At 60.7% G+C, this 57,671-nt stretch carries 47 protein-coding genes and 2 pseudogenes (2 of these 49 running past the window's edge); 11 read left to right on the top strand and 38 right to left on the bottom strand.

The window, feature by feature from the left end; genetic code table 11:
• Positions 1 to 585 carry the 3' portion of a dimethylsulfone monooxygenase SfnG gene (gene sfnG / locus QMK55_RS27750; protein ID WP_102355185.1) on the top strand. The gene continues 510 nt to the left of window position 1, outside the view, so only the last 585 of its 1,095 coding nucleotides appear in the window; its start codon lies off the left edge, out of view; its stop codon occupies positions 583 to 585.
• Positions 586 to 706: 121 nt separating this feature from the next.
• Here the strand turns inward: sfnG and QMK55_RS27745 are convergent.
• The 3 genes and pseudogenes from QMK55_RS27745 to QMK55_RS27735 all read right to left on the bottom strand — a co-directional run.
• Positions 707 to 832, bottom strand: a pseudogene (locus QMK55_RS27745) (aminotransferase); the annotation flags it as partial.
• A gap of 156 nt (positions 833 to 988) precedes the next feature.
• Positions 989 to 1,468, bottom strand: coding sequence for a DUF1348 family protein (locus QMK55_RS27740; RefSeq protein WP_102355952.1), 480 nt, complete (start codon positions 1,466 to 1,468; stop codon positions 989 to 991).
• Between the two features lie 55 nt (positions 1,469 to 1,523).
• Positions 1,524 to 2,087, bottom strand: coding sequence for a TetR/AcrR family transcriptional regulator (locus QMK55_RS27735; RefSeq protein ID WP_102355953.1), 564 nt, complete (start codon positions 2,085 to 2,087; stop codon positions 1,524 to 1,526).
• Positions 2,088 to 2,303: 216 nt separating this feature from the next.
• On the opposite strand from QMK55_RS27735, the gene pssA reads away from it, so the two are divergent.
• Complete coding sequence (pssA, locus tag QMK55_RS27730; protein WP_102355954.1) at positions 2,304 to 3,647, top strand: CDP-diacylglycerol--serine O-phosphatidyltransferase; 1,344 nt, start codon at positions 2,304 to 2,306, stop codon at positions 3,645 to 3,647.
• Between the two features lie 122 nt (positions 3,648 to 3,769).
• Here the strand turns inward: pssA and efeO (QMK55_RS27725) are convergent, their stop codons facing one another.
• From efeO (QMK55_RS27725) to efeU, 4 genes are read right to left on the bottom strand one after another with little or no spacing between them, the layout of a single operon-like run.
• Positions 3,770 to 4,594 carry an iron uptake system protein EfeO gene (gene efeO / locus QMK55_RS27725; RefSeq protein WP_320328249.1) on the bottom strand — a complete coding sequence of 275 codons (825 nt, stop codon included), beginning with the start codon at positions 4,592 to 4,594 and terminating at the stop codon, positions 3,770 to 3,772.
• Between the two features lie 25 nt (positions 4,595 to 4,619).
• A complete protein-coding gene (gene efeB, locus QMK55_RS27720) occupies positions 4,620 to 5,918 on the bottom strand; it encodes an iron uptake transporter deferrochelatase/peroxidase subunit (RefSeq protein WP_320328248.1) in 1,299 nt (432 codons plus the stop codon).
• A gap of 17 nt (positions 5,919 to 5,935) precedes the next feature.
• Entirely contained in the window at positions 5,936 to 7,135 is a 1,200-nt protein-coding gene (efeO, locus tag QMK55_RS27715) for an iron uptake system protein EfeO (protein WP_320328247.1), read from the bottom strand.
• 8 nt (positions 7,136 to 7,143) lie between these two features.
• Positions 7,144 to 7,992 (bottom strand): iron uptake transporter permease EfeU, encoded by an 849-nt coding sequence (gene efeU / locus QMK55_RS27710; protein ID WP_102355958.1) that lies wholly within the window; start codon positions 7,990 to 7,992, stop codon positions 7,144 to 7,146.
• A gap of 208 nt (positions 7,993 to 8,200) precedes the next feature.
• Here efeU and QMK55_RS27705 point away from each other — a divergent pair, with 208 nt between their 5' ends.
• The 6 genes and pseudogenes from QMK55_RS27705 to QMK55_RS27680 all read left to right on the top strand — a co-directional run bounded on the left by QMK55_RS27705 (position 8,201) and on the right by QMK55_RS27680 (position 15,691).
• Entirely contained in the window at positions 8,201 to 9,217 is a 1,017-nt protein-coding gene (locus tag QMK55_RS27705; RefSeq protein ID WP_320328246.1) for an AraC family transcriptional regulator, read from the top strand.
• A gap of 769 nt (positions 9,218 to 9,986) precedes the next feature.
• Positions 9,987 to 11,651 (top strand): AMP-binding protein, encoded by a 1,665-nt coding sequence (locus QMK55_RS27700; RefSeq protein WP_102355960.1) that lies wholly within the window; start codon positions 9,987 to 9,989, stop codon positions 11,649 to 11,651.
• 15 nt (positions 11,652 to 11,666) lie between these two features.
• On the top strand, positions 11,667 to 12,428 hold the full coding sequence (locus QMK55_RS27695) for an SDR family NAD(P)-dependent oxidoreductase (protein ID WP_102355961.1): 762 nt from the start codon (positions 11,667 to 11,669) through the stop codon (positions 12,426 to 12,428).
• Positions 12,429 to 12,440: 12 nt separating this feature from the next.
• Positions 12,441 to 13,634, top strand: a complete 1,194-nt coding sequence (locus QMK55_RS27690) for an acetyl-CoA C-acyltransferase (RefSeq protein ID WP_102355962.1) — start codon at positions 12,441 to 12,443, stop codon at positions 13,632 to 13,634.
• 140 nt (positions 13,635 to 13,774) lie between these two features.
• Positions 13,775 to 14,902: pseudogene (locus QMK55_RS27685) on the top strand (acyl-CoA dehydrogenase).
• A gap of 15 nt (positions 14,903 to 14,917) precedes the next feature.
• Positions 14,918 to 15,691, top strand: coding sequence for an enoyl-CoA hydratase (locus QMK55_RS27680; RefSeq protein ID WP_025109814.1), 774 nt, complete (start codon positions 14,918 to 14,920; stop codon positions 15,689 to 15,691).
• Between the two features lie 100 nt (positions 15,692 to 15,791).
• Here QMK55_RS27680 and QMK55_RS27675 read toward each other — a convergent pair whose 3' ends face one another.
• The 14 genes from QMK55_RS27675 to arnB form a co-directional block, all read right to left on the bottom strand.
• The gene (locus QMK55_RS27675; protein ID WP_102355964.1) at positions 15,792 to 16,943 is read right to left on the bottom strand and encodes an acyl-CoA dehydrogenase family protein; all 1,152 of its coding nucleotides are present in this window, start codon (positions 16,941 to 16,943) and stop codon (positions 15,792 to 15,794) included.
• Between the two features lie 3 nt (positions 16,944 to 16,946).
• Positions 16,947 to 18,053: an enoyl-CoA hydratase/isomerase family protein gene (locus tag QMK55_RS27670; protein WP_320328245.1), complete on the bottom strand. Its 1,107-nt coding sequence runs from the start codon at positions 18,051 to 18,053 to the stop codon at positions 16,947 to 16,949.
• 285 nt (positions 18,054 to 18,338) lie between these two features.
• Complete coding sequence (locus QMK55_RS27665; RefSeq protein ID WP_102355966.1) at positions 18,339 to 19,034, bottom strand: HPP family protein; 696 nt, start codon at positions 19,032 to 19,034, stop codon at positions 18,339 to 18,341.
• A 154-nt stretch (positions 19,035 to 19,188) separates the two neighbouring features.
• Positions 19,189 to 20,367, bottom strand: coding sequence for an MFS transporter (locus QMK55_RS27660; protein ID WP_320328244.1), 1,179 nt, complete (start codon positions 20,365 to 20,367; stop codon positions 19,189 to 19,191).
• Between the two features lie 204 nt (positions 20,368 to 20,571).
• Positions 20,572 to 21,090 (bottom strand): GNAT family N-acetyltransferase, encoded by a 519-nt coding sequence (locus tag QMK55_RS27655; RefSeq protein ID WP_320328243.1) that lies wholly within the window; start codon positions 21,088 to 21,090, stop codon positions 20,572 to 20,574.
• Positions 21,091 to 21,160: 70 nt separating this feature from the next.
• Positions 21,161 to 22,759 (bottom strand): ArnT family glycosyltransferase, encoded by a 1,599-nt coding sequence (locus tag QMK55_RS27650; protein ID WP_320328242.1) that lies wholly within the window; start codon positions 22,757 to 22,759, stop codon positions 21,161 to 21,163.
• Complete coding sequence (locus QMK55_RS27645) at positions 22,756 to 24,135, bottom strand: UDP-glucose dehydrogenase family protein (RefSeq protein ID WP_102355970.1); 1,380 nt, start codon at positions 24,133 to 24,135, stop codon at positions 22,756 to 22,758. The genes QMK55_RS27650 and QMK55_RS27645 overlap by 4 nt, the downstream gene beginning before the upstream one ends.
• The gene (arnF, locus tag QMK55_RS27640; RefSeq protein WP_025109806.1) at positions 24,132 to 24,545 is read right to left on the bottom strand and encodes a 4-amino-4-deoxy-L-arabinose-phosphoundecaprenol flippase subunit ArnF; all 414 of its coding nucleotides are present in this window, start codon (positions 24,543 to 24,545) and stop codon (positions 24,132 to 24,134) included. Before arnF ends, QMK55_RS27645 begins: the two co-directional genes overlap by 4 nt.
• A complete protein-coding gene (gene arnE / locus QMK55_RS27635; RefSeq protein WP_320328241.1) occupies positions 24,542 to 24,886 on the bottom strand; it encodes a 4-amino-4-deoxy-L-arabinose-phosphoundecaprenol flippase subunit ArnE in 345 nt (114 codons plus the stop codon). Before arnE ends, arnF begins: the two co-directional genes overlap by 4 nt.
• Positions 24,883 to 26,532 (bottom strand): lipid IV(A) 4-amino-4-deoxy-L-arabinosyltransferase, encoded by a 1,650-nt coding sequence (gene arnT / locus QMK55_RS27630; protein ID WP_320328240.1) that lies wholly within the window; start codon positions 26,530 to 26,532, stop codon positions 24,883 to 24,885. Before arnT (QMK55_RS27630) ends, arnE begins: the two co-directional genes overlap by 4 nt.
• Complete coding sequence (gene arnD, locus QMK55_RS27625; protein ID WP_102355974.1) at positions 26,529 to 27,413, bottom strand: 4-deoxy-4-formamido-L-arabinose-phosphoundecaprenol deformylase; 885 nt, start codon at positions 27,411 to 27,413, stop codon at positions 26,529 to 26,531. The genes arnT (QMK55_RS27630) and arnD overlap by 4 nt, the downstream gene beginning before the upstream one ends.
• Positions 27,413 to 29,404, bottom strand: coding sequence for a bifunctional UDP-4-amino-4-deoxy-L-arabinose formyltransferase/UDP-glucuronic acid oxidase ArnA (gene arnA / locus QMK55_RS27620; protein WP_320328239.1), 1,992 nt, complete (start codon positions 29,402 to 29,404; stop codon positions 27,413 to 27,415). Before arnA ends, arnD begins: the two co-directional genes overlap by 1 nt.
• The gene (gene arnC, locus QMK55_RS27615) at positions 29,401 to 30,432 is read right to left on the bottom strand and encodes an undecaprenyl-phosphate 4-deoxy-4-formamido-L-arabinose transferase (protein WP_102355975.1); all 1,032 of its coding nucleotides are present in this window, start codon (positions 30,430 to 30,432) and stop codon (positions 29,401 to 29,403) included. Before arnC ends, arnA begins: the two co-directional genes overlap by 4 nt.
• Entirely contained in the window at positions 30,429 to 31,577 is a 1,149-nt protein-coding gene (gene arnB / locus QMK55_RS27610; RefSeq protein WP_102355976.1) for a UDP-4-amino-4-deoxy-L-arabinose aminotransferase, read from the bottom strand. The genes arnC and arnB overlap by 4 nt, the downstream gene beginning before the upstream one ends.
• Positions 31,578 to 32,013: 436 nt before the next feature.
• On the opposite strand from arnB, the gene xerC reads away from it, so the two are divergent.
• On the top strand, positions 32,014 to 32,904 hold the full coding sequence (gene xerC / locus QMK55_RS27605) for a tyrosine recombinase XerC (RefSeq protein ID WP_320328238.1): 891 nt from the start codon (positions 32,014 to 32,016) through the stop codon (positions 32,902 to 32,904).
• On the opposite strand, the gene QMK55_RS27600 is transcribed toward xerC, so the two are convergent.
• The 6 genes from QMK55_RS27600 to QMK55_RS27575 all read right to left on the bottom strand — a co-directional run bounded on the left by QMK55_RS27600 (position 32,905) and on the right by QMK55_RS27575 (position 41,000).
• Positions 32,905 to 33,963 carry an ABC transporter ATP-binding protein gene (locus QMK55_RS27600; protein ID WP_102355978.1) on the bottom strand — a complete coding sequence of 353 codons (1,059 nt, stop codon included), beginning with the start codon at positions 33,961 to 33,963 and terminating at the stop codon, positions 32,905 to 32,907.
• Positions 33,960 to 35,555: an iron ABC transporter permease gene (locus tag QMK55_RS27595; RefSeq protein ID WP_320328237.1), complete on the bottom strand. Its 1,596-nt coding sequence runs from the start codon at positions 35,553 to 35,555 to the stop codon at positions 33,960 to 33,962. Before QMK55_RS27595 ends, QMK55_RS27600 begins: the two co-directional genes overlap by 4 nt.
• Positions 35,556 to 35,558: 3 nt before the next feature.
• Positions 35,559 to 36,572 (bottom strand): iron ABC transporter substrate-binding protein, encoded by a 1,014-nt coding sequence (locus QMK55_RS27590; protein ID WP_320328236.1) that lies wholly within the window; start codon positions 36,570 to 36,572, stop codon positions 35,559 to 35,561.
• Between the two features lie 211 nt (positions 36,573 to 36,783).
• A complete protein-coding gene (locus QMK55_RS27585; RefSeq protein WP_102355980.1) occupies positions 36,784 to 38,301 on the bottom strand; it encodes an ArnT family glycosyltransferase in 1,518 nt (505 codons plus the stop codon).
• Positions 38,298 to 40,019, bottom strand: a complete 1,722-nt coding sequence (arnT, locus tag QMK55_RS27580; RefSeq protein WP_320328235.1) for a lipid IV(A) 4-amino-4-deoxy-L-arabinosyltransferase — start codon at positions 40,017 to 40,019, stop codon at positions 38,298 to 38,300. The genes QMK55_RS27585 and arnT (QMK55_RS27580) overlap by 4 nt, the downstream gene beginning before the upstream one ends.
• Positions 40,020 to 40,319: 300 nt before the next feature.
• Positions 40,320 to 41,000 carry a histidine phosphatase family protein gene (locus QMK55_RS27575; protein WP_413787262.1) on the bottom strand — a complete coding sequence of 227 codons (681 nt, stop codon included), beginning with the start codon at positions 40,998 to 41,000 and terminating at the stop codon, positions 40,320 to 40,322.
• Between the two features lie 316 nt (positions 41,001 to 41,316).
• Here QMK55_RS27575 and QMK55_RS27570 point away from each other — a divergent pair, with 316 nt between their 5' ends.
• Positions 41,317 to 42,630: a HAMP domain-containing sensor histidine kinase gene (locus QMK55_RS27570; protein WP_320328233.1), complete on the top strand. Its 1,314-nt coding sequence runs from the start codon at positions 41,317 to 41,319 to the stop codon at positions 42,628 to 42,630.
• Here the strand turns inward: QMK55_RS27570 and QMK55_RS27565 are convergent.
• The 5 genes from QMK55_RS27565 to QMK55_RS27545 form a co-directional block, all read right to left on the bottom strand.
• Positions 42,588 to 43,139, bottom strand: coding sequence for a membrane integrity-associated transporter subunit PqiC (locus QMK55_RS27565; protein ID WP_102355983.1), 552 nt, complete (start codon positions 43,137 to 43,139; stop codon positions 42,588 to 42,590). The genes QMK55_RS27570 and QMK55_RS27565 overlap by 43 nt on opposite strands.
• A 16-nt stretch (positions 43,140 to 43,155) precedes the next feature.
• A complete protein-coding gene (locus QMK55_RS27560; protein WP_102355984.1) occupies positions 43,156 to 44,811 on the bottom strand; it encodes an intermembrane transport protein PqiB in 1,656 nt (551 codons plus the stop codon).
• A 113-nt stretch (positions 44,812 to 44,924) separates the two neighbouring features.
• Positions 44,925 to 46,226, bottom strand: a complete 1,302-nt coding sequence (locus QMK55_RS27555) for an FAD-binding oxidoreductase (protein ID WP_320328232.1) — start codon at positions 46,224 to 46,226, stop codon at positions 44,925 to 44,927.
• Positions 46,223 to 47,311 carry a polyamine ABC transporter substrate-binding protein gene (locus tag QMK55_RS27550; protein ID WP_102355986.1) on the bottom strand — a complete coding sequence of 363 codons (1,089 nt, stop codon included), beginning with the start codon at positions 47,309 to 47,311 and terminating at the stop codon, positions 46,223 to 46,225. The genes QMK55_RS27555 and QMK55_RS27550 overlap by 4 nt, the downstream gene beginning before the upstream one ends.
• A 200-nt stretch (positions 47,312 to 47,511) precedes the next feature.
• Complete coding sequence (locus tag QMK55_RS27545; protein ID WP_102355987.1) at positions 47,512 to 48,870, bottom strand: glutamine synthetase family protein; 1,359 nt, start codon at positions 48,868 to 48,870, stop codon at positions 47,512 to 47,514.
• 161 nt (positions 48,871 to 49,031) lie between these two features.
• Between QMK55_RS27545 and QMK55_RS27540 the strand changes: the two genes are divergently transcribed.
• The gene (locus QMK55_RS27540; RefSeq protein WP_102355988.1) at positions 49,032 to 49,943 is read left to right on the top strand and encodes a helix-turn-helix domain-containing protein; all 912 of its coding nucleotides are present in this window, start codon (positions 49,032 to 49,034) and stop codon (positions 49,941 to 49,943) included.
• A gap of 72 nt (positions 49,944 to 50,015) precedes the next feature.
• Here the strand turns inward: QMK55_RS27540 and QMK55_RS27535 are convergent, their stop codons facing one another.
• The 6 genes from QMK55_RS27535 to QMK55_RS27510 form a co-directional block, all read right to left on the bottom strand.
• Complete coding sequence (locus tag QMK55_RS27535; protein WP_320328231.1) at positions 50,016 to 51,065, bottom strand: hypothetical protein; 1,050 nt, start codon at positions 51,063 to 51,065, stop codon at positions 50,016 to 50,018.
• Between the two features lie 29 nt (positions 51,066 to 51,094).
• Positions 51,095 to 52,912 carry a hypothetical protein gene (locus tag QMK55_RS27530; protein WP_320328230.1) on the bottom strand — a complete coding sequence of 606 codons (1,818 nt, stop codon included), beginning with the start codon at positions 52,910 to 52,912 and terminating at the stop codon, positions 51,095 to 51,097.
• A gap of 3 nt (positions 52,913 to 52,915) precedes the next feature.
• Positions 52,916 to 54,208: a hypothetical protein gene (locus QMK55_RS27525; protein WP_320328229.1), complete on the bottom strand. Its 1,293-nt coding sequence runs from the start codon at positions 54,206 to 54,208 to the stop codon at positions 52,916 to 52,918.
• A 19-nt stretch (positions 54,209 to 54,227) separates the two neighbouring features.
• The gene (locus QMK55_RS27520; RefSeq protein ID WP_102355992.1) at positions 54,228 to 55,148 is read right to left on the bottom strand and encodes a hypothetical protein; all 921 of its coding nucleotides are present in this window, start codon (positions 55,146 to 55,148) and stop codon (positions 54,228 to 54,230) included.
• Positions 55,149 to 55,214: 66 nt separating this feature from the next.
• Positions 55,215 to 57,584 (bottom strand): hypothetical protein, encoded by a 2,370-nt coding sequence (locus tag QMK55_RS27515; protein WP_320328228.1) that lies wholly within the window; start codon positions 57,582 to 57,584, stop codon positions 55,215 to 55,217.
• 10 nt (positions 57,585 to 57,594) lie between these two features.
• Positions 57,595 to 57,671, bottom strand: partial view of a hypothetical protein gene (locus tag QMK55_RS27510; RefSeq protein WP_102355994.1) — the 3' portion only. The gene runs 1,066 nt beyond the window's last position; only the last 77 of its 1,143 coding nucleotides appear in the window; its start codon lies off the right edge, out of view — the gene reads right to left on this strand; it ends in the stop codon at positions 57,595 to 57,597.

Raw genomic sequence — 57,671 nt, 5'->3', positions numbered from 1 at the left:
TACAGCCTCAAGCCCAAACCGCTGGGGCGCCCGGAGATCTTCCAGGGCGGCAGTTCACGTGCCGCGCGGGACATGGCGGCACGGGTGTCAGACTGGTATTTCACCAACGGCAACAGCGTCGAGGGGATCAAGGCGCAGGTTGATGACATTCGTGCCAAGGCGGCGGCGAACAATCACTCGGTGAAAATCGGCGTCAACGCCTTCGTCATCGCCCGTGACACCGAAGAAGAGGCGCGCGCCGTACTGGCGCAGATCATCGAGCAGGCTGATCCGGAAGCGGTGAATGCTTTTGGCGACGCGGCGAAGCAGGCGGGCAGGGCATCGCCGGAAGGTGAGGGTAACTGGGCGAAATCGACGTTCGAGGATCTGGTGCAATACAACGATGGCTTCAAGACCAACCTGATCGGTACGCCATTGCAGATTGCCGAACGGATTGTGGCGCTGAAGGCGGTGGGAGTGGATCTGGTGTTGGCGGGGTTCCTGCACTTTCAGGAGGAGGTGGAGTATTTCGGCAAGCGAGTGTTGCCGTTGGTGCGCGAACTGGAGGCTGAAACGCATTCTCAAAAGACTCCGGCAGTCGCCTGACCACTACAAAGCAAATGTGGGAGCAGGCTTGCTCGCGAAAGCGTCGTGTCAGTCAGCATTCATGTCGCGGATACACCGCCTTCGCGAGCAAGCCCGCTCCCACAGGGGAACTGCTGTGGGTTCAGGAGTTGCGGTTAGTCAGGGCGTGCTCCATGCGGGCGATGCCTTCTTCGAGCAGCGAGCGCGGGCAGCCGAAGTTCAGGCGTACGAATTGCTGGTGTTGATCACCGAAGTCGAGAACGGGCGAGTTTGATCGTGTGCTGGATGCATTTCTTGCGATGGCAATGCAAAACCAACGTGGGAGCGGGCTTGCTCGCGAAAGCGTTGTGTCAGTCAATATTCATGTCGCTGATACACCGCCTTCGCGAGCAAGCCCGCTCGCACATTTTCGATCTGTGTGAATTTACAGGCCGAGGTCGGACAGGCCCGGATGATCATCCGGGCGCCGCCCCAGCGGCCAGTGGAACTTGCGCTCGCTTTCCTTGATCGGCATGTCGTTGATGCAGGCATAACGCTGGAACATCAGGCCGTGCTCATCGAACTCCCAGTTTTCATTGCCATAAGAGCGGAACCAGTTGCCCGAATCGTCGTGCCATTCATAGGCGTAGCGCACGGCAATGCGCGTATCCGAGTAAGCCCAGAGCTCCTTGATCAAGCGGTAGTCCAGTTCTTTCGCCCATTTACGGGTCAGGAAGGCCTTGGCTTCTTCACGATTGTGGGCGAACTCGGCGCGGTTACGCCACTGGGTGTCCAGGGTATACGCCAGCGATACCTTTTCCGGATCGCGGGAGTTCCAGCCGTCTTCGGCCAGACGCACTTTTTCAATGGCCGATTCACGGTTGAACGGCGGTAAAGGCGGACGCACTTGGGCAGCAGTCGACATTTTCAGTCTCCCGATCTAATTGACGATTAAACAACGGTCAGGCTTATTTAAGGCGTTACAGGTCCAATAACTTACGCGCCATGCATTGCGCATTATCAGCGGCACTGTGATCACCCATAACAAGCGCTACGGTAATGGCGCCGTCAATCAGGATCAGCAACTGTCTGGCCAGCAATTGCGGATCTTCGGTGCCATGTTCGGTACACAGCTCGCACAGGTAGTCGAGCAGTTTCTGTTTGTGGTCCTTGGCGACCTGGCGCACCGGATCTTCGGGGTCACCGGTTTCGCCACTGGTATTGATGAAGGCGCAGCCGCGGAAGCCTTCCGAGGCGAACCAGCCCTTGAGCACGGTGAACAGGTTGAGCAGGCGATCGGCCGGGGTTTCGGCCTGATCGACCGCGCTGCGGTACCAATGCATCCAGCGCACGTCGCGGCGCTGCAGGGCGGCGACGGTCAGTTCCTCCTTGTTGGCGAAGTAGCGGTAGATGCTTTTTCTGGAGACGCCGGCGGTCTTTACCAGTAGATCCATGCCGGTGGCCGCGATGCCACTTTTGTAGATCAACTTTTCGGTGACATCCAGAATGATGTCGCGGGTTTCGTTGCGGGTTGATTCGTTCATGTGGCGAACAGTAGAACGATCGTTCTCCTTGGTCAAGTTGGTATTTTTTGTGTTTGCCGTACCGCTTTCGCGAGCAAGCTCGCTCCCACAGGGGATCGCCTTTCAACTGTCGGAGTGAGCCTGCTCGCGAAGGCGTCATCACAGACAGTTACAAGACCCGAACCGAGCGATGGTGTAAGCTCTCGGGTTCTTCGGATTCGACCCATTGCGAGCCCTATGCCGTTGCTTTTCAAACGCTCTTTGCTGCCCAAACTGCGCAGCTTTCCGCTGACTGCCGAGGCCGTGACCATTCTGCCTGGCGCTGCCGAGTTCCGTCGTTGCCTGCTGGAGAAAATCGCCGAGGCGACCCAGCGCATCTACATTGTTGCGCTGTACCTGCAGCACGACGAGGCCGGTCAGGAAATCCTCGATGCCTTGCACGCCGCCAAGCTCAAGCGCCCGACGCTGGAAATTGTCGTGGTGGTCGACTGGCTGCGCGCCCAGCGCGGGCTGATCGGTGCCGGCAAGCAGCCGGGCAACGCGGCGTGGTACCAGGAGATGACCCGCACTCACCAGAGTGAAGTGCCGGTCTACGGCGTGCCGGTGCAGACCCGCGAGCTGTTCGGCGTCCTGCACTTGAAAGGTTTCGTGATCGACGATTGCGTGGTCTACAGCGGTGCGAGCCTGAACAACGTGTACCTGCACAAGTTCGACAAGTACCGTTTCGACCGCTATCACGTGCTGCTCAGCCGCGAACTGGCGGACTCGATGCACCACCTGATCAAGCACGGCCTGATTGAATCCAAGGCCGTGCATCGCCTTGACCTGCCGAACTTGCCGACCACCCGCAGCTTGCGCAACGACATCGGTGACCTGCGCAGCCGCCTCAAATATGCGACCTACGACACCAGTGCCGGCAGCACGGCGCATACCGGCCTGTCGGTGAGTCCGCTGCTGGGCGTGGGCAAGAACAACCCGTTGAACCGGGTGATTGTCGAGCTGATCGCCAGTGCGCAAAAGCAGCTGACCATCTGCACGCCGTACTTCAACCTGCCGCTGCCGATCATCCGTGAGGTCAACCGCGCGCTGGCCCGTGGCGTGAAGATCGACATCGTGGTCGGCGACAAGACCGCAAACGATTTCTACATTCCGCCGAGCGAGCCGTTCAAGGTGATCGCGGCGTTGCCTTACCTGTACGAAATCAGCCTGCGCCGCTTCGCCAAGCGTCATCAGCGCAACATCGACAATGGCCAGTTGAACCTGCACTTGTGGCGTGACGGCGACAACAGTTATCACCTCAAGGGCATGTGGGTCGACCAGCGTTATACGCTGCTGACCGGCAACAACCTCAATCCGCGGGCGTTCCGCCTGGATCTGGAAAACGCGCTGCTGATCGACGACCCGCAAGGCGAGTGGCTGCAGCCACGGGCGAAGGAGCAGGAAGCGATTTTCCGCAATACCACGCGGATTGCCAGCTTCCAGAGCCTGGAGACCTTGCCGGAGTACCCGGCGGGAGTGGCGAAGTTTTTGAAGCGGGTGAGTCGGGTGCGGATCGAGCGGTTGCTTTACCGAATCCTGTAAACCTCAAGTCATTCAGGACGGCTAAAAACGCTATCGCGAGCAGGCTCACTCCTACAGGGGAATGCATTCCAACTGTAGGAGTGAGCCTGCTCGCGATGAGGTCCTGAAAGTCTCTACATCAATCAGTTCAGACCCAGCTTGCCACGCAATGTGGACAGGTCTTCGGCCAAGGTATTGACCGGGCCAACCAGCGCCTTGCGATCATTCTCTTTGACTTTGTCATACGTCTCGAAACCACCGTCCCTGGTCTTGTACTTGGCGAGGATCTTGTCCACGGTGGCGAAGTTCTTGTCCACTTTGGCGACGAACGCCTTGTCCTGCTTCTCGATCTGCGGCCGGAACAGGTCGACGATTTTCTTCGCCCCGTCGATGTTGCCCTGGAAGTCGTACAGGTCGGTGTGGCTGTAGCGGTCTTCCTCACCGGAGATCTTGGTCGCGGCGACTTCTTCCAGCAACGCGGCCGCACCACCGACGACTTTCTCCGGCGGGAAGGTCAGGCCGGCAACGCGGGTCTGCAGGTCTTTGACGTCACTGTCCAGCTTGTCCGCCAGGGCGCCGAGGCCTTCGGTGCTCTTCTCCGAGAACAGCGAGTATTCGATGCGGTGGAAGCCGGTGAAGTCTTCGGCCTTCACGCCTTTTTCGTGATCGTCGACGCGCGAATCGATGGACGCATCGAGGTCACTGAACAGCTCGGCAATCGGCTCGATCGACTCGTAGTAGACGCGGGTCGGTGCGTAGAGCTTTTGCGCGGTGGCCAGATCACCTTTTTTCACGGCGTCGGTGAATTGGTTGGTGTGGCTGCCCAGCTCATCCAGTTGCTCGGTAACGTAGATCTTGTAGTCCGACACCGGCCCCACCAGATCCAGAGGCGCTGTCGCGGCGAACGCCGACAGCGGGGTGTTGAGCAAACCGAGGGTCAGCAATAACGCGAGTGGCGACTTTTTCATGGAGCGGCTCCGAGGGTTTTTATGGTTAGGCAGCTGTTTTGGGTTGTGAGGCGTTGAGCAGCGAGCGACCGATGAAATCCTTGTCGCCGGTAACACCCGGCAGGGTGAAGAAGTAACCGCCGCCGACCGGTTTGAGGTATTCCTCAAGCGGCTCGCCGTTGAGCCGGGTCTGCACGGAGATGAAGCCTTTTTCCAGGTCGGCCTGGTAGCAGATGAACAGCAGGCCCATGTCGAGCTGGCCGTTCTTGTTCACGCCGTTGGAGTAGTTGAACGGCCGGCGCAGGATCAGGTTGGCCTGGCTCGCGGCGGTGCGCGGGTTGGCGAGGCGGATGTGTGCGTCGAGCTTGGTCAGCTTGCCTTGCGGGTCCTTGCTGTAATCCGGGACTTCGGTCTCGTGTTGTGCGCCCATCGGTGCCCCCGTGGTCTTGACCCGACCGATGATGCTTTCTTGTTCCTGCAACGGCGTACGGTCCCAGCGCTCGACGAAGTTGCGGATGATCCGCACCGCTTGATAGCTGCCGTGCGCAGCCCAGGCCGGCTCATCGCTGCCCGGTTGCACCCAGACAAGCTTGTCCATCGTCTTGGCGTCGTTGGAATCGGGGTTGGCCGAGCCGTCGCGGAAACCGAGGAAGTTGCGCGCCGATTGCGCCGGCACCCCCGGTTTGGCCGGGGCTTGCGGTGGCACGCTGCCTTCCTGTTTCCAGCGCACCAGCAGCAGGTCCGGCAGGTTTTTCACGATGTCGCGCAGGGCGTGAATGTTGGTGTCGGCGGTGTTCGAGCAGAACTGCAGGCTCAGGTCGCCGTGGCAGCAATCAGCCTCCAGCGCATCGTTGGGGAAACCGACCATGCGTTGCAGGCGTTTCGGTTTGGCGGCGGCCAGGCCGAAGCGTTCATCGAACAGCGATTCGCCCACCGACACGGTGATGGTCAGGTTGTCCGGGGTCACGACCGGGCCGAGGATACCGGAGTCCGGTGGCGGCAGTTTCGGGTCGATCTGCGCTACAGGGCCGCCCTTCATCAGGAACGCGATGCGCTCGTTGAGGGTGCGGAACAGCCGTTCGAGGTCTTCGCGATCGCTGGCCAGCACGTCGAACGAAACGAACATGCCGGACGCCGGGCGCGGAGTAACGATGCCGGTCTGGTGCGCGCCGTGGAAGTCATGACGGTCTTCAGTCTTATCGCTGCTCGGCGCTTCGGTGACTTGCGCCGGTGCTGCGGCCATCGCCGGGCAGCTCAGGGCCGAACCGGCCAGTGCCACACCGGCGACACCCATGCCCATCAGGAGGCGGCGACGTTGCAGATCGAGGTTTTGCAAATCTTTCATCGGTATTCGTCTTCTGCTTACAGGCCGGAGAGGCCGAGGGCGGGATCGATGCCATCCAGAGCGTCGGCGAGTGCCTTGGCCTTGTCGGCGATCTGTTTGCGTTGTTCGCCGCTGACCGTGTCGTAAGTGGCGTAGCCGTCCTTGACCTTGAAGCTGTTCAATACGTTGTCGAAATCGCTCAGCGCAGCATCGATTTTCGGCAGCAGATCCGGCGCCGACTTAGTCAGCATCGGCCGCAGTAACTCGACGACCTTGTGTGCGGTTTGCAGGTTGCCGGCAAAACCGTTGACGTCGCCGTGGCTGTAGCGTTCTTCTTCACCACTGGCGGCGCGCACGTCAGCCAGGGTGTTGAGGTTGCGCACCACGATGTTGACCAACTGTTCCGGCGGCAGGGACTGGGCCAGCAGTTGCTGTTTGAGCGTGGTGACGTCGGCCAGCAGGCGCTCGGCGACCGGGTTCAAACCATCGAGGCTGCGTTGCTGGAACAGCGCGTATTCAATGCGGTGGAAACCGACGAAGGCCGGGTCCTGCTCGCGTCTTTCGAAATAATCGGCGCGGGCATTGATGCTGTTGTCCAGTTCCGCCAGGCGTTGCGCCGCCGGGGCCAGGCGCTGGTAGGCGGCACGCGCCGGCAGGTACAAAGCCTGCGCCAGGCTCAGGTCAGCGCTTTCAATCGCCTGATTCAGCGCGGTCACCGCTTTGATCAGCGCGCTGCCCTGGCTGGCGAGGTAGACACGGAACTCCGACAGCGGCCCGACGAAGGCGACCATCGACGGTTTGGCCTTGGCGGCGGCATCGGAAGCTGCGGTTGGCGTCACGTGGAGCACGCCACGTGGGTTGCTCAACAGCCCGCAGGTGATGGCGTAGTCGCCCGGTTGCAGGTTGGCGTTGATCACCTGGCTCAGGCCCGGGGCAATGTTCTCGCGCTCTTCGATCACCAGCACGCCGTCGAGGATTTCCCATTCCACCGCGCGGTCGGAACGGTTGACGATGCGGAAACTGGCGTGGCCCGCCGGTACGCTCAGCTCGTTCGGATCACAGCTGTGGGCGTTGATGTTGACCACCACTTCGTCATGGTTGTGCTGACGCTTGGCCGCGGCCATTTTCGAGGCGTAGTAAAACAAGCCACCGGCAGCGATCATCACGACCACCGAGCCGGCCACCGCCCAGCGCAGGGCGTGGGGAGGGGAGGCCTGAGGAGTATTAGGCTTTGACATGAGTGCCCTTATTGGCTGGAAGCGGAAGACGAATTGGCAGGCTTGGGCGTAGCAGGCGCGGCCGGGAAGAAAAACATCACCAGCGCCACCACCAGATAGAGCAGATACGCGCCGAGGGTGCTGACGGTCGGCGCATCCTGATAGCCGAACATGCCGGCCAGCACCGAGCCCAGCGGGCCATCCATCGGCAGCGTCGCGCTGAAGTCGAACAGCACGGTTTGCAGGTGATTCCAGAGGCCCGCTTCATGCAGGGCCTGCACCGAGTTGGCGAGGATCCCGGCGGCGACCACGAGGATGAACAGCCCGGTCCACTTGAAAAACGCCGACAGGTTCAGGCGCATGCTGCCGCTGTAGATCAGGAAGCCGACGACGATTGCCAGCACCAGGCCGAGCAGGGCACCGACCGGCGCGCCCGGGCCTTCGCTCTGCTGGAACACCGCGAGCAGGAAGAACACGGTTTCCAGGCCTTCGCGCGCGACGGCGAAGAACACCATGGCGATCAGCGCGATTACCTGATGCTTTGAAGACGTCAGGGCGTGATCCAGCGACGCCTGCAGCGAATGCTTGATCGAACGCGCGACCTTGCGCATCCAGAACACCATGGAACTGAGAATGCCGACGGCGACCAGACCGACCACGCCTTCGAACAATTCCTGCTGTTTTTGCGGGAATTCGGCGCTGACCAATTCCAGGCCACCGCCGACCAGCAGCGCCAGCGCGGCGGCGAGAAACACGCCGATCCACACCGCCGGCATCCATTGACCACGGCCGGTCTGTTGCAGGTAGCTGGCGATGATGCCAACGATCAGGGCGGCTTCAATGCCTTCACGCAGCATGATCAGAAAAGGAACGAGCATTGCGGCAACCACGAGTGATTTAGATAGGTGGCTAAGTTGTAACATAATGACACTCATTCCCAAATGGGGGTGGTTGACATTTACCTGAACACTCGCTGAACGGCACCTGTCTTTGCCTTGCTCAGATCCAATTGTGGGGATTCGTGCTGAGTCCGAATCCTGCGTTAAGATGCCCGTCACCCGAAAACAACAAGGTCTGCCTCGCTCCATGTCGGAAAAAGACACCATTGCCGTTCAACTGGTGCGTGAAGCGCTGCTGCAAAGTTGTGCCCCGGGCGTGGCCACGGATGAAGTCTTGAACAAGGTCGGGATTGCTCCGGCCCTGCTGCACAGCGAACAGGGGCGGGTGCCTGCCTCGCAATACGCCAGACTCTGGCGACTGCTGGCGCGGCGCGGCGATGACGAGTTCTTCGGCATGGACCCGCGTCAGCTCAAATCGGGCAGCCTCGAATTCCTCTGCCGCAGCGCCATGGCGCAACCGACCCTGGCCGCTGGTTTGAGCACCGGCCTGAATTTCCTCTCGCTGATGCTGGAAAAAATGCCGGCGCAAGTGCTGCACCAGCAAAGTCTGGCGGAAATCGTCCTGCTCGAAGACGACCCCGAACCGCGCCGCGCCTTCACCTATTTCACCTACTGGATGATTGTCCACGGCGTGGCCTGCTGGCTGGCCGGGCGGCGGATTCCGATTCTGGCGATCGAACTGCGCTGCGCCGAGCCGGACTTCTGCGACGACTACCGGGTGATGTTCTCGGAAAACCTGCGTTTCGACCGCCCACGCACGCGGATGATCTTTGCCGCAGACTGCCTCGACCTGCCGATCAAACGCACGGCCGAAGAGCTGAAGCGTTTTCTGGCCCACGCGCCGGCCAACATTCTGGTGAAGTACCGCGACCCGGAGAGCCTTGCCAGCCGGATCAAGCAGGATCTGCGGCAGTTGCCCGCCGAGCAGTGGCCGGAAACCGAGGTTCTGGCGCAACAGATGTGCATGTCCGCCTCGACCCTGCGCCGGCGTTTGTCGGAAGAAGGGCAGACCTATCAAGGCCTCAAGGACAGCGTGCGCAAGGAACTGGCGATCACCTGGCTGGCGGAACCGTCGATCAGTTTCGTCGAGATCGCGACGCGGCTGGGGTTTGCCGATGCGAGTTCGTTCTACAAGGCGTTTCGCAAGTGGTCGGGGTCGAATCCAGGGCATTACCGCACCTTGATCCTCAACGAAGCCGTCTGATCCGGATGGTTTGCAGCCTGATCGGGCCTCTTCGGGAGCAAGCCCCCTCCCACATTTGAAATGCATTCTTCCCGTGATTGCAGCTTGCCCGGCAGTCACAGGTGATCCCACCTCTGAAATGCATGCTCCCTGTGATTGCAGCTTGCCCGGCAGTCACAGGTGATCCCACCTTTGAAATGTATGCTCGCTGTGATTGCAGCTTGCCCGGCAGTCACAGGTGATCTCACCTTTGAAATGCATGCTCCCTGTAATTGCAGCTTGCCCGGCAGTCACAGGTGATCCCACCTTTGAAATGCATGCTCCCTGTGATTGCAGCTTGCCCGGCAGTCACAGGTGATCCCACCTTTGAAATGCATGCTCCCTGTAATTGCAGCTTGCCCGGCAGTCACAGGTGATCCCACCTTTGAAATGCATGCTCCCTGTGATTGCAGCTTACCCGGCAGTCACAGGTGATCCCACCTTTGAAATGCATTCTCCCTGTGATTGCAGCTTGCCCGTCAGTCACAGGTGATCCCACCTTTGAAATGCATGCTCCCTGTGATTGCAGCTTGCCCGGCAGTCACAGGTGATCCCCCATTTGAAATGCAATTCCCTGTGGGAGGGGGCTTGCTCCCGAAGGCGCCAGTCCAGGCAGCGCATCTCTGGAATCTTGGCCAAACCAGTCATCCAACTTGATGGCTTTGACCATTGCCGCCTCCGCGCCGCAGCGCGACTATCCCTGTGTTGTTTACGGTTCCCAGCCTAATAAAAACACAGAGGGATTCTGGCAATGCGCGATTACTTGTCTGCCACCGAACAGTTCAACTATCAGCACACCGTGGACGCTGCGCTGAGCGGCTCGCTGGAGGCGCTCAACGCCTGCGTCGAATGTTGCGACCGTCACGCTTTGCCGGGGCGCATCGCGCTGTTCTGGGAGGGCCGCGACGGCGCCAGTGCGACGTACACCTTCAGCGACTTGCAGGACAAAGCTGCACGCTTCGCCAATTTCCTGCTCGCCCAGGGTGTGCAGAAGGGCGACAAGGTCGCCGGCCTGCTGCCGCGCAACATCGAATTGCTTGTCACCGTGTTCGCCACCTGGCGCATTGGCGCGGTGTATCAACCACTGTTCACCGCGTTTGGTCCCAAGGCGATCGAACATCGCCTGAACAGTTCCGGCGCCAAAGTGGTGGTCACCGACGCGACCAACCGGCCGAAACTCGCCGAAGTCGCCGATTGCCCGACCGTGGTCACCGTCGGCGGCGCCAAAGGGCAGGGCATCGTTCGTGGCGATTTCAGTTTCTGGGCCGAGCTGGCCAACTATTCCAATGTCTGCGAACCGGTCCTGCTGACGGGCGAAGACCCGTTCCTGTTGATGTTCACCTCGGGCACCACCGGCCCGTCGAAAGCGCTGTCGGTGCCGCTCAAAGCCATCGTCGCGTTCCAGAGCTACACCCGGGACGCGGTGGATCTGCGCCCCGAAGACGCGTTCTGGAACGTCGCCGATCCGGGCTGGGCCTACGGCATTTATTTCGGCGTCACCGGGCCGATGGCGATGGGGCATCCGATCACCTTTTACGATGGTCCGTTCACCCTCGAAAGCACCTGCCGGGTGATCAACAAATACGGCATCACCAACCTTACCGGCTCGCCGACCGCGTATCGCCTGTTGATAGCCGGCGGCAACGAATTCGCCAAGTCGATCAAGGGCAAGCTGCGTATCGTCAGCAGCGCCGGTGAGCCGCTGAACCCGGAGGTGATCCGCTGGTTCGCCGACAACCTTGGCGTGGTCATTCACGATCACTACGGTCAGACCGAACTGGGCATGGTCCTGTGCAACCACCACGGTCTGGAACACCCGATCCACCTCGGCGCCGCCGGTTTCGCCTCGCCGGGCCATCGCATCGTGGTGCTCGACGAGCACTACAACGAACTCGGCGTTGGCCAGCCGGGGATCCTCGCCATCGACCGCCCGCAATCGCCGATGTGCTGGTTCGGCGGCTACGAAGGCGTGCCGACCAAGGCCTTCGTCGGCAACTATTACCTGAGCGGCGACACCGTGGAATGGAACCCCGACGGCAGCATCAGCTTCGTCGGTCGCAGCGATGACGTGATCACCACGTCGGGCTATCGCGTCGGCCCGTTCGACGTCGAAAGCGCGCTGATCGAGCACCCGGCCGTGGTCGAAGCAGCAGTGGTCGGCAAACCGGACCCGGAGCGCACCGAACTGGTCAAAGCCTTCGTGGTGCTCAACCCGCAATACCGCGCGGAACCCGCGCTGGCCGAAGAGTTGCGGCAACACGTGCGCAAGCGTCTGGCCGCACATTCATACCCGCGTGAAATCGAATTTGTCAGCGAATTGCCGAAAACCCCAAGCGGCAAATTGCAGCGCTTTATCTTGCGCAACCAGGAAATCGCCAAGGCTCAAGAGGCCGCGGCGCACAACGTTTCAGCTTGAATCAGGAAGTCAGTCATGCAGATCGAGAACAAGGTTTTTATCGTCACTGGCGGCGCGTCCGGCCTGGGTGCGGCCACCGCTGAACTGCTGGTCAACGCCGGCGCCAAAGTGATGCTGGTGGACATGAACGCCGAAGCCGTTGCCGCCCAGGCCCAGCGCCTTGGCGCGCACAGTGTGGTGGCCGATATCAGCAATGAAGCTGCCGCCGAGGCCGCGGTGCAGGCGACTGTCAAAGCCTTTGGCAGCCTCAACGGCCTGGTCAACTGCGCCGGCGTCGTCCGGGGCGAGAAGATCCTCGGCAAAAACGGCCCGCATGCATTGTCCAGTTTTGCTCAGGTGATCAACGTCAATCTGATCGGCAGCTTCAATATGCTGCGCCTGGCAGCGGCGGCCATCGCCGAGAGCGAAGCGAATGCCGATGGCGAGCGCGGGGTGATCATCAACACCGCGTCGGTGGCGGCGTTCGACGGCCAGATCGGCCAGGCGGCGTATTCCGCCTCCAAAGGCGCAATCGCCAGCCTGACCCTGCCGGCCGCCCGTGAACTGGCGCGCTTCGGCATCCGCGTGATGACCATCGCCCCGGGCATTTTCGAAACCCCGATGATGGCCGGCATGACCCCGGAAGTCCGTGAGTCGCTGGCTGCCGGCGTGCCGTTCCCGCCGCGCCTGGGCAAACCGGCCGAGTACGCCGCGCTGGTTCGGCATATCATCGAAAACAGCATGCTCAACGGTGAGGTGATCCGTCTCGACGGCGCCTTGCGCATGGCCGCCAAGTAAGGAGGATTTGTCATGACTATTTCCAACGATCCGATTGTTATTGTCAGCGCCGTCCGCACCCCGATGGGCGGTTTTCAGGGCGAACTGAAAAGCCTCACTGCACCACAACTCGGCGCTGCCGCGATCAAGGCTGCAGTGGAACGCGCCGGGGTTGCCAGCGACGCGGTCGACGAAGTGCTGTTCGGTTGCGTATTGCCGGCAGGCCTCGGTCAGGCCCCGGCGCGGCAAGCGGCACTCGGCGCCGGGCTGGACAAATCCACCCGTTGCACGACAGTCAACAAGATGTGCGGTTCGGGCATGGAAACCACCATTCTTGCCCACGACATGCTGATCGCAGGCAGTGCCGATGTGGTGATCGCCGGCGGCATGGAAAGCATGTCCAACTCGCCGTACCTGCTGGACCGTGCCCGCGCCGGTTACCGCATGGGCCATGGCCGAGTGCTCGACTCGATGTTCCTCGACGGCCTCGAAGACGCCTACGACAAGGGTCGCCTGATGGGCACCTTCGCCGAAGACTGTGCCGAAACCAACGACTTCAGCCGCGAAGCGCAGGACGCCTTTGCCATCGCCTCGACCACCCGCGCCCAGCAGGCGATCAAGGACGGCAGCTTCAAGGCCGAGATCGTGCCGCTGACGGTGACCGTCGGCAAGGAACAACTGCTGATCAGCAACGACGAGCAGCCGCCGAAAGCCAAGCTGGACAAGGTTGCTTCGCTGAAACCGGCGTTCCGCGAAGGCGGTACCGTGACGGCGGCCAACTCCAGCTCGATCTCCGACGGCGCGGCGGCACTGGTGCTGATGCGCCAGTCGCAGGCACACAAACTCGGCCTGAAGCCGCTGGCGGTGATTCATGGTCACTCGGCGTTTGCCGACACCCCGGGCCTGTTCCCGGTGGCGCCGATTGGCGCAATCAAGAAACTGGTGAAAAAGACCGGCTGGGCGCTGGATCAGGTCGATCTGTTTGAGATCAACGAAGCGTTCGCCGTGGTGGCGATGGCCGCGATGAGCCATCTGGAAATCCCCCACGACAAACTCAACGTGCATGGCGGCGCCTGCGCGCTTGGCCATCCGATCGGCGCCTCGGGTGCGCGAATTCTGGTGACCTTGCTCTCGGCCCTGCGCCAGAAAGGCCTGAAACGCGGGATTGCGGCAATCTGCATCGGCGGCGGTGAAGCCACGGCCATGGCCGTGGAATGCGTCTATTGATCCACGCAATCCCCCTGTAGGAGTGAGCCTGCTCGCGATAGCGTCGTGTCAGTCAACATTTATGTCTATGACACACCGCCATCGCGAGCAGGCTCACTCCTACAAAGGGTATGCGGTGCGACTTAATTTAAGGATTCACCATGATTCCCAACGAAGACCAAACCCAGATCCGCGATATGGCCCGGCAGTTCGCCGAGGAACGGCTGAAGCCGTTCGCCGCCGAGTGGGATCGCGAGCACCGTTTCCCCAAGGAAGCCATCGGCGAGATGGCCGGGCTGGGCTTTTTCGGCATGCTGGTGCCGGAGCAGTGGGGCGGCTGTGACACCGGTTACCTGGCCTATGCCATGGCCCTGGAAGAAATCGCCGCCGGCGACGGTGCCTGCTCGACCATCATGAGCGTGCACAATTCGGTGGGGTGCGTGCCGATCCTCAAGTTCGGCAACGACGACCAACGCGAACGTTTCCTCAAGCCACTGGCCAGCGGTGCCATGCTCGGGGCTTTCGCCTTGACCGAGCCACAGGCCGGATCTGACGCCAGCAGCCTGAAAACCCGCGCACGCCTGGAAGGCGATCACTACGTGCTCAATGGCTGCAAGCAATTCATCACCTCCGGGCAGAACGCCGGGATCGTGATTGTGTTTGCGGTGACCGACCCGAGCGCCGGCAAACGTGGCATTACCGCGTTCATCGTGCCCACCGATTCGCCGGGCTACAAAGTCGCTCGGGTCGAAGACAAACTCGGCCAGCACGCCTCGGACACCTGCCAGATCCTCTTTGAAGACGTGAAAGTGCCGGTCGCCAACCGCTTGGGCGAAGAGGGCGAAGGCTACAGGATCGCCCTGGCCAACCTTGAAGGCGGACGGGTTGGTATCGCCTCGTAATCGGTGGGCATGGCCCGCGCTGCGTTTGAAGCGGCCCGCGATTACGCCCGTGAGCGCGACACCTTTGGCAAACCGATCATCGAGCACCAGGCCGTGGCCTTCCGCCTTGCCGACATGGCGACGCAGATCGCCGTCGCCCGGCAAATGGTGCATTACGCCGCCGCCCTGCGTGACAGCGGTCAACCCGCGCTGGTCGAGGCCTCGATGGCCAAACTGTTCGCCTCGGAAATGGCCGAGAAGGTCTGCTCGATGGCGTTGCAGACGCTGGGCGGTTACGGTTATCTCAATGACTTCCCGCTGGAACGGATCTACCGCGACGTGCGCGTCTGCCAGATCTACGAAGGCACCAGCGACATTCAGCGCATGGTTATTTCGCGCAATCTCTGACAAGGAATCTTGCCCATGACTTACGAAACGATTCTGCTGGAAAACCACGGCCGCGTCGGCCTGATCACCCTGAACCGCCCGCAGGCGCTGAACGCCCTGAACGCGCAACTGGTCAGCGAAGTGAACCACGCCCTCGATGGCCTGGAAGCGGATGCGAACATCGGTTGCATCGTCATTACCGGCTCGAAAAAAGCCTTCGCCGCCGGTGCCGACATCAAGGAAATGGCCGAGCTGACCTACCCGCAGATCTACATGGATGATCTGTTCAGCGACAGCGACCGCGTGGCCAACCGACGCAAGCCGATCATCGCGGCGGTCAATGGCTTCGCCCTCGGTGGCGGCTGTGAACTGGCGTTGATGTGCGACTTCATTCTGGCCGGCGACAATGCCAAATTCGGTCAACCGGAAATCAACCTCGGCGTGCTGCCGGGCATGGGCGGCACCCAACGCCTGACCCGCGCTGTGGGCAAGGCCAAGGCCATGGAGATGTGCCTGAGCGGGCGCCTGATCGATGCAGTCGAAGCCGAGCGTTGCGGCATCGTTGCGCGGATCGTGCCGAGCGATGAGTTGCTGGACGAAGCGCTGAAAGTCGCCGCCGTGATCGCCAGTAAATCGCTGCCGATTGCCATGATGGTCAAGGAAAGCGTCAACCGCGCCTTTGAGGTCAACCTGACTGAAGGTGTGCGCTTTGAACGCCGGGTGTTCCATGCGGCGTTTGCCACGCAGGATCAGAAGGAAGGCATGGCGGCGTTTGTGGCCAAACGGGCGCCGGAGTTTCAGGGCAAATAAAGCAGCGCCTGGGCTGACCTCATCGCGAGCAGGCTCACTCCTACAGGAGATTTGTGTACGACACAGATCCAATGTAGGAGTGAGCCTGCTCGCGATGCTTTTAGAGCTGGTAGTTCTTCAGCTCACGCGCAATCACCATCCGCTGAATTTCGCTCGAGCCTTCGTAGATCTGGGTAATCCGCGCATCGCGGTAGTACTTCTCGACCGGATAATCCTCCAGATACCCATACCCGCCATGAATCTGAATCGCCGAGGAGCAGACCTTTTCGGCCATTTCCGACGCGAACAGTTTGGCCTGTGAAGCCTCCGACAGACACGGTTTGCCCGCCGTGCGCAGGCGCGCCGCGTGCAGGATCATCAAGCGCGCCGCGTTGATTTGCATGTGCATGTCGGCCAGCAGGTTGGCGATGCTCTGGTGTTCGTTGATCGGCTTGCCGAACTGGATGCGATCACGGGAATACACCAGCGCCGCGTCGAACGCCGCCCGGGCGATGCCCAAGGCTTGCGCGGCGATGCCGATACGTCCGCCTTCGAGGTTGGACAGGGCAATCGCCAGGCCCTTGCCGCGCTCGCCGAGCAGGTTGGCCTGGGGAATGCTGCAGTTGTTCAGCGTCACCGCACAGGTGTCGGAGGCGCGGATACCCATTTTGTGTTCGGTACGATCGACGATGAAACCCGCAGTAGCGGTGGGCACCAGGAACGCGGAAATGCCTTTCTTGCCCAGATCCGGGTCGGTCACCGCAAACACGATCGCCAGTTTCGCCCGTTTGCCATTGCTGACGAATTGCTTGGCGCCGTTGATCACCCACTGGCCGTCGCGCAGTTCGGCGCGGGTGCGCAGGTTGTGCGCTTCGGAGCCGGCCTGCGGTTCGGTCAGGCAGAAACAGCCGATTACCTGACCGCTGGCGAGATCGGCCAGCCAGGTCTGTTTCTGCTCTTCGCTGCCGTAGTTCATTACCGGGCCGCAGCCCACCGAGTTGTGGATGCTCATGAACGCGCCGGTCGCGCCGTCGCCGGCAGAAATCTCTTCCACGGCCAAGGCGTACGCCACGTAATCGACGTAAGTGCCGCCCCATTCCTCGGGCACCACCATGCCCAGCAGGCCCAGTTCGCCCATCTTCGCTACCAGCGCGTCGTCGATCCAGCCGGCCTTTTCCCAGGCTTGCGCATGGGGCGCGATTTCGCCACGGGCAAAGTCCCGGGCCATGTCGCGGATCATCACTTGTTCTTCAGTCAGTTCGAGATCGTGCATGGCTCAGTTCCCGCTCTCATCAAACCCGTGGAAGAAACTCGCGACGTGCTCGGCGTCCAGCGCAGCGAGGGTCGGCGGGTTCCAGCGTGGTGTCTTGTCTTTGTCAATCAACAGGGCGCGTACGCCTTCGATCAGGTCGCCGCGCTCGAACCACTGGCGATCCAGATGCAGTTCGAGGGCGAAGCAGTGTTCCAGGCTCAGTTGCCGGCCGCGCCGGAGCATCTCCAGGGTCACCGCCATTGCCAGCGGTGAGCGGGTCTCCAGCAGGTCGGCAGTGGCGGTGGCCCACGCGTGGCTGTCGGCGACCGTGACCACGCGCAGTTGCTCGACGATGCTCGGCACGTCCGGCAGGGCGAAGAAGTGGTCGATGACCGGGCGCAGTTTCTGCAGTGGTGCATCGGCCAGGGTCTGCACGCCGTTTTTCGCGAGCAGGCTCTGCAGGTCCTTGAGCGGTGTGTCGTGCCACTCCAGGTGATCGAGTTGCTCGTCCACGCTCGCCAGTTTGCTGCTGTCGACATACCAGTCGGCCAGCCCGCAATACAGCGCATCGGCCGCGCGAATCTGCACGCCGCTGACGCCCAGATAAATCCCCAGTTCCCCGGGAATCCGCGAGAGGAAATAGCTGCCGCCGACATCCGGGAAATACCCGATGGCCACTTCCGGCATCGCCAGACGGCTCTTCTCGGTGACCACACGCAGATCCGCGCCTTGCACCAGACCCATGCCGCCACCGAGGACGAAGCCGTCCATCAACGCCAGCACCGGTTTGCGGTAGTGGTGAATCGTCAGGTCGAGGGCGTATTCCTCGACGAAGAAGTCTTCATGCAGTGTGTCGCCGCTTTTGAAGCTGTCGTACAGGGAACGGATATCGCCGCCGGCGCAGAACGCCTTTTCTCCGGCACCGCGCAACACCACGGCACGCACGCCAGGGTCCGTGGTCCAGGCGTCGAGCTGCTGCTGCAACTGACGAACCATGTCGAGGGTGATGGCGTTGAGACCGGCGGGGCGGTTGAGGGTCAGGTGACCGATGTGATTGCGAACCTCGGCCAGCACTTCGTTTTGCGTGGCATCCATGGACGGGGTCCGCGGGGATGAAGCCTGAGCAGTCATCACTAACTCCCTGCTTTTATTGTCTTTATTCGAGAAGCTCGCGCGCGAGCGTTGATGGATCGTAACAGTGCAAATTTGCCGTGTACAACGGGGATATGTGCACAGGCTGTCTGCGTTTTTGCATTGAGCACCGACCCTGTTGTGGCGAGGGGGCTTGCCCCCGTTCGGCGGCGCAGCCGTCGCAAATTCGCTGAGTCGGTTGAGCCACAAGGAAACCGCGAGCAGTTATGGGGCGCTTCGCGAGTCAACGGGGGCAAGCCCCCTCGCCACAGAGAAGCGCGATTGTCAGGTACGTTGTGACAGGACTTCACTGATACTGCGCCGTTTGGCGTGCAGCTCGCTCGCGTGAATCAGTTGCTCCAGATCCTCAGGCGTCACGTCGATGAAGGCTTCCATATCCGCCAGCGCCAACTTCAGGTCCTCGGCGGTAATTGCCTGGCTATCGACCGGTGCTACAGGTGGCGCAGGCTCAGCTGGGCGTTTCGGGTAGCGGATGCGCGTCAGGTTGTTGTAGGCCAAAGCGCTGAGCAGCATGCACGAAGCGGCCAACATCACTGGCTCCATGGCTTTCCAGTCCATGGCGATGGTGGCGGGATCGGCCAGCACCAGGGTCAGCGCGAGCGCGCCGGCCGGTGGGTGCAGGCAGCGCAGCCAGCACATCAGGATCAGCGCCATGCCTGCCGCCAGACACGCACTGCCCAGGGTGCGGCCGAGGACGTGGGCCACGAGCAGTGCGACAACGCTGGCGCACAGGTAGCCGCCGATGATCGACCACGGTTGCGCAAGCGCGCCGGAGGACACGGCGAACAGCAACACCGCCGAGGCGCCCAGTGGCCCGATCAGGTGATACGCCACTTCATGGCCGAACACCTGACTGCACGCCCAGACGCTGAACAGCGTGCCCAAAGCCATGCCGATGGCAGCGCGGCTCCATTCGGTGGGGCGGGTGTTGATGGCGGCGGGCAACCAGCGAGCGAGCATGTGAATCGGGTCCTTGCAGTAAATTCGAGGCAAAAAAAAGGACTTGTCCGTTTCGGAAAGTCCTCGAAGCGTTCCAACTATTGGGGGAGGAACGCGCACAGTGTGCCGTGCAATGTCGATGCTGACAAATTCATATTGATGCTGCTTCAGTGCATTATTTTTGAATTATCGCCACGCGCCGTCCGCTGACAAAACATAAATACCCGCCGAGGGCGGCCAGGGCGCTCAAGGCGTAGAACATGCTCGGCGCCGGCGTGTGCATCAGCAGGAACCCGCACATCACCGGACTCACGGCGCCGCCCAGTGCGGCCAGATTCTGCGCACCGTAGTAGCTGCCGCGCAGTTCTTCCGGGGCCAGCGTGTCGACAAACAGGAAATCCGCCGGGTAAATGATCATCTCGCCCAAGGTGAAGATGAACATCGCCACGCACCAGCCGACGAGGCTGTCCGCCAGGCTGAAGCCGATCAGGCCGACGATGAACAACGCGGTGCCGCCGGCAATCCAGAACCGCAGGTGTTCGCGCTTGAGGAAACGACCGATCTGGTATTGCAACAGGATCACGGTGATCGCGTTGCAGGCGAGCAGGGCGGCCATGGTGTCGAGCGTCTGTTGTTGGGTGTGGGTCGCCAGCAGGTATTGCGACAGGTACAGGGTGAAGCGCCCGTGAACCAGAGTGCTGAGCAGGCAGCCGAGGGTAAACAGGATCATCGTGCGGTCGTTTTTCAGGATGATCAGGGTGTTCAGGAAACTCTGTGGCGGGCTGCCCAGCGACACCGGACTGACCTGGCGGGAGACGCCCAGCAACAGGAAAATGCTGCCACTGGCAATCAGGCCCGCAACGATAAACGGCGCCGAGGGCCAGACTCCGGCAATCACCACGCCAATCATTGGGCCGACGGCGTAACCAATGTTGGTCAGCGTGTAGTTCAACGAGAACGCTTTCACCCGCTGGCCAACCGGCAGGTTTTCACTGAGGATCGCCTTGGAGCAGATCAGGAACAGCGCCGACGCGGTCTCGCTGATGATCAGCACCAGTGTGACCAGGTACAGATTCTGCGCGAAGGTCAGCAGGATCAGGCCAACCCCGCTGGAAAGCATGGTCAGAATCAATAGCCGGCGCTTGTCGAGCCGATCGATGATGTAGCCGCCATACAGCGAAAACAGCGTGGCACTGAACACTGCGATGCCCAGCAACAGACCGACGTCCTGCGGGTTGAGGCCCAGCTTGTTACTGAGGAATAGAGTCAGCAGCGGACTGATCAGGGCACGGCTGATGACGATGCTCAGCGAGGTGATCATCAGTCGGCGGATCAGGCGGGAGTAAGTGGCCACGAAGGGGTCAATGTCCTTATTGCAAAATGCGCGGGTTGGCGTGGCCATCCTCACCGGGTCCCGCTCAACGGTCAACCTGGCACACCGTAAATCCCCTGGGGGAGTGAGCTTGCTCGCGAAGGCGTCTGTTCAGTCAAAGAAGTGTCGACAGTCACATCGTCTTCGCGAGCAAGCTCGCTCCCACAGGGGGCATCTGTAGTGTTTTCAGAGCAGGCGCAGGCGCATTGCGCAGCGTCGCTCGGCGGCAAAGCCGTGCTCGACTTCCTTTTGCAGTGCCTCGATCAAGTGCGCCTCAAGCTCACCCGGCGCAGCCACGACAAAGCCCATCCGCTGATAAAAAGGCGCATTCCACGGCACATCGCGAAACGTGGTCAGGGTCACGGCGCGCATCTGCCGGTGGCGCGCATGCTCAATCGCGGCCATCACCAGCCGGCGGCCCGCGCCCTGGCCCTGAAACGCCTGGCTGACCGACAGTTCTTCAATGTGCAGTTGGTTGCCGACGTCCAGCGCGCGGATAAATCCTGCGAGTTGCGCGGTCGCGCTTTCGGCAACCCAGACGTGGGCCTGTTCGATGGCCTGGCGGTGTTGTGCGGCGCTTGCCACGTCACTGTCGGCGAGCCAGGCGAGGGCAGGATCTACGCGAAACAGCTCGGCGGCCGAGCGTTCGATGGCGGGGAGGGCGGATGCATCAGTAGCCCGTGCGGGGCGAATCGTGAGGGTCATGTAAGCGTTGCCGATGGCTGCGATCGTTTGATCTTGAGAAAGACCCGAAGATCGCAGCCTTCGACGGCGTCTACAAGGGCTTGACGTACAACAGCACGTAATCGTTCTTGTCGAAGCTTCCCGTCACCACCGGTTGCAGGCCGGCCAGCGCGGTGCCTTGCAGTGTTTGCAGGTCCTTGCTGTCCATCATCAGCCACGCCGGGCCCTTGATGGCTTCGAGTTGCTGCACCGTCTCGGTGAACTGCGGCTGCAGGTCGTGCTCGACGTTGACCATGAACTTGATCGCCTTGGCGTCTTTGCCCATGCCGTGCAGCACCAGCGGTGCCGGATTGGCCTGGACCTGAGCGAACGCAGCGCGACTGAAGGTCTGCGTGTCGTACAGGCGGCGCTCCACCGGCTCGAACACCGCGGCATACACCGTCCACAACGCGAGGACCGAGCACAGCGCCAACACTTCGGCACGCCAGCGCGGGATCAGCAAACGCGACAAGGCGAGCAATTGCAGGGCGCCGAGCACGACCAGTATCAGGGTGAGGCCGTTCAGTTGCTCGGGAAAGCGGCGCTTGGCGACCAGCAGGACCACCATCAACAACCCCGGCGTCAGCAGCCACAGCCCTTGAATCACGCCACGCAGTACCCGGAATACCCGCCCGTGCAGCACCTGGAACGGATACGCTGCGATAATCGCCGCCATTGGCAGCATCGGCAGCAGGTAACGCGCTTTCTTCGCCTGCGGAATCGACAGGCCGACCATCACGATCAAGCCGGCAGCCGCGCAGTATTGAACCAGGCGTAACGCCGGACCACGCTGATGCGGTTTGCTCAGCCAGGTCGCGGCCAACGCCAGGATTGCCAACGGATACGCCAGCGCGTAGTTGCCCATGGAGCTGGTGAAGTAATACAGCGAGCCGCTGACGCCTTCACTGCCATCCATGCGCCCCATGAACTGCATGCGGATCACGTCCTGCAGGAAGGCCTCGCCACCGCTGAGCTTCGCCAGCCACAACAGCAGGCCGACGCACGCGGCGAGCAGAATCGACGCCAGCACACCGAACACGAACAGGCGTTTCCACTCACGGTTGAGCAGGTAGTAACTGCAGAGCATGCCGGTTGGCACCACCAGACCGATCGGCCCGCGAATCCCGAAACCCAGCAACAGCAGGACAAAGATCAGCGGCCAGCGGCGGCGAGAGCCGAAGTGGTCGTGCGCGTAGCCCAGGTAAAACACCGACAGCGCCACGGCCGCCAGCATCAGGTCTTGCGACACCGCGCGCACTTCGGTGATGAAGGTGCTGGTGAGCATCAACAGCGCAATGCTGATCAAGGCCCAACGCTGCGAATGCACCGCCAGCAAGCGGTACATCAATGTCACGATCAGCGCACCGGCAATCGCGCTGGGCAGCCACGCAGTCAGGGTATTGACCGCGCCGAAGGGCAGGGACAACAGCCAGATGAACAGCGTCGAAACCGCTGAATAATCAGCGTACGGCTGGCCGTAGGTGGTCGGGAATACGGTTGGCCCGTGTCTCAACATCTCTTGGGCAAACAGTACGAAGCGTGAATCGAAGCCAATGGGAGCCTGTCCGTAAACCCCGGCGATAAACAACAGCAGTGCCAGCAGCCCTGCGATCAGGGACTGCCGGCGGATGACAGGCGACAACGTGATCAAGCGACGACCGCGTTGTTAGGCCACTGTTGCAGCGGGATCGGCAATTTGCGCGAATCACCCCGGCCGATCGGGAAGTACTTGAAGCCATTGCGCGCCAGACGGTCGGCGTCGTACAGGTTGCGGCCGTCGAAGATCACCGGGTCTTTCAGGCGTTGCTGGATCAGGTCGAAATCCGGCGCCTTGAACTGCTGCCACTCGGTGCAGATGATCAGCGCATCGGAACCTGACAGCACCGATTCCGGGGTGCCCATCAGCATCAGTTTTTCTTCGTTCGGGTACAGATGCTGGGTTTCCTGCATCGCTTCCGGGTCGAACGCGCGCACGCTGGCGCCGGCGGCGAACAACGAGTCGAGCAATACGCGGCTTGGCGCATCGCGCATGTCATCGGTGTTCGGCTTGAACGCCAGGCCCCACAGGGCGAAAGTCTTGCCGCGCAGATCACCCTTGTAGAACGCATTGATGCGATCGAACAGCTTGTGCTTCTGGCGCTCGTTGATCGCCTCGACCGCTTGCAGCAGGTCGCTGGAGCAATGCGCCTGTTCGGCGCTGTGGATCAGGGCGCGCATGTCTTTGGGGAAGCACGAACCGCCATAACCGCAGCCCGGGTAGATGAAGTGATAACCGATGCGGGTGTCGGCGCCGATGCCCTGACGGACCGACTCGATGTCGGCGCCCAGGTGTTCGGCCAGTTCGGCGATCTGGTTGATGAAGCTGATCTTGGTCGCCAGCATGCAGTTGGCGGCGTATTTGGTCAGCTCGGCGCTGCGCAGGTCCATGAACATGATGCGGTCATGGTTGCGGTTGAACGGCGAGTACAGGTCGCGCATCACGTCGCGCACTTCGTCACCTTCGCAGCCGATGACGATGCGATCCGGACGACGGCAGTCGGACACCGCCGAACCTTCCTTGAGGAATTCCGGGTTGGAGACGATATCGAACTGCAGTTGACGGCCAGCCTTGTCCAGCGCGGCCTGAATGTGCGCGCGCAGGGTGTCGCCGGTGCCGACCGGTACGGTGGATTTCTCGACCAGAATCAGCGGCTGCTCACGATGACGCGACACGGCGTCACCCACCGACAGCACGTACTTCAGATCGGCTGAGCCGTCTTCGCTGGACGGCGTACCGACCGCAATGAAGGCGACGCGACCGTGTAGCACTGCGAGTTTTTCATCGGAGGTGAAATGCAGGCGACCGGAGTCCAGGCCTTCGCGTACCAGGCTCGAAAGCCCTGGTTCAAAGATGCTGACGTGACCCTGGCGCAGCAGTTCGACTTTCTTCTGGTCGATGTCCATGCACACGACGTCGTGACCGACTTCGGCCAACACGGCGGCCTGCACCAGACCGACATAACCGCTACCAAATACTGTGATTTTCATGGAGCACTCCTGAATTCGGGCGCACGAGACGGACGAGTGTTAATAGTGATGACCCCGAGCATGACCAGTGCCACGCCCAGTGATTTAGTGAGACTGAATGATTCGTTGAACAGCGGCAGACTGGCCGCCAGCAGATAAACCAGCGCGTAACTGATGCTCAGCAGCGAATAAGCCCGACCCAGCGGCAGATCGCGCAGGGCGGCGAGCCAGCAGAGCATCGACAGCGCGTAAGCCAGAATGGCTACGAACACCACGCCCAGCGCGACAAGATCGACGCTGCCGGCGGTGAGCGCGGACCACCATTGTTCCGGCTGCGGCAGACGCGTCATGCTCCAGCGCATGCCCAACTGGGCACCGCTGACCAGCAGCACGCTGCCCAGAGCGAAAGCGATTCCACGTCCCTGGCTCATGAGTGTTGCCCCAACAGCACCACACCGCCGATCACCAGGGCTACGCCCAGCCAATGGCGGCGGTCGACCGGTTCACGGAAGACAAACCGTGCGATCAGTGTGATCAGTACAAAGTTGAGGCTGAGCATCGGGTAAGCGATGCCCACTTCCAGCCGTTGCAAGACCAGCAGCCAGACCAGCAAGCCGCTGCCCAGCGCCAAAAGTGCCAGCCACAGCCAGGGCGAACGCAATTTGTCCGCCCAGGATGAGTCGACCCCGCGCCAGCTCTCAACCGCGTATTTCTGCGCAACCTGACCCAGGCAGGTCAGCAGGCATGCCGTCAGCAGCAAGATCCAGCTCATGACGGGTCCTTGGGCAGAACCATGATCACCAGATTGCCTTGCTCGTAGCGAGTACCGTCCTTGGGCAGCAGGTCGACTTCGTGCAGCTCGTCATCGCCCTTGACCCGCATGACCACGCCGACCGAACCGGTACGACGGGCATCGCGCATCCAGGCTTGCACCTTGTCGGTGGTGATCCGCTGTTCGGCGCCTTCCGGATAGGACAGGCCGTACTTCAACTCGCCCACGGTGTTGTACAGCGCGACGTTTGGCCGTTGCAGGCGCCAGGCCAGCGCCGACGCAGCGCCCAGGTCATTGCTCAACAAGTGAGTGGTGCCGGACAGCTCGTCCATGTGATGCAGGATGAATTGGTCCGGAGTCTTGTTGGACACCACGGACTTGGGCAGTGCCGCCGGCAGGACACCGATCAGCAACAGGCTGCCCAGCGCTGGCGCCGCCCAGCACTGCAACGGCAGGAACGCTTGCGCCAGGTTGGCGATGATCCAGCCGATCAGTGCAATGAACACCAGCACCAGACTGTGCAGTTCGTGGTCATACACGGGTTTTTTCAGTTGCAGGTAAACCAGCGCAATCAGCAGCACAATGCCCAGCAGCAGATTGAGCAGGCCGTTGATGCTCAAGGCACGGCCCTGTTCAAGGCGCAACCGGTCCGCCAGGGCATTGCCCAGCAGCAACGCCATCGGCAGCAGGCAAGGCAGAATGTAGGTCGGCAATTTGCCGTTGCTCAGGCTGAAAAACAGCAGCGGCATCAGCAGCCACAGCAGCAGGAACGCAATCGCCGGTTGAGCGCGGGTTTGCCAGGCTTGCTTGAGGCTGGTCGGCAACAGACCGACCCACGGCAAGCTGAACGCCACCAGCAACGGCAGATAGAACCACCACGGCGAATCATGCTGGGCATCGTCGCCGGCAAAACGGCGAATGTGTTCATGCCAGAAGAAAAACCGCCAGTAGTCCGGCTCATGGGCGTGAACCGCCAATGCCCACGGCAGGCTGACCGCAATCGCCACGACGATCGCCACCGGCCCGAAGACCAGCAGCTCACGCCAGCGCTTTTGCCAGAGCATCCACGGCAGGGCGATCAGTACCGGCAGCGCCCAGGCGAGAAAGCCCTTGGTCATGAACCCCATGCCACACGCCAGGCCCAGTACCGCCCAACCTGCGAAGCGTTGCCCGCCAGTGCGGCTGTCCAGCGCAAACCACAGCGCGACGAGGCTAAGGTTGACCCAGAAGGTGAATTGCGGATCGAGGTTGGCGTAACCGGCCTGGCCGGCAACGATGGTGAAGCTCATGTAGAGCAGGGCGCAGACAAAGCTTTTGCGTGGGTCGTTCCATAACCGGCGAGCGATCAGGTAACCCAGCAAAACGCTCAAACCGGTGCTCAGCGCCGAGGCGAAACGCACGCCGAACAGGTTCTGTCCGAACAGCTCCTGACCGATGGCGATCATCCAGTAGCCGGCAATCGGTTTTTCGAAGTAACGCAAACCCATGAAGTGTGGCGATACCCAGTCCCCGCTCAGCAGCATGCTCTGGCTGATTTGCGCGTAACGGGTTTCATCGGGAATCCACAAGCCATGGGTGCCCAGCGGCAACAGATAGGCCAGCAGACAAAGTCCGACCAACAGCGGCAGTGCCCAGCGTTTGGTCATGCGCCTTGCACTCCCAGCCAGCCTTCACGGCCTTCAAGTACGCCACGTTGTACGTGGCCCACGGGCAGGGTGTTGAAAAACTCGGGCAACAAGTCGCCCAGCGGTTTGAAGTCAATACTGCGCTGGCGTGCAGCGGCCAGCAATTGACGAAAGTCCTGAGCCATCAGAATCCCTTCTACTTCGGCATGAATGGTGTAGACGTTGAGTGCCTGCTGACGGAACCGGTCGAGGATGAAGGTGTTGAAGTCCTTGGCAGCCACGGTCGGACCGACGACTTCATCGAAGGTCGGCAGGTCCACCGGGATTTGCGGCGCGCCAGGTGTGCCATCAGCCAGCAGCGGACGGAACAGGCTTTGCCCGCGGCAATCGCTGTTGTAGCGAAAGCCGAAGGTTTGCTTGGCCTGGATCACGCGTTCGTCCGCACGCCAACCGGCGGAGGCCGAACACTGGATCTTTTCTCCGAGAATATCGCTGAGGGTGTCGACGCCCCGACGGATCTGTTCGATCAGTTGGGCCTCGCTCCAGCGCCCGGCATTGGCCTGCCAGCCATGGTGATCCCAGGCGTGCAGGCCGACTTCGTGACCAGCGTCCCGGGCCTGACGCATCAGGTGCCCGAGATCACGGCCAATCGGTTTGCCTGGCCAGGCAGTGCCGGCCAGCAGAATGTCCCAGCCGTACAGGCCGGCAGCGTTGGAACGGAGCATTTTCCAGAGGAACTGCGGGCGGATCAGGCGCCACAGATGCCGGCCCATGTTGTCCGGGCCGACACTGAAGAAAAACGTTGCCTTGACCTGAGCCTCGTCGAGCATCTCCAACAGTCGCGGCACACCTTCACGGGTGCCACGGTAGGTGTCGACATCGATACGAAGACCTGCCTGCATTACTTCTTGTCCGCGATTTCGAGCATGGCTTCACGCAGGAAGAAGTCCAGGGTGTTGCCGATGGTCTCGCGCATTTCCACGGTCGGCTCCCAGTTCAGCAGGCGCTTGGCGTTGGCAATGCTTGGCTTGCGGTGTTCCACGTCCTGGTAGCCGGCACCGTAGAACGCCTTGCTTTCCACGTCGCGGAAACCGGCGAATGGAGGGAAGTTGTGACGCAGCGGGTGCGCTTCGAACTGACGCAGCAGCTCTTCGCCCAACTGACGGATGCTGGCTTCGTTGTCCGGGTTGCCGATGTTGATGATCTGGCCGTTGCAGACATCGTTGTCGTTATCGATGATGCGTGCCAGCGCCTCGACGCCGTCAGCGATGTCGGTGAAGCAGCGCTTCTGCTCGCCGCCGTCGAACAGACGGATTGGCGTGCCTTCGACCAGGTTGAGGATCAACTGGGTGATGGCGCGGGAGCTGCCGATACGGGCCGAATCCAGACGGTCCAGACGCGGGCCCATCCAGTTGAACGGACGGAACAGGGTGAAGTTCAGGCCTTTGGCGCCGTAAGCCCAGATTACGCGGTCGAGCAGTTGCTTGGAGACCGAGTAGATCCAGCGCTGCTTGTTGATCGGACCGACGATCAGGTTCGAGCTGTCTTCGTCGAAGTTCTTGTCCTGGCACATGCCATAGACTTCCGAAGTCGACGGGAAGATCACGCGCTTGTTGTACTTGACGCAGTAGCGAACCAGTTTCAGGTTCTCTTCGAAGTCGAGTTCGAATACGCGCAGCGGGTTGCGGGTGTATTCGATCGGGGTGGCGATGGCCACCAGCGGCAAGACCACGTCGCACTTCTTGATGTGGTACTCGATCCACTCGGAGTGAATGCTGATGTCGCCTTCGACGAAGTGGAAGTTCGGGTGGCTGCGCAGACGCTCGATGGCGTCGGAGCCGATGTCCAGACCGTAGACTTCGTAGCGGTCGTCACGCAGCAGGCGCTCGGACAGGTGGTTACCGATGAAGCCGTTGACACCGAGGATCAGCACGCGAGTACGGCGTGGTGCACGACCGGATTCGGCACCGCGCAGCAGCGAGCCGTCAACCAGACCCAGTTCGTTGGCCAGTTGCGGGCCGCTCAGGTACAGACCGTTGTCGTTGCGCTGACCGGCGTTGATCACCAGCGAGTCTTGACCACAAGCGATGCGCAGCGGATCGACGCTGATCACGCGGCCAGGTGCCTGACCTTCGTTGCCCTTGACGACTTCGGCGCTCCAGACGATCAGCTTGTGCTCGCCCACGGCGCAGAAGGCACCCGGGTATGGACGGGTGACGGCGCGAACCAGGTTGAACAGTTCTTCGGCCGGTTTGGCCCAGACCAGTTTGCCGTCCGCCGGGGTACGACGGCCAAATACGGTGGCCTTGGATTCGTCCTGCGGGGTTTCGGTGATCTTGCCTTGCAGCATGTTCGGCAGGGTGTCGCGCAGCAGGTCGCTGGCGGCCGTGCGCAGTTTGGCGTGCAGGGTCAGGCCGGTGTCGCTGCGCTCGATGGCAACGCGCTGCTGGGCAACGATGGCGCCGGCATCAGCGCGCTTGACCATGCGGTGCAGGGTCACGCCGGTTTCGGTTTCGCCGTTGACCAGCACCCAGTTCGCCGGAGCGCGGCCGCGGTAGCGTGGCAGCAGCGAACCGTGCAGGTTGAACGCGCCTTTTTTGGCCAGGGCCAGCAGTGGCTCGCTCAGCAGGTTGCGGTAGTAGAAGGAGAAGATGTACTCCGGGTCCAGCTTGGCGATGCGCTCGATCCACAGTGGGTGGTTGGCGTCTTCCGGTGCGTGCACCGGGATGCCTTTGGTGGCGCACAGTTGCGCAACCGACGCATAGAAAGCGTTTTCTTTCGGATCATCGGCGTGAGTGAACACTGCTGCAATGTCATAGCCGCTGTTGAGCAGGGCTTCAATGCCGGCGCAGCCAATATCGTGGTAGGCGAAGACAACAGTTTTTGCACTCATGAGAGAACCTGATCGGAAGTGGAAGAAGTAGTGGTAGAAGAAAGACCATCAACGGTGACGGCAGGGGCCGGGGCGGCCGGCTGGCTGCGCAACACCTTTTCAATGAAGAAACGCGGACGGGCGCGCACATCGCTGTACATGCGGCCCAGGTATTCACCCAGAAGCCCCATGCCGATGAATTGACCACCGGTAAACACGAACAGCACGGCGAACAGCACGAAGGTGCCGTCGCCGGCCCAACCGGCACCGAACGCCAGACGCAGAATGATCAGCGCGACCGCGAACAGCACACCCAGGCCAGCCATGGCGAAGCCGACGATGCTCAGCAGACGCAACGGGGTTGTGGTCATGCAGGTGACCAGATCGAACATCAGGTTGATCAGGCGCATCGGGCTGTATTTCGAATCGCCGTGTTCACGCTCGGCGTGGGCCACGACGATTTCGGTGGTGTGGCGGGCGAAGCTGTTGGCCAGGATCGGGATGAACGTGCTGCGTTCGCGGCAGGCGAGCATCGCATCGATGATGGTGCGGCGGTAGGCGCGCAGCATGCAGCCGTAGTCGCTCATGGCCACGCCGGTGGAGCGTTGCACGGCAAGGTTGATCAGCTTCGACGGGTAGCGGCGCAGGGCCGAATCCTGACGGTTGCCACGCACGGTGCCGACCACGTCGTAACCTTTTTCGGCCTCGGCCACCAGCCGTGGAATTTCTTCCGGCGGGTTCTGCAGGTCGGCGTCGAGGGTGATCACCACATCGCCTTTGCACTGTTCGAAACCGGCCATGATCGCGGCGTGCTGACCATAGTTGCGGTTGAGGATCACCGCCACGAACGGGCTGTTTTCACGGCCGGCGGCTTCTTCAAGCATGTTCGCCGATTCGTCGCGGCTGCCGTCATCGACCAGCACGATTTCGAAATCGTGATTCAGCTGACGGCAGGCCGCTTCGGTACGACGCAGCAGTTCCGGCAGGCTTTCCTGTTCGTTGTAGACCGGGATAACGATCGACACGCTACGGATTGGATAAGGTTTCACAGGCGTTTTTCCATGATTTGTTCGATGGCACCGACCACGCGGTCAAGGTCTTGACCGGTCATGTCGGGGAACAGCGGAATCGAGCATAACCGCGCCGAGTTCCATTCGGTATTGGGCAGATACAGGTCGGGGTCACGCTGGCGATACCAGGTGTGCAGGTGGGTAGCAATGAAATGGATACCGGTGCCGATGCCCTGATCCTGCAAAGCCTTCATGAAGGCTTCGCGGTCCATGCCGCAGCGTTCGCTGTCGATGCGCAGGATGAACAGGTGCCAGGCGTGTTGCTGGGCATAGGCGGGCAGGGCCAGCGGTTGCACCGGCAGGCCTTCGAACCTTTGCAGATAGGTCGTGGCCAGTTCGGTGCGACGGGCGTTGATTTCGTCCAGACGTTGCAGTTGCACCAGGGCAATCGCGGCATTGATGTCGGACAGGTTGTACTTGAAACCCGGCTCCATCACTTGTGCCTGCGGCTTGCGGCCACCGGTCAGGCGGTCATAGGCGTCGACGCCCAGACCGTGGAATTTGAGCATGCGCACACGGCTGGCGAGGGCTTCGTCGTCGGTGACGAACATCGCGCCTTCGGCACAGGTCATGTTCTTGATCGCATGGAAGGAAAAAATCGCCGTGCCTTGCGAACCGACGTGACGCCCCTTGTAGCGGGTGCCAGCGGCGTGGGCAGCGTCTTCGATGACCGGGATCCCGTGCTTGTCAGCCAGGGCATACAGCGGATCGAGGTCGAACGCGGCGCCGGCGTAGTGCACCGGGATGATCGCCTTGGTACGCGCAGTGATGGCCGCTTCGATGCGCGAAGCGTCGGTCATCAGCGTATCGCGGTCGACATCGACGAACACCGGTTTGGCGCCGAGCAGGGAAATCATGTTGGCGGTCGAGACCCAGGTCTGCGACGGAGTGATGACTTCATCACCCGGGCCGATGCCCAACGCCAGCAGGGTGATGTGCATCCCGCCGGTGGCCGAGGACAGAGCCACGGCATGCTTGCAGCCCACGTATTGGGCGAATTGCTCTTCGAGTGCCTGATTTTTTGGCCCGGTCGTGATCCAGCCTGAGCGTAAAACCTGCTCGACAGCTGCAATTTCTTCTTCGCCTATACTCGGGCGGGAGAAGGGGAGAAACGCCTGACTCATGGGCACCTCGTTACGGATAATGATGGACAGATCCTTCTGATTTTCATCGGATCCAATTCCAGAGTAGACGCAAAAAAAGGTTTTGCATCAAGCGTTTGCCTAAAAGACAGGACGTCGGGAGCTGGTTGACTTTTCAGGCGTTGCCCGGCAGGTTGGGCGATATCGGCTGAGGATCGGTCGGGCCCAAGGTTATTCCCGATTTTGTGAAAGGAATATGAAAAACCGGTCGGTGAATCATTTATCTCCCCTTCATACAGCCACTGTTCAGGCTTGCAGCGCTTATCGCGGCGCTTTTTTGCAAAGTCCGACAGAGTCACACGTGTTTTATATTAAGTAGATTGCAGTTGTTAGTTGTTGTGTTGAACAGTTTTTAATCAAGGCCTTTCGTTTGATTGACTTACCCGCTTTACCTGCCGTTACCCCGAAAACCAACCCTATGTCCCTGTATCTGGCGCGTTTGGCACCTTCCAGCCAACTCACCATGCGTTACGTTTTACAAGACGCTGCCGACCGTTTGGGCTTCGAAGACATGAATGTCGAAGAGATCCCGTGGCACGCCTTGCAACCGGAAGATGTCGTGGCCTTAGTCGCGGCTTTGCGCGAAGACAACTACGCGCCCAATACCTCATCACTCTATGTAAACGCCGTGCGTGGGGTTATGAATGAGGCGTGGCGCATGAGCCTGATCAGTCAGGAACACCTGCTGAAAATGCGCTCCGTAAAAGGCATCGCCGGCACCCGGTTGTCGCAGGGTCGCAATCTCAAACGCACGTTGATTCACGAGTTGATGGAGGTCTGCGCCGCTGATCCGCGCCCGCAGGGCTTGCGCGACGCCGCAGTGATTGCGCTGCTGTACGGCACCGGCATGCGCAAGTCGGAGTCAGTGGATCTGGACCTGAATCAGGTCGATTTCAGCGAGCGCAGCCTGTGCGTGACCGCCAAGGGCAACAAGCAGTTGATCAAGTACGCCCCGGCCTGGGCCTTCGCCAAACTCGATGCCTGGCTTGAGTTGCGTCGTTCGCAGCTCAAGGAAGGCGAGAGCGATGATGCCTTCCTGTTCAACCGTATTCGCCGTGGCAGCCACATCACCCGCGAGCGCATCACCAAGCATGCGATCTACTACATCGCCCGCCAGCGCGGCACACAGGTCGGGGTGAAGATCATGCCTCACGACTTCCGCCGCTCGTTCATCACCCGGGTGATCGAGGAGCACGATCTGTCGATCGCGCAGAAACTCGCGCACCACAGCAACATCCAGACGACGGCCAATTACGACGTCCGTGATGACAACGAACGCCGGCGGGCGGTGGACCGTTTCGACCTCTGATCAGCGCATGTCAAAAACGTGCGCGGCACCGAGAATCGACAACTGCACGGCGCTACCGGCTGGTGGCGCATGCATGCCGGTGCTGCGCACCAACAGCGAGCGCCCGGCATCCTGTGCAGTCTGCGGGCGCAGTTCGACGGTCAGGGTGCAGGTATTGCCACCAAAATCCCGCTCGGTCACGACCGCATGGCAGCCTTGGGTGTCGGCAGGCGCATCGGTTATTTGCAGTTGCTCGGGCCGCAGCATGATCTGCGCGCTGCCGGCAAAACCGTTGGTGTTGACGGCCACACGCCCGAGATCGCAATGCGCCCAGCCGGACTCGATCCGCGCTGGCATGACCACGGCTTCACCGAGGAAATGCGCCGTCTGTTCATCGCTCGGATAACGATAAAGGTCCATCGGGTGCCCGGACTGCACCAGCCGGCCGCCGCGCATCACCGCCAACTGGTCGGCAAACGACAGCGCTTCGCTTTGGTCATGGGTGACCAGAATGGTGGTCACCCCGGCGTTCTCCAGCAGCCGCGCAACCATTTTGCGCATGGCCCCGCGCAAACCGGTGTCGAGCGCTGAAAACGGCTCGTCGAGCAGCATCAGACGAGGTTGTTGCGCCAGAGCCCGCGCCAGCGAGACACGTTGCTGCTGGCCGCCGGACAACTCGTGAGGCCAACGCGTCGCCATGTTGGCGTCCAGCGCTACGCTGTCCATCAACTCAAGGATGCGCTGGTTTCTCGCGGTGCCGTTTTGCGTCAGGCCGAAGCCGATGTTGGCGGCGACGGTCATGTGCGGAAACAGCGCGCCATCCTGCGGCACATAGCCGATCTGGCGTTGATAGGCCGGCACCGCGTGGCTGCTGTCGACCAGCACTTCGCCGTTGAGCGACAGGCTGCCGGCATCGGGGAATTCGAACCCGGCAATCATTCGCAACAAGGTGGTTTTACCGGAGCCCGACGGCCCGACGATGACCGTGCGGCTGCCCGACGGCACCGACAGGCAGATGTCATCCAGAGCAGTCTGGGCACCGAAGGCTTTGCTGAGTGAGGTGATTTCGAGAGCGTTCATCGGCCAGCCGTACGTCTTGATTGGTGATAGAGAATGGCCGTCAACGGCAGCGAGAGCACGATCATCAGCAGGGCGTAAGGCGCTGCGGCGGCGTAGTCGATTTCGCTGGTCATGGCCCAGAAACCGGTGGCCAGGGTGCGCGTGCCGTTAGGCGCGAGCAACAGGGTGGCGGTCAATTCATTGGTGATCGCCAGAAACACCAGTGCTGCACCGGCAGCCGCACCCGGCGCAGCCAGGCGCAGGGTGATCAGCCACAGGGCGCGCACGGGTGAGCGGCCGAGGCTTTGCGCGATGTTTTCCAGCTCTACCGGCGCTTGCGCGAAACCGGCGCGCAAGCTGACCAGCGCGCGTGGCAGAAACATCAGTAGGTATGCCAGCAGCACGGTGATGGTGGTCTGGTAGATCGGGCGGGCGAAGTGAATGGTGACCGTCACCAAAGCCAGCGCCACAACAATGCCGGGCAGCGAACTGGTGATGTAATTGCAGCCTTCGAGCAAGCGCTGCAATCGGCCGGGAGCACGGATCGACAGCCAGGCAATGGGGATCGCCGCCACAGTGGTCAACAGCGCCCCCGCGACACCCAATGCAAGCGTCTGCAGCAAGGCCGGCAGCCACTCGCCACCTTCCCAGACCTCTACGCCACCGGCCATCAACCAGCGGCCCAGCGTCAGCAGCGGCACGCCGAGGGCCAGCAGGCAGGTGACGATTTGCAGGCCGAGGCCGAGGACGATCGCACCGCGACTCAAGCGCACCGTGCGCTGTTCACGGGCGCTGCCCGAGCCAACCCGGGCGTAGCGCGCCTGGCCACGCGCAGTAGACTCGGCGCTTAGCATGGCCAGGCAGCAGAGCGCTAACACCCCGGCGAGCATGTTCGCGGCCGGGCCGTTAAAGGTCGATTTGAACTGATCGAAGATCGCCGTGGTGAACGTGTCGAAACGGATCATCGCGTACAGGCCGTATTCGGCCAGTAAATGCAGACCGACCAACAGTGCGCCCCCACAAATCGCCAGCCGCAACTGCGGCAAGACCACGCGCAAGAACACCGCCCGGGGTTTGAGCCCGAGAGATTCGGCAACGTCTTCAATGGCTGGATCGAGACGACGCAACGTCGCGGCCACCGGCAGATAAAGAAACGGAAAGTACGCAATCACCGACACCAGCACACCAGCCGGCAATCCGTGAATCGAGGGCACCAGGCTGACCCACGCATAACTGTGGACGAACGCCGGGACCGCCAGCGGCGCAACCGCGAGCAACGACCAGAGGCGGCGCCCGGGCAGATTGCTGCGTTCGGTCAACCAGGCCAGTGCCGTGCCGAGCACGACGCAGATAGGCAGGGTGATCAGCACCAGCAAAACGGTGTTGATCAATAATTCGGCCACGCGTGGGCGGAACACCATGGCTTCGATAGTCGCCCAGCCGGTATACCACGACACGCCGATCACGAACCCGATCGGCAGCAGCGACAGCAAGGAAACGATAATCGCCAGAACGACCACCCACGATCCCCCGCGACCATTGAGGGCGCGGGTGGCACGTGAGCGCTGGGCGGGGGAGGCCGAAACCACCCCCGCCGGCAGGGTTTCAGGCATCACTTAGAGCAGTCCGGCCTGAGTCATCAGCTCGACGGCTTTCTTGCTGTCGAGTTTCGAGGCATCGACCTTTGGCGCATCGAGGTCTTTGAGTGGTACCAGTTTCGGGTTGGACTGGGCGCCCTTGCCAACCGCGTACTCAAACGAATTGCCGGTGTGCAGGACTTCCTGGCCCTGTTTGCCGGTGATGTATTTGACGAACTGCTGGGCTTCGTCCTGATGCTTGCTGGAAGCCAGTACGCCAGCGCCGGAAATGCTCACGAACGCACCCGGGTCCTGATGTTTGAAGTAGTGCAGTTTGGTGTTCTTGCTGTTTTCGCCGGTCTTGGACTGATCGACGAAGCTGTAATAGTGGTAGATCACGCCGCTGTCGATCTGGCCGGCATTCACCGCTTTGAGCACGGCGCTGTTGCCGCGATAGATCGTCGCGTTGGTTTTCATGCCTTTGAGCCAGTCCAGCGTGGCAGCTTCGCCTTTCTGCTCAAGCACGGCGGCAACGATCGCCTGGAAGTCGGCACCGGCAGGCGAGGCGGCCCAGCGACCTTTCCAGTCAGGTTTGGCCAGGTCGAGCAGGGATTTTGGCAAGTCTTTCTCGGCCAGCTTGGCCGGGTTGTAGACGAACACCGTCGAGCGGGCAGCGATGCCGACCCATTGGCCGTGAGCCGGGCGGTAAGCCGAATCCACCTGCTCAAGCGTTGTCGGTGCTACCGGGGCGAACAGCCTGGCGTTATCGACCAGCACCATGGCCGGAGAGTTTTCCGTGAGGAACACGTCAGCCGGCGAGGCCGAACCTTCCTGAACGAGTTGGTTGCCCATCTCGGTGTCGTCGCCATTGCGAATCGTGACCGGGATGCCGGTTTCCTGGGTGAAACCGTCAACCCAGGCTTTGGTCAGGCTTTCGTGTTGCGCGTTGTAGACCACGATACCAACGGCGTCAGCAGCCACTGCGTGGCCGGCAACGAGCAGGGCGGTCGTCAGCAGAGCGGGTTTGAAGAACGATGCAATACGTGGGTGCATGACCGGTGAGCTCCTGTTTATAAGACGTTATAGGCAAGCCTTCGCAGCGTGATGCAATGCGAATGATTTGCAAGTGTTAAGTCGCAGGGCAATTTAGGGGGGCAAATGAGAAAAAAACGTCAAACAAACCGTTAATACTTGTCATTGTCATTCAGATTAGGCGACGACGTCACAAGGCGCACGATTGCCGTGCGCCCGATGACGTGGTTTTTCAGGAAGGGTTTGGGATGTACGCAACGCTCTGGTCTTCACGGCCGTGAAAGAGCTGCTCGCCGCGGGTGGGGGTGGTGGTGATGACCTGATGGTCGCTACTCAGATAATTCAGCGGCGGTGTTTCGCCGGTGCGGTACTGGGCGACAATGATCGTGCGTTGCGGATCCCAATGCTGGCCGCTGGTGCGCTCCAGCCAGTTCATCAGCGCTGCGGTGTCTCCCGAGCGCGGAAAGTCCTGACCTTCTTGCACGTAATAGAACGGTGCACCGCCGGTTTGCAGGTACATCGGCACCTTGTTGTCGACCTCGACCATGACCATCCGCCACTGGTTGAGCGGTGCCTGTTGGCTGGCCTGCTGACGTACCGAGTCGCCAAACGGAATCGCGCCGCCGCCACTGTTGGTCCACGGATAGAGCACGCCAAGGATCGCAACCAGGGCAACGGTGGCCACGCCGAAGCCGATTTTCCAGCCACGGCCTTCGGAGTTGCGCGCGGCCATGCGTCGGGTGATCCACCAGGCGCCGAGCAATTGCGCGAACGGCACCAGTGGCAGCACGTAGTAACTGCGACGGCTGCCGCTGGCGGTGAAAAACAGCATCAGCAAGCCGAGGCCGAGGATCAGCCAGCGGGTGTCCGGCTCGATCTCACGCCAGTTGCGGATCGCCACCCACAACGCAATGATCCAGCACGGCGCCCAGGGCAGGGTGTAGACCGGCAGATAGATCAGGTAGGTGTAAATCGGCCCGAATTGATCAAACGGCTGGAAAAACCGCACGACGTTTTCCCGCAGAACCAGGCCCAGGCCGCTTTCGCCGTAGTTCGGCGCACCGTAGAGATGCGACAGCAGGAACGGCACCATATAGAAGGCGCCGGCAATCAGCAGGGCGGCGCACAGGCGCAGGTTCAGGTGGCGTTTCCAGCGATGTTCGCTGACCAGGTGCGGCAACAGCACCAGCCCGGGCAGGATGAAACCGATCAGTCCCTTGAACAGCGATGTCAGCGACAGCAAGCCGAAGAACACCAGATAACGCGAAAAGCGCGTGTCATCCGGCCCGCGCCAGTACCACCAGACCGCGGCCAGAATCCCGCACACGGTGAGGATGTCGGCCGTGGCCACCCGCGCCCAGAACACGAAATAGAAGGTGGTCGCCAGCATCCAGCCCGCGATCAGTCCGGTGCCCTTGCGAAACAGTTGCTCGCCGAGCAGGTACACCAGCCACACGCTGAACCACGCCGAAATGACCGAAGACAGTCGCAGCGACCAATGCCCCAGCCCACCGGTCAACCAGGAGGTGGCGGTGATCAGCCAGTACGACAGCAGCGGCTTGTCGTAATACGGACTGCCCTTGAGGTACGGGTCGAAATAGTCACCGCTTTGCAGCATCTGCAGCGCGATGTTGGCCCAGCGGGTTTCCGCGCCCCACAGTTCGCGACTGCCCAGGCCGAGCAATAACAGCAGGGCAGTCGCCGCCAACAGGAGCAGCAACGGCCCCCGGTCAGTGTTGTTCCGGGTCATGGCTGGCTCTGGTCGAAGATGAGGATTTCCAGTTGGCCACGGCGGTAGTGCTTGCCATCGATGGGCAGCAGCTCGAGTTGCTGCGCATCCGATGTGCTGTTGACCCGCATCACCACGCCGACCGAGCCTTTTTTACGCGCTTCGGTCATCCACTCCCCGACACTGTCCAGACTGACTTTGCGCGAAGCCATGGCCGGGTCATCGAGACCGTACTTGAGTTCGCCAACGGTGTTGAACAGATCCACCTGCGGGCGGCGCAGGCGCCAGGACAACGCAGACGCTGCCCCCAGGTCGTTACTCAGCAACGAGGTGGTTGCGCTCAGTTCCTGCTGGTGTTCGGCAATGAACTGATCCGGCATCTTGCTGTTGACGATGGTCGCTGGCATGGCGGCCGGCAGCAGCGCGATGAGCAGGCCAATGCCCAGCGCCGGCATCGCCCACAGCGTCAGTGGCCGCAATGTCTGCAGCGAGCCGCCGATGAGCCAGCCGAGCAGCACGATGTAGGCCAGCGACAGGCTGAACATTTCGGTGTGTTCGTAAACTTCGCGGGTCGCCTGCAGATAGATCAGCGCGACCAGTCCGGCACAGGCCAGCACCACATTGACCACGCCGTTGGTCCGCAAGACCCGGCCGTCCTGGCGATCGAGCCAGCCCATCAGCGTGTGGCCCATCAACAAGGCCAATGGCAGCAGGCACGGCATGATGTAGGTCGGCAGTTTGCCGCTGCTTGCGCTGAAAAATGCCAGTGGCAATACAAACCACAAGGCCAGGAAGCCGATTTTCGGATCGCGCTTTTCGCGCCAGGTGCGCAGCAGCGTCGAAGGCAACAGCAGTGCCCACGGCAAGGTGGAAGCAAACAGCAGCGGCAGATAGAACCACCATGGGCGCGCATGCTGTGCGTCTTCACCGGCGGCAAAGCGACGGATGTGTTCGTGCCAGAAGAAGAAACGCCAGAAGTCCGGTTCACGGGCGTTTACGGCCAGGGCCCACGGCACGCTGACCAGTGCCGCCACCGCCACGGCCACCAGGCCATAGCGCACCAGTTCGCCAAAACGCCGCTGCCAGATCATGTAGGGGAGGGCGATCAGCACCGGCAACATCAGGGCGAGAAAGCCCTTGGTCATCAAACCCATGCCGCAAGCGAGTCCGAGCAGCGCCCAGCCCCCCAGGCGACCGCGCGGGGTGTGGCTGTCGATGGCAAACCAGATCGCGACCAGGCTCAGGTTGACCCACAACGTGAACTGCGGATCGAGGTTGGCATAGCCCGCCTGACCGGCGATCAAACCGAAGCTCATATAAAGGAGGGCACAAGCAGCGCTGATGCGTGGGTTGTTCCACAGACGGCGGGCCAGCAGATACGCCAGCCATACGCTGACGCCGCTGCTGAGCGCCGAGGCGATGCGCACGCCGAACAGGTTCTCGCCGAAAATCGCCTGGCCGATGGCAATCATCCAGTAGCCGGCAATCGGTTTTTCAAAATAGCGAATGCCCATGAAGTGCGGCGCCACCCAGTTGCCGCTCTGCAGCATTTCCTGGCTGATCTGGCCATACCGGGTTTCATCGGGAATCCACAGGCCGTGGGTCATCAGTGGCAGCAGATAAAACACTACGAACGCCAAGACCAGACCGGGGATCGCAAAACGCTCGATCAAGCTGCTCTGGTGGAGGCGTGGCAAATTCACAGCCGCGTGATGCAACGGTTTGTTCTCAGACGTCATGACTGGACCTTGGTGCAGTACAAGTGTGCGTTTCAGTGACGCGCCTGGCGATTTCCGTAGCAGGCGTGTCACCGGGTTGGATGAATGCAGGTGCGAGCACGTCCGGTGGACGTCTCCTGTATTCAGAGAACTGGCGTGCCTCCAGCTCTAAGTTCTCTCTGGAAAGACAAGCTTTAAAACGGAATATGTCCAGTTTTTGAAACTAAAAAACATGTTTTATTACAAATTGGCAGGCGCCAACCCGCAGGCCAGAGGCTTGTTTGCGCAATACCGCAAAGTTGCGCAAAAAAACTTGCTTATTTATTTGTTCATGTGTTGCCAGCCTTCGGGATTCATGATGCCAATCACTTTGAGCTGGCCTTGCGCGTCTATCCGGACTAAAACAGCGCTGCCATATTCGGCAGCAACTGCCCGGGGATAACCGGTTTGCCTTTCAAAGTCGGCGATGCAGCCACTGTGAGTCACCAGGATCATGTTCTGCCCGGGCGTCTTGTGCGCCACCACGTCATCGCGCAGTGACGGGCCACAGGTTTCCAGCCATTCCTGGGCGACTGCATCGTGGCCGAGCATGTAATGCGCGGTCTGCATGGTGCGCGTCAGCGGGCTGCTGAAGAACTGGGTTTTCTCCAGACCCAGCTGCGTGAAGCCACGACCTACGCCAGCTGCAGCAACACTGCCAGCCTGAGTGATACCGTCCGCCGGACCCAGGCAGGTATTGGTCGAGCGGTCGCAACGCTCGGTATGACGCACCAGCGCGACGACTTCGCCGGCCTGCCAGGCGTTCACCCATTCCTGGGTGGCAGACGCACTGGCATAGCGCAGATTGGCGGGCGAGCGTTGCATCCAGACGAAGCCGCAAATGAGTGCGATCACCAGCAAACCGGCAGCAATGATTGCCCAGGTGCGCGGACGAGACAGATCCCATCGCTTGGACGCTGATTGTACTTGTATTAATTCAACCAAAACGTTGCCCCTTGTCATTCCCGAGTTCCATTCAGCGCACACAAAGTGCAACGTAAGCTCGAGAAGGTTAGTTACTTTACGGTGGTTTGCTTGAATGGCTGCTGAACACTACGGTCAGACACGTGGCGGGGCAGTGAAGAACATGTGAAAAATTTGCGAGGGGCAGCGTGTTTTAACTAAAACGGCTATTTGATAAACAAACTCAAATACGCGTTTTGTTTATCGGAGCTACTTAACAATGGCAGCGATGGAGGCGAAGCTGCGCCCCTTGGGCAACGTCATCGCGCGCAAGCTTGCCTATGTTCTGATATCAGCCCTGGAGTCATTGAACCGGATGGACCTCAAGCAAAGCCTCGCCAATCGAATTGTGATTGTGTTCGCCTTGATGAGCGCTCTGGTTGCCGGTGTGTTCGCCATGGGCATTGTCGCCACCGTACATGTCGTGGAACACAAGTTGACCATGACCGCCCTGAACGGTGGGTTGCGCCGGTTGCTGGCGATGGACGACATCAGCCAATGGCGGCATGAGCCGGAAAAAAGCGAATTGTTTTTCTTCGAGAACGGCCCGGGTCCCATGGCGCTGACGGAGCCATTGGCGAGCCTGCCCTTGGGTTTCCAGGAGATATCGCTCAACGGCGATGACTTCTACGCCATGGTCGACGCGGTTGGCGGACGCAAATATGTGCTGCTGCGCAATCAGGAAAGCTTTGAACAGCGGGAGCACCTGCTGTTCGTCGTGGTGATCGTCGGCTTCATCCTCAGCGTCATGTTGGCTGTCGCGCTCGGCAGGTTGTTGGCGCGTCAGGTCATGGCACCGGTGATTCGCCTGGCGGGGCAGGTGCGTCATCGTGATCAGTTGATTGCGGTTGCCCCGGCATTGCGTCCCGATTATGCCGATGATGAGGTAGGGGAGTTGGCACAGTCTTTTGACCAGACCCTTGGCCGGTTACGAGAAACCCTGAATCGGGAAAAGCTCTTCACCAGTGACGTGAGCCATGAACTGCGCACGCCATTGATGATTCTGGCCAGCTCCTGCGAGCTGTTGCTGGTCAACCCTTCGCTTGATCCGCGTTCCACTGCGCAGGTCAAACGCATTGCCCGCGCCAGCGCCGAGATGCGCCAACTGGTCGAGACCTTTTTGATGCTCGCGCGCAAGCCTGAAGAGCTTGGCACCGCAGCCACCTGCACCCTCAAGGATATTGCCGATGCTCAGGTGGAAATCTGGGGGCGACTGATTCGCGAAAAGGGTCTGGAGTTTATCTACGAGCCGCAACTGGCTGGCACCACGCGCTATGACCTGACGTTTTTGCAGTCGGTCATGGGCAATCTTTTGCGTAATGCCTGGCACTACACCGATCACGGCTTTGTCCGGTTGTCATTGCTCAAGGACAGCTTCGTGGTCGAGGACAGTGGTATCGGAATACCGGAAGAGAAACGCCACGCGATGTTTCAGCCATTCGTGCGCGGTGATGAACAGCGCGGTGAAGGGCTTGGACTGGGGTTGTCGCTGGTGCAGCGGATCTGCAGCCATCAACGCTGGCAAGTCCAACTGGTGACTCGCGAACCCAACGGTTGCCGTTTCACCGTCACGCTATCGGCGGCGACTCAAGTTGCCGACGGACAAGTGCGTGAATTGCCCACCGCCTGATTGATCAGTGCCGCCAGGCGTCTGACGTTATTCTGTTGTGCCGTCACCAGCTCATCGATGCTCGGGCCGGAGGGTGTTTGCAAGGTCGAATGGCACGTCAGCAGGCTATTGTCCGCCGCACCGCTCGGACGCAGGCGCCATTTGACGTCGATCAGTCCGTATTGGCCGGGGATCGAATCAAACCGCTGCACATCGATGCGCACCGAGACATTGCCGCGACTGCCGGTATTGCTCAGTTGATCGCTTAACGCACTGCGTAACTCATCCGCCAGACTTGCGCCCCACCATTGAGTTTCCAGAATCGCCAGGCCGTTGTTGCCCTGACGGATGACGATTTGCGGGCGGTCGACTTGCGGCGGCACGCTGATGCCCTCGATGGGAATCTGCGTGCCGGCGCGGGAAGTGGGCAACTGCACCGGGGTCAGGGTGTGAAAGCTGATCGGTTCGCTGCGGCAGGCGCCAAGGAGCAAAAACGCAGCGAGCACGGTGATCTTCAGCGGTAAAGCCATGGGGTAGCTCCTGTGCTCAATTGCGCGGTGGTCCCTTCAGGTCCAGCGGTGCAGCGTTGTCCGGGCGACCACGGATCAGCGATTCCGGATGGCGCCCCAGGTAATCCGACAGCTCACGCAGCGAACGCGACATGCGCCCTAGTTCGTCGAGGGTTTCGGTCAGTTTCTCACGCTGTGGAGAGTCTTCGGCCAATGTCGAACTGGCGGACTGCAAGGTCTTGCTCACGTCGGCCAGCGTATTCTGCACGCCCGGCAGGGTTTTCGCGTTGAACTGGGTCAGGCCTTTGCGTAACTCCACGAGGTTGCTGTCGAGGTTGCTGGCAATCCTGTCGACCGGCAGTTTGTTGAGCTTGTCGACCACCGACTCGAGTTTTTCCTGCAGTTGCTCGAGGCTGCCGGGAATGGTTGGCAGGATCACTGGCCGGACCGTTGCATCGAATGCGACTTTCTCGGCTTTCGGGAAGAAATCCAGCGCGATGTACAGCTGTCCGGTCAGCAGGTTACCGCTACGGGCCTGGGCGCGCAGGCCGTTATCGACGAAGGTGCCGAGCAGGCGAATGCCGGCGGCTTCGTCGTTGGGATCATGCTTGAATTCGGTCAGCATCTTTTTGTAGGCCTGGCCGAGGCGCTGCGGGTAAATGACGATCCCGACATTAAGCGGAAAGGTGCGCTTTTTCGCGTCGAAATCCAGGTTGATTCCCACCACCCGGCCGATCTCCATGCCGAGGAACTCGACCGGCGCGTCGACCTTGAGCCCGCGCAGCGACTGGTCGAAACGCAGCACCATGTATTGCGCCTTGCCGTTGGGTGGGGCGAGGGCGGTCTGCTGGTCGGCGAACAACTCGAAATCCTTGTCATCGGCGGCTGCGACATCGTTGGGGCTGTAATCCGGAGCACGGAAAGCGATGCCGCCCACTAGCAGGGTCGACAGCGATTCGGTCTTCACCGCAAAGCCATTGGCGCCGACATTGATATCGATGCCGCTGGCATTCCAGAACCGGGTGTTCTCGGTGACGAACGTGTCGTTCGGCGAGTGAATGAAGACTTCGATATCCACCCCTTTGCCCTCGGAATTGAGGGTGTAGGTGACGACCTGGCCGACCGGAATCTTGCGGTAATAAACCGGAGAACCGATGTCCAGCGAGCCAAGATCCGGCGCGTGAAGCATGAAGCGCTTGCCCGGTTCGCCGTAGGTGATGGGGGGTGGATTTTCCAGGCCCTTGAAGTGTTTGGCGCGGTTGTCGGCCTGACCAATGTCGGCGCCGATGTAGTCGCCGGAGAGCAGTGTGTCGATGCCCGACACACCGCCGGCGCCGATGCGGGGGCGCACGACCCAGAATTGCGAGTCTTCGCGGGTGAAGGTTTCGGCCTGTTTGGACAGTTTGATGGTGGCGTCGACGCTTTTCTGATCGCCGCTCAACTCAACGTCTGTCACCTGACCGATCACCACATTGCGGTATTTGACCTCGGTCTTGTTGGCGGTCAGGCCGCTGCCGGTCTTGAAGTTGACGATGATCGTCGGGCCTTCCTGCATCAGGTTGTGCACCACCAGCGAAACGCCGACCAGCACCGCCACGATCGGGACGATCCACACCAGTGAAATGCTGAAACGTCGGGTCTTGATCGGGGCTTGGCCCGGTGCTCGCGGCTCATCGGCGGCTGACGACTTCATCCATGTCCTCCTCGGTTTGTTGGGCACTGAGCGCCAGGAACGCAAAAGCACTTCATCAATATAGAAGTGCCTTGCGATAGAGCAAACCGAAAGGATTAATTCCTGTTACGCCGTCAACCCACCAGCTCACGCAGCCGATACCAGAACATGCCCAGTGCCAGCAGCGGCGAACGCAGGGCCGGGCCACCGGGGAAAGTCATGTGTGGCACCGCGCTGAACACGTCCATGCCCTGACTGTGGCCCGCGTGGATTGCCTCGCCCAGCAACTTGGCGCACCAGTGCGTGACGTTCAGGCCGTGACCGGAATAACCCTGAGCGTAGAACACGTTCGGCTGCTGTTTGAGGCGCCCGACCTGCGGGAAGCGGTTGGCGGTAATGCCGATCTTGCCGCCCCACTGATAGTCGATGCGCACATCCGCCAGTTGCGGGAAGACTTTCAGCATCTTCGGTCGCATGTAGGCGGCGATATCCGCCGGATCGCGACCGGAGTAGTGGCACGCACCGCCGAACAACAGACGCCGATCTGCCGAGAGCCGGTAGTAATCGAGGCCGACTTTCTGGTCGCACAGTGCAAGGTTGTGCGGGATCAGTTGCGCGGCGCGCTCCTCGGACAACGGCTCGGTGGCGATGATGTAGCTGCCGGCGGGCAGTACTTTGCCGCTGAGCTGCTGTTCGAGTTCGTCCAGGTGCGCGTTGCAACCGAGCACCAGACTGCCGGCGCGCACGGTGCCGTTGGCGCAGCGCACCAGGGCGGTTTCGCCGTGGATGATCTGCTGCACCGGGCTCTGTTCGAAAATTCGCACGCCGAGGGACGCCGCCAGGCGCGCTTCACCCTGCACCAGGTCCAGTGGATGCAGATGGCCGGAGCCCATGTCCACCAGACCACCGGCGTAGACGTCGGCGTTGACCACTTGCTTGCGAATCTGCTCGGGGCCGACCAGCCGGGTCTCATGGCGGTAGCCAAGTTCTCCGAGGCTGACTTGCTCCGCCTTGAACGCGGCGAACTGGGCGGGAGTGTTGGCCAGCTCACAGAAGCCCCAGCGCAAGTCGCACTCGATGTTGTGGTCAGTGATGCGTTGGCGCACCAGTTCCACCGAATCAATGCCGGCGCGTTGCAAGTAACGCACGCCGTCATTACCGACATAGCGGGCAAAGCCTTCGACTTCATGGCCGATGCCGCGGATCAACTGCCCGCCGTTGCGCCCGCTGGCGCCCCAGCCGATGCGTCGGGCCTCGATCAACACCACCGACAACCCGCGCTGAGCGAGTTCGATGGCGGTGTTGACCCCGGTGAACCCGCCGCCGATCACGCAGACATCAACGCTCAGGTCGCCGTCCAGCTTGGGGTAGGGAGTGGTTGCCCGCGCCGAAGCTGCGTAATAGGAGCGGGCGTGTTCCTGGGTGTACTGATTCATTTGTTCGACTTCACTTTGCTCCAGGACCGGGTCATCAGACGCATGATCGACTGGGGCGGGGTGGTGGAAATGTACAGTTTGTCGAGGACTTCCTGCGACGGATAAACCTCTGGGTTGCTCACCAGCGCCACGTCCATGTACTGCTTGGCGGCCGGATTCGGGTTGGCGTAACCGACTGAGGCGCTGACCTTGGCGATCACCTGTGGATCGAGCAGGTAATTAATGAAAGCGTGGGCTTCCTTGGCGTTGGCCGCATCCGTGGGAACGGCCAACAGATCGAACCACAGGTTGGCGCCTTCTTTGGGAATGGCGTAGGCGATGTTCACGCCATTCTTGGCTTCCTTGGCGCGGTTGGCGGCCTGGAACACGTCACCGGAGTAACCGAAGGCCACGCAGATGTCGCCATTGGCCAGGTCTGAGACGTATTTGGAGGAGTGGAAGTAGGTGATATACGGGCGGATGCTCAGCAGCTTGGCTTCAGCCTTTTTGAAGTCTTCCGGGTTTTCGCTGCGCGGGTCCATACCCATGTAGTTGAGGATGGCCGGGAACACTTCGTCGGCCGAGTCCATCATCGACACGCCGCACTGCGAGAGTTTCTTGATGTTTTCCGGCTCGAACAGCACCGCCCAGGAATCGATGTGATCGATGCCCAGCACTTGCTTGACCTTGTCGACGTTGTAGCCAATGCCGTTGGTGCCCCACAGGTACGGCACCGAGTGCGCGTTCTGCGGGTCGTTTTTCTCCAGCAGCGCAAGCAGTTTCGGGTCGAGGTTTTTCCAGTTCGGCAGCTGCTCGCGATCCAGCTTGAGGAACGCGCCGGCCTTCACCTGACGGGCGAGAAAGTGGTTGGACGGCACCACCACGTCGTAGCCGGTACGGCCGGCGAGGAGCTTGCCTTCCAGGGTTTCGTTGGAATCGAAAACGTCGTAGATCACCTTGATCCCGGTCTTGGCCTGGAAGTCGGCGAGGGTGGTTTCACCGATGTAGTCGGTCCAGTTGTAGACGCTGACCTGTGGCTGAGCCAGGGCTGCAGTGCTGCACACCAGCGCCAGTGCGGCGGGGACCATGGATTTCAGTAGACGCATATCGACACCTCTTGAAGTTATTGGATTTTTTCAGGTGGTTCTGGATTTTCAGGTCGCTCATTGTTCCTCTGCGGGAGGGGGCTTGCTCCCGAAGAGGCCGGCACGTTGAACATTACTGTTGACTGGCACACCGCTTTCGGGATCAAGCCCCTCCCACAAAAGCCCCTCCCACAGGGGGTGAAGGGGCTTTGCGGATTGGTTTAGACGCTCAGCAGCAGGAACTCGCGTTCCCATGAACTGATCACGCGCTTGAAGTTTTCGTGCTCGGCGCGTTTGACGGCGACGTAACCGCGTACGAACTTGCTGCCCAGGTACTGGGCAACGGTGTCGCACTCTTCCATTTGCGTCAGCGCTTCTTCGATGGTGATCGGCAAGCGCAAATTGCGGCGCTCGTAGGCCCGACCTTCAACGGCAGCACTCGGCTCGACCTTGTCGATCATGCCGATGTAACCGCAGAGCAAGCTCGCGGCGATCGCCAGGTACGGGTTGGCGTCGGCACCCGGCAAGCGGTTTTCCACGCGCATCGCTTCCGGGCCGGAGGTTGGCACACGCAAGCCGACGGTACGGTTTTCTTCGCCCCATTCGACGTTCACCGGTGCCGAAGTGTCCGGCAGGAAGCGGCGGAACGAGTTGACGTTGGGCGCGAACATTGGCAGTACTTTCGGGATGTATTTCTGCAGCCCGCCGATGTGATGGCGGAACAGGTCGCTCATCGTGCCGTCGGCATTGGCGAAGATCGGCTTGCCGGTGGCGATTTCCACCACACTCTGATGCAGGTGCATGGCGCTGCCGGGCTCGTCGCCAATCGGCTTGGCCATGAAAGTGGCGGTGACGTTGTGTTTGAGCGCCGCTTCGCGCAGGGTGCGTTTGAACACGGTGATCTGGTCCGCCAGATCCAGTGCGTCGCCGTGACGGAAGTTGATTTCCATCTGCGCCGGGCCGTCTTCGTGGATCAGTGTGTCCAGATCCAGACCTTGCAGTTCGCACCAGTCGTAGACGTCTTCGAACAGCGGATCGAACTCGTTGGCGGCGTCGATCGAAAACGACTGACGACCGCTTTCCGCACGGCCCGAACGGCCCAATGGCGCCTTGAGCGGCAGGTCCGGGTCTTCGCAGCGCTGGGTCAGGTAAAACTCCATTTCCGGCGCAACAATCGGCTTCCAGCCTTTGTCGGTATAGAGTTGCAGGACTTTCTTCAGCACGTTGCGCGGCGACAGTTCGATCGGGTTGCCGAACTTGTCGAAGGTGTCGTGGATGACGATGGCAGTCGGCTCGATCGCCCATGGAATCACGTAGACCGCGTCAGCCACTGGCTTGCAGACCATGTCGATATCGGCAGGATCGAGCAGGTCGTAGTAGATGTCGTCGTCGACAAAATCCCCGGTTACCGTTTGCAGCAGCACACTTTCCGGCAGGCGCATGCCTCGCTCATGCAGGAACTTGTTGGTCGGTGCGATCTTGCCGCGGGCGATGCCGGTCAGGTCGCTGACCACACATTCAACTTCGGTAATCTTGTGATCTTTCAGCCACGTGAACAGCTGATCGAAAGGGGCATTCATAAAGACCTCGTTATTGGTTTTATAGACGCCGGGGAGGGCGGGTTTCATCTTCCGCCCCTTCCCCTGTGGCGCGTTGACGACTATCTTGGGCGTGCCTTGCAGTTCCATCTATCCACTTTAAGCAGCACCAAAGCGCACCAAAAGAGTGCGCAAGGTCTCCCATGACAACGTGCAATCCGCTACAGGTTCAGGCTTTCAATACCGCTGATGTCACCGAGCAAATCCGCGCCACGCCGGGTTGGGTTCAGCATTACCAGCAGATGTCTCCCGGGCATTTCGCCGGGCAGATTCGCTATCTGGATTTGCAGGGCGTGCAGGTTTACGAAGAACAGATGAACACCCGCGTCGAGCAGAATTTCAGCGCACCGCCGGGTGCCTTGGCGTTCTGTTTCGACCGTAGTGACAACGCGCTGTATCTGCTCAACGAAGAGAGCCGCAACATCTGGATCACCCCGGAGAACTACCAGGAAATCGCCGTGGTGTTTGGCCCGGAATTTGTCCGTCAGCACGGTCTGGATGTGGCGAGACTCGAGGGATTGTTCATGGCGCCGCTGAACGGCGGACAGAACGCCTTGTTCAGTCGCTGGTTAAGCTCGACGCTCACGAAGTTGACGCAAACCCTTGATCCGCCTAGTAAAGAAGCGCTGACTCAGCAGTTGCTGGAAGACTGTCTGTTTATCCTCGATAACGCTCGCGTGCACCTGGATCGCGACGGTTTGCAGCGTCGTAGCGAGGAGCGGACGATCATGAAGCGAGTAGGGGAGTGGGCGGCCGATTCGCCGGAAGAGACTGTCAATTTGTTGGAACTGGCTCAGGTGGCGGGCGTCTCGCTACGGCAGTTGCAGCATGCATTCAAAGACTTCACCGGCATGACGCCGAGCCACTGGCTGCGCTTGCGACGGTTGAACAGCGCACATCGCGAGTTGCGCAAACGCGGGCCGACAGAAACCACAGTGGCCGAAGTGGCGATGAACTGGTCGTTCTGGCATCTGGGGCGGTTTTCCAGCAGCTATCGGGCGCTGTTCAATGAGTTGCCGAGCGAAACGTTGAAGCGAGCGTGCCTGGCGTATTGATCGGCAAGATTGTGCTCACCCAATACACAGAAGGTGCGTCCTTGACAGGGCCGCACCTTTTTTCATCTGTTTTCAGAGCTGTACTCGACGCAACCTGCCGCTCAACGCAACCACTTTATTGTCAGGGGTGGGCAGCGGCCGACCTGTCAACCCCATGCCTTCGCTCACCAGCACCGCATCCTGCAACAGGCACAGGTTGGACGGGGTATCGAGGTCGCGGGCAAGCACAGTCACCTCGGCGGTTTGCAGGTTGCAACTCAACAGTCGCCCGCTGAACCGGCTGAAGCCGCCATGCATGGGCTCGCCATTCCAGTCAGGCGGCAACGGCTGTTGCAAGTGGCTGCAGAGTTCCAGCACCAGCACGTTCCCTTGCGGACACAGCGCCAGCCCGGTGGGCAGCTGCAGGCCGCGAATCAGCACTTCGATCCGGCCGGTGTCGGGCCAGACCCGGATTACCTGGCCGGCCTGATCGGCAAAATCGATGCCTTTGCGGCCCGGGTCGCTTTGCAGCTCTCCGGAGAACAGGCTGATCAGTATGGCGTCCGTCGCCGGTTCATACACCAACGTGACGGGGACGGCTTCCTGGCCCCTGTCCAGTTCGGGCAACTGCACCAGAACCTGCTCAACTTCGCCGGTGCTGAATTCCACCAACTGATTGGTATCGGGTTTGACCGCCAGCCAACTGCGGCGGGTCGGGTGATAACACAGCGCATTCAGATTGCCCCGGCTGTGGAAGACCGGCTCGGGCGGGGTGTATTGCAGGTCCAGCAGTTTTGAGCCCTCGACATAATCGGTCTGGCTGACCAGGCAACGCCCGTCACCACAGGCGATGTCCGACAGCCCCATGATTTCATCGCGCAGCATGCGGGCCTGCATGTTCATGGCGCGAAAACCTTGTGCCAGGGTTTCGCGGGCGAGCCAGGCGCCGTGCTTGAGCGGGTCCGGTCGTAGTCGGCTGATGCGACCGCTGAACGTCTGGTCTGGCAGGCCTGAACCGGCTTCGACCAGCAGCAGGCTGCCATCGGCCTGCACGCAGGCGCCGCGTGGGTTCAGCAAACCTTCGGCGATGATTGTGCTGGGGCGCAAGGTTTCGCGTGGGTGCGCAGGAATATCAACAGTCATAGATTTCTCTCCATGGGCGGGGGGCGCGATCACAGCGGCGGTTGCCACGGCTCGCCCGTGAGATAGGCCCGCAACAACGCCCGCTGAGAGGGCGACATCGACCGCACAACCGGCATGAACAGCGTGGTGCCTTTATAGGCATCCGAGGTTCGGGCGAGGATCGGGTTCTTCGCGCCCATGATCGCGTCGGGCTGGTTCAGCGGGATGTAGCGAGACATGGCGGGGAAGGCCAGGTAGTGAAAACGCAGGACATTCGGATACATCAGTTCCCATGTGATGGTGGTGCCTTTGGGGATGCCGAAGTCGGTCTGGGCGTATTTGCGGAAGTTGGTGAAATAGGTGCCGCTGTCCTGACCGTTGACGGTGTAGGTCAGGGCGACGAAACCGGCGAGGGGCGCCGCTGCGGGTTTTACGTTGACGGAGAACGTGACGGACAACTGACCGGGGCTCACCGTCAGGGCAGGGGGGAAATAAAGGAAGTCGCAGTACCGCTGTTGCGTGTAATACGGTCCCGAGGGCGCGGCGGTGAGATCGATTTCAGTTGTCCTGGTCACCGCAGCACCCAGATACCGGACCTGCAGCGTAATCGACAGTCCCTGTGGGTAGTCCTCGGTATAGACACTGCGTTGATCTGCATAGATCCGATAGACGGACTCTGTTGCCTGCAACGTAGTCCCGGCGACCGTGCCGGGGGCGTTGATGGCCAACGCTGAGGATCTGACCGCAGACTGTTGAGTTGTATCGAGCGGCAGATCGACAATGCCGCCATACACGTAATAATCGAGCAGTGGACTGCTGGTCGGATCGAGTGTGGTCAGGGTGGTCGTACCGGCTGCCAGGGTCACAGGACCGTAATTCCCGTTAGGTCCGATTGGGCTGGTGATGTCATCCCTGACGGTCCTGAACGTCTCTTTCGGAATGATGTTGACCATGTCGACGCTCAGCATTGCCGGGTTGCTCAGGTCTGCGTAGCCGGTGCCGCCCGTGTCCTGATTGACGATCTGACGGCCCACCTGACAGTTCAGCGGCTCATTTGCGAAAGCCGGAGCCAATGTACCGATGACCCGGCCAATGCTCGGGTTCGGGGTGTCTCTGCCGGCGGCATAATCGGCTTGCAACTGGGGAGTGGTCATCGTCGGACACATTTCGAACATCACGAAGCGCAGGACGATACCGGTGGCCCCCGGTGCCTGGATGATCGATCGCAAACCGCTGCTGTTCTGGTTCCAACTGACAATACTGCTCAGCGCAAAGGTCAGCTGGAATGTGCCACTGATACGGCAAGAGCCGGGTGCATCCATCTCCTTCGGTAGTGGCTGCAGCACCCGCATGCCGAGATCCAGACTGCTGCAAACCGTATTGGCGCGAATCAGCAATTGGATATTGTCACTGCCACCGATTTGCAGACCACCGACAAATATCTGGGTGGTGGTTGTCGAGGTGGGGTCGAGGTCCACCATCATCGGGCCCGATACCGGCCCTTGTCCGGTCACCGGGTCCACAGAACCCAGCAGATAGACCGGCTGGCCCACCATATCCCCAGTGGTACTGACGCTGCCCGGGCTGCCCTGAGAACTGATCAGCGCGTTTTGCATGTCGACGACATGCTGCCCGTAATGATTCCAGCCGCCGGCGGTGTAGTAGTCGCCCGTGGGCGCATTGATCATGCTGTTCAACTGATCATCGGTGTAGGACTGGGCAGTCGGTGCGAGGGTCGAGGTAGTCAGGTCGAAGATCGGCCAGTTCTTGATGCCGTTGTACTGCATGGTCGGTGAGTTGTTCGGCAGGCTGACATCCGTGCGGATACCACCCCAGAAATTCAGTCGCGGGCCATTGAGGATGCTCATGATTTATTTCCCGTCCTTGATGGTTTTGCCGAGCGGCGAATTGGCGAATTTGAACAGATAGGAGTAGTCGGACTTGTAAGGACTCTTGACCGGCGTCGCCATGGAATGGCAGTTCATGCAGCTGCTGTTGGGCTGGATGTAGCTTTCCATGGTCACATTGGCCGAGAGTGCCGGCGTCGGCTGACCCAGCGGATTGCCCGGGTTGTCAGGCATCAGCGGGCGCTGGGTGGTGATGAGCTGGTAGTACTTCAACACGCTTTTTTGCAACCCCGGGTCGGTCTGGTAACTGGCGTTGATCTGGTTCGTGATGTCGGCGATCGGGGTGACCCGGTTCAGCGGGTTCGGGGTCTGGAACGTGGTGCCGGGCTTGGGAACGCAGACCTGATGCGGGCCCTGAGTCTGCCAGTCGCACGGTGACTGGTTGAGGGACGCGGCGGGTGCGGCGGCGTTGAAGTAGGAATAGGCCGTGCCCGCGACTGGTTGATCGACCCATTTGCCGTTTACCAGTGCCTTGGGCGGAACGTTGTCGACCTGTTCAAATGTCGACCAGATCCACTGCGGATAGCCGTTGGCCTTGGTGATGATGTGCAGGCCGACCAGCCCCAGATACGCCTCGGTGACACCGTTCTTCTGGCCCTGATCATTGAAAGTCGCCACCCGGGCGAGCATGGTCAGGTAACGGCTGGCGTTGTCATTGGAGGTGAGGATGCGCCAGCTCGATTTGATCTCGATGACGCCCCAGGGGAATTGGATGTTGTTGGCTTTGGAAACGACGTCGGCGTTATAGAAGTTGTTGCCCACGATGTAGTTGTAGGAGGTCTCGTTGGCCGAAATGTCGTAATAGGTCGGGTTTTTCGCCTGATCGATCAACCAGCCGCCGACCGCCTGATCGACGGCATTCACCTGAGCGCTGTTTTTCAAAGAGGCGATGTTGATGATGTTGAAACTTTTTGCGATCTGCGGGGAATTCCACGGCCCCGGATTGGTGGCGTTCGGCAGAAAGATTTCGCCTACGGTCTTGTAGGTCTGCCAGACGGTGTAGCCGGCCGCACCGGGCTGTTGGGTGCAGTCGGGATTGCCGCGCTGCCCGCTCTTTGCCGGCCAGCTCAGGGCGATGAACATCTGCCAGCTGTATTGATCGAACTGATCCTGTCCGGCCGTGGCGGCCGGTGCCGTACTGGGCGGCTGGCAGTTCAACTGGCTGGCCTGCACCGACGGCATGGCTTGTTCCCTGGCCAGCACCGGCAGGCTGGCCAGACCCAGCAACATCACGGAATAACGGAGTGTGGTTTTCATGGCGATCCTTCGTCGTTGATCACGGTTTACGCTGCATGAGTTTGTTCCACTGCGCCTTGTGGCCATTGCTCTGCGACTCTGGTGGCTCGAACAGCTGGCAGGGTGGCGGATTCGACGGGCACATGGCGGCGACCTGCGCCCACGTCTGTTTCGGGTTCGGTTTGGCGATGCGGAAATCGGTGTAGTTCTGGCTGACGATCGGTGCGTTGGCGACGCTGGTATCGCCTGAAAAGAAGAACGATTGCGGTGGCCGGTAGGGCGGTTGTCCCGACATTTTTTTGTAGAAGGCATAGCCGAACAGGATCGGACCTTGCGGCGAATCAAGATCCAGGGCGTAGGCCTGCACGCTGCCATCGAGGTTTTTACTGCGCTCGGCGCTGTAGGGCAGGTGCTCGATGAAGTCCTGCCGTGGCGGATGATTCATCGGGGAAAACATGCAGCAGGCCGGCATGTCTTTCGGGCGGTCTTGCGGATACGTCAGGAAGTACGCCTTGTTGCCAAGGGAGACGAACGAGCAGGTGTAGTTGTTGTTCTTGATCGGGAAGATCGGCAGACAGTATTTCTCGTAGTGCTCCATCATGGCGCCGAAGCCGTCGCCATCCGGCGGGATGTAGGTTGTGTCGTAGTAGCTGGTCCCGTGGGAGACGGTGTAGTCCGCAGGCGTCAGGGTCGTTGGCGGGTTGCTGTAGGGCGGCGGGTTGTTTTCGTAGTTGTGCATCACCCGGTACAGGGTCCAGTTGCTGATCCAGAATGCCGGGAAGAACGGATCGGAAGGCTCACCCGGATTGCGTTTGGCGATGCAGTTGCCGTTCTGTTCATTGCACCCCAGCGTGTTGTGTACGCCATTGGTGAAGTAGACGGCGCCGCTGTCCTGGGCGAATGCGGATGGACAGAACAACAGGATCAACAGCAACAGACGGTTCAAGAGGCTGACGTTCATGGGTCACTCCCTGGCAAGGCGCACTGCGGGCCTGAACGCCCGCAGCGGCTCATCTTTCCTGATGGATCAGAGGTCGTCGTAATCACTCATCTTGAGTTGCATGGGCGGGAAGTTGCGCTTGACCAGTTTCTGCGCCCACAACTCCAGCACGGCGCGCCGGCTTTGCGACAGGTCGCGGGTGATGGGCATCGCGAGGGTGCTTTCTTCCTGGTACTCCTTGCTGATCAGCCGGATCAACTGGTCGACGGCGCCTTCCACTCGCTTCTGGGAGTTGAGCGGCATGAACTTGTTCATGATCGGGTACAGGTAATAGAACGTCTTCAGGATGCGTGGGTAGATAAACCCTTCCCACACCTGCGTTGGGGCGTCCTTTTCCTTGTAGATGGTGTTCCAGAAGTTGATGAAGTCCTGTTGCAGCGGCAGGTCCAGAGGCAGGACGCGCAGCGGCGCGAGGAAGTCGGTCTGGGCGTTTGTGAGCGCGAAGCTGAAGGGGATGACCGGGTCGCTGGTGCCTTCCTTGACGATGAAGCGCAGCGTAGGGAAACCCGGGGCCAGAGCCTTGAAACTCACCTGGGCGATGCCATTGGCGTCGGTGGTGGTGGCGACGTAGGAGTAATCCACCGTCTGATCGTTATCCAGCGTTCCGCTGACGTAGACGCCGGCGTCGAATTCCAGGCAAGGGGTCAGGGGGACCGTGATCGGTTTACTTGAGCCATTCATGAATGACTGATAACTGACCGGAACGCCCACCGGTTTGTCTTTGGCTTCCAGATTGACCAGTCGACGACCGCTGCCGGTGGCCAGGTAGTTCGCTACAGGTGCCGTGCCCTTGAACTGTGGCAGGTGGGCGGTGTTTTTGTTGCGGTCTGCGTTGTCGTAGAACAGCGTGAAGTCGGGGTTGTTTCTGAACGTCAGGTAGTAGTCGCTGGTGGTCACGTTGTAAGGGTTGCCGTATTCCACCACCCAGAGTGTGGTGTTGGCGGCCGGTTGACCATTTTTCTGCACCATGATGTTCAGCGTCTTGCGATCGTTCACGTCGACGAAGGTGCCACTCTCTACTACCTCCGCAGTCCACACTTGCTGAGTGGCGGCTTTCACGGGGCCTGATGCAGTCTGTTGCTGCAGTTCCAGCGGGCCGGATTGCAAGGTGGCCGTTTGCGCTGCGCTGAGGGGTAGGTCCAGCAGGCCCGAGCGCTTGTCGAATGCCGACTGTTGGTACTGATCGAAACCGATGTCGACCACCGGCACGAAATTCCCGTTCTGCGATACGCCCAGCTTATAGTCGCCGGCCTGGAACTTCTCGGCAGTCAGGACATCGGCGTTCTTGTCCAGCGGATAGAACGGAAATGTGTTGGCCAGATCCAGCGACAGCGTGTTGTTGGTGATCTGCGCCGATGTCACACCCAGATTGGTGCTTGTCGGCTGAGACATGCCGGGGCGAGTGACCATGATCTTCTGGTCGGTGACCAGACGCGGGCCGGCGGGCGCCGTGGGGTATTCGTGGTCGAACCATAGACCCAGGGTCGCTACGGTACGGTTGTAGGCGGGGTTGAAGAAAATATCGGAAACGTTGTCCAGCCCCTTTTGATACATCGCTGTCATACGGGCCAGCGCCGATGGGTCATTGTTGCGGGTGTTGATGTACGGGAAGTCGTTGAACACACCGTTCCTGTCGTAACAGGTGAGGTACGTGGCGAACCTGAACATCAGGCCCTGAGCGTTTTGAGCCTCCATCTGTTGCTGGAGATTACTCAGCAGGACGGAATCGCCGATGACCCATTCCAGATTGTCCCGGGGAAAACAGGTCTGCCAGGTGGTGGTGACATACGCCAGACCGCCAAAGTCACCGGCCCAATTGAACGTCAGGAAGCGGTCGAGCATCCGGTATTGACGGTTCAGGGTCAGGCCACAGGTGGCATCCCCCAGCTGCAGCTTGTCGAAGTACAGCGCCGTGAAGGTGTTCTGCCACGGGCTGATATCGACGAAGCGGGCGGCCGTCGGGCTCTGACTGCCAAAGGGATTGCCGAGCAGCTGGAAGTCCCTGCCGACCAGCGCGTCCTGAGCAATGTAGGTGTTGGCCTGCAACTCGCCGCCAATAATGGTCGAGCGGGTACTCTGGTAACTCACCGTCCCGCAGGCGTTGTCGCCAAACAGGTCCCATTCGGCGGGTATGAACGGGAAGGTGTTTGGGCTTCCGTTGGTCGGAACCTGCTGCACATAGGGCGGCAGATTATTCTGCTGCACGGGTGAAATGATCCAGGGCATCAGGGTGGTGGGAGCGTTCTGCTGCGTGATGTCGTAGTAGCTGGTAAACGGCCAGTTGATATCCATCTTCACCGCGTCATAGAGCGGCAGCACATCATTGTTGTTGGCCGTCGGCGGGTTCCAGAACATATGGCCGTTGAGGTAGATGCGGGGGAAGTTCAATACGCTCATGTCATGCTCCTTAGCGTTGCCACTGGGCGCGTTTCAGCGACCAGACAAAGTCCAGTTTTTTGTAGCCTGCGAAGTCGGAGGCCGGCA

The sequence above is a fragment of the Pseudomonas sp. P8_229 genome (genome assembly GCF_034008635.1).
GTDB lineage: Bacteria > Pseudomonadota > Gammaproteobacteria > Pseudomonadales > Pseudomonadaceae > Aquipseudomonas.
The sequence above is the reverse complement of the archived record's forward strand: the minus strand, read 5'-3'. Positions and strand labels throughout refer to the sequence as shown.

What these genes read in the sequence shown, in the direction of transcription:
- QMK55_RS27740 (WP_102355952.1), bottom strand. Translation starts at nt 1,468, where the DNA reads ATGTCGACTGCTGCCCAAGTGCGTCCGCCTTTACCGCCGTTCAACCGT.
- QMK55_RS27735 (WP_102355953.1), bottom strand. Translation starts at nt 2,087, where the DNA reads ATGAACGAATCAACCCGCAACGAAACCCGCGACATCATTCTGGATGTC.
- pssA (WP_102355954.1), top strand. Translation starts at nt 2,304, where the DNA reads ATGCCGTTGCTTTTCAAACGCTCTTTGCTGCCCAAACTGCGCAGCTTT.
- efeO (WP_320328249.1), bottom strand. Translation starts at nt 4,594, where the DNA reads ATGAAAAAGTCGCCACTCGCGTTATTGCTGACCCTCGGTTTGCTCAAC.
- efeB (WP_320328248.1), bottom strand. Translation starts at nt 5,918, where the DNA reads ATGAAAGATTTGCAAAACCTCGATCTGCAACGTCGCCGCCTCCTGATG.
- efeO (WP_320328247.1), bottom strand. Translation starts at nt 7,135, where the DNA reads ATGTCAAAGCCTAATACTCCTCAGGCCTCCCCTCCCCACGCCCTGCGC.
- efeU (WP_102355958.1), bottom strand. Translation starts at nt 7,992, where the DNA reads ATGCTCGTTCCTTTTCTGATCATGCTGCGTGAAGGCATTGAAGCCGCC.
- QMK55_RS27705 (WP_320328246.1), top strand. Translation starts at nt 8,201, where the DNA reads ATGTCGGAAAAAGACACCATTGCCGTTCAACTGGTGCGTGAAGCGCTG.
- QMK55_RS27700 (WP_102355960.1), top strand. Translation starts at nt 9,987, where the DNA reads ATGCGCGATTACTTGTCTGCCACCGAACAGTTCAACTATCAGCACACC.
- QMK55_RS27695 (WP_102355961.1), top strand. Translation starts at nt 11,667, where the DNA reads ATGCAGATCGAGAACAAGGTTTTTATCGTCACTGGCGGCGCGTCCGGC.
- QMK55_RS27690 (WP_102355962.1), top strand. Translation starts at nt 12,441, where the DNA reads ATGACTATTTCCAACGATCCGATTGTTATTGTCAGCGCCGTCCGCACC.
- QMK55_RS27680 (WP_025109814.1), top strand. Translation starts at nt 14,918, where the DNA reads ATGACTTACGAAACGATTCTGCTGGAAAACCACGGCCGCGTCGGCCTG.
- QMK55_RS27675 (WP_102355964.1), bottom strand. Translation starts at nt 16,943, where the DNA reads ATGCACGATCTCGAACTGACTGAAGAACAAGTGATGATCCGCGACATG.
- QMK55_RS27670 (WP_320328245.1), bottom strand. Translation starts at nt 18,053, where the DNA reads ATGACTGCTCAGGCTTCATCCCCGCGGACCCCGTCCATGGATGCCACG.
- QMK55_RS27665 (WP_102355966.1), bottom strand. Translation starts at nt 19,034, where the DNA reads ATGCTCGCTCGCTGGTTGCCCGCCGCCATCAACACCCGCCCCACCGAA.
- QMK55_RS27655 (WP_320328243.1), bottom strand. Translation starts at nt 21,090, where the DNA reads ATGACCCTCACGATTCGCCCCGCACGGGCTACTGATGCATCCGCCCTC.
- QMK55_RS27645 (WP_102355970.1), bottom strand. Translation starts at nt 24,135, where the DNA reads ATGAAAATCACAGTATTTGGTAGCGGTTATGTCGGTCTGGTGCAGGCC.
- arnF (WP_025109806.1), bottom strand. Translation starts at nt 24,545, where the DNA reads ATGAGCCAGGGACGTGGAATCGCTTTCGCTCTGGGCAGCGTGCTGCTG.
- arnE (WP_320328241.1), bottom strand. Translation starts at nt 24,886, where the DNA reads ATGAGCTGGATCTTGCTGCTGACGGCATGCCTGCTGACCTGCCTGGGT.
- arnT (WP_320328240.1), bottom strand. Translation starts at nt 26,532, where the DNA reads ATGACCAAACGCTGGGCACTGCCGCTGTTGGTCGGACTTTGTCTGCTG.
- arnD (WP_102355974.1), bottom strand. Translation starts at nt 27,413, where the DNA reads ATGCAGGCAGGTCTTCGTATCGATGTCGACACCTACCGTGGCACCCGT.
- arnA (WP_320328239.1), bottom strand. Translation starts at nt 29,404, where the DNA reads ATGAGTGCAAAAACTGTTGTCTTCGCCTACCACGATATTGGCTGCGCC.
- arnB (WP_102355976.1), bottom strand. Translation starts at nt 31,577, where the DNA reads ATGAGTCAGGCGTTTCTCCCCTTCTCCCGCCCGAGTATAGGCGAAGAA.
- xerC (WP_320328238.1), top strand. Translation starts at nt 32,014, where the DNA reads ATGTCCCTGTATCTGGCGCGTTTGGCACCTTCCAGCCAACTCACCATG.
- QMK55_RS27600 (WP_102355978.1), bottom strand. Translation starts at nt 33,963, where the DNA reads ATGAACGCTCTCGAAATCACCTCACTCAGCAAAGCCTTCGGTGCCCAG.
- QMK55_RS27595 (WP_320328237.1), bottom strand. Translation starts at nt 35,555, where the DNA reads ATGCCTGAAACCCTGCCGGCGGGGGTGGTTTCGGCCTCCCCCGCCCAG.
- QMK55_RS27590 (WP_320328236.1), bottom strand. Translation starts at nt 36,572, where the DNA reads ATGCACCCACGTATTGCATCGTTCTTCAAACCCGCTCTGCTGACGACC.
- QMK55_RS27585 (WP_102355980.1), bottom strand. Translation starts at nt 38,301, where the DNA reads ATGACCCGGAACAACACTGACCGGGGGCCGTTGCTGCTCCTGTTGGCG.
- arnT (WP_320328235.1), bottom strand. Translation starts at nt 40,019, where the DNA reads ATGACGTCTGAGAACAAACCGTTGCATCACGCGGCTGTGAATTTGCCA.
- QMK55_RS27575 (WP_413787262.1), bottom strand. Translation starts at nt 41,000, where the DNA reads ATGACAAGGGGCAACGTTTTGGTTGAATTAATACAAGTACAATCAGCG.
- QMK55_RS27570 (WP_320328233.1), top strand. Translation starts at nt 41,317, where the DNA reads ATGGACCTCAAGCAAAGCCTCGCCAATCGAATTGTGATTGTGTTCGCC.
- QMK55_RS27565 (WP_102355983.1), bottom strand. Translation starts at nt 43,139, where the DNA reads ATGGCTTTACCGCTGAAGATCACCGTGCTCGCTGCGTTTTTGCTCCTT.
- QMK55_RS27560 (WP_102355984.1), bottom strand. Translation starts at nt 44,811, where the DNA reads ATGAAGTCGTCAGCCGCCGATGAGCCGCGAGCACCGGGCCAAGCCCCG.
- QMK55_RS27555 (WP_320328232.1), bottom strand. Translation starts at nt 46,226, where the DNA reads ATGAATCAGTACACCCAGGAACACGCCCGCTCCTATTACGCAGCTTCG.
- QMK55_RS27550 (WP_102355986.1), bottom strand. Translation starts at nt 47,311, where the DNA reads ATGCGTCTACTGAAATCCATGGTCCCCGCCGCACTGGCGCTGGTGTGC.
- QMK55_RS27545 (WP_102355987.1), bottom strand. Translation starts at nt 48,870, where the DNA reads ATGAATGCCCCTTTCGATCAGCTGTTCACGTGGCTGAAAGATCACAAG.
- QMK55_RS27540 (WP_102355988.1), top strand. Translation starts at nt 49,032, where the DNA reads ATGACAACGTGCAATCCGCTACAGGTTCAGGCTTTCAATACCGCTGAT.
- QMK55_RS27535 (WP_320328231.1), bottom strand. Translation starts at nt 51,065, where the DNA reads ATGACTGTTGATATTCCTGCGCACCCACGCGAAACCTTGCGCCCCAGC.
- QMK55_RS27530 (WP_320328230.1), bottom strand. Translation starts at nt 52,912, where the DNA reads ATGAGCATCCTCAATGGCCCGCGACTGAATTTCTGGGGTGGTATCCGC.
- QMK55_RS27525 (WP_320328229.1), bottom strand. Translation starts at nt 54,208, where the DNA reads ATGAAAACCACACTCCGTTATTCCGTGATGTTGCTGGGTCTGGCCAGC.
- QMK55_RS27520 (WP_102355992.1), bottom strand. Translation starts at nt 55,148, where the DNA reads ATGAACGTCAGCCTCTTGAACCGTCTGTTGCTGTTGATCCTGTTGTTC.
- QMK55_RS27515 (WP_320328228.1), bottom strand. Translation starts at nt 57,584, where the DNA reads ATGAGCGTATTGAACTTCCCCCGCATCTACCTCAACGGCCATATGTTC.